Source organism: Micromonospora sp. BRA006-A (assembly GCF_033433935.1).
In the GTDB taxonomy this organism is placed as follows: domain Bacteria; phylum Actinomycetota; class Actinomycetes; order Mycobacteriales; family Micromonosporaceae; genus Micromonospora; species Micromonospora aurantiaca.
On record NZ_JANCLW010000001.1, the window covers coordinates 1579035 to 1636475 of the forward strand.

The 57441-nt window shown below is 73.3% G+C and carries 50 protein-coding genes, 4 tRNA genes and 1 pseudogene (1 of these 55 cut by a window edge); 37 read left to right on the plus strand and 18 right to left on the minus strand.

Annotation, left to right across the window (positions count from 1 at the left end; genetic code table 11):
* Positions 1-122 precede the first annotated feature (122 nt).
* Positions 123-2318: a GGDEF domain-containing protein gene (locus NMK34_RS07650; protein WP_318332825.1), complete on the plus strand. Its 2196-nt coding sequence runs from the start codon at positions 123-125 to the stop codon at positions 2316-2318.
* 11 nt (positions 2319-2329) lie between these two features.
* On the opposite strand, the gene NMK34_RS07655 is transcribed toward NMK34_RS07650, so the two are convergent.
* The gene (locus NMK34_RS07655; RefSeq protein WP_318332826.1) at positions 2330-3355 is read right to left on the minus strand and encodes a LacI family DNA-binding transcriptional regulator; all 1026 of its coding nucleotides are present in this window, start codon (positions 3353-3355) and stop codon (positions 2330-2332) included.
* 349 nt (positions 3356-3704) lie between these two features.
* Between NMK34_RS07655 and NMK34_RS07660 the strand changes: the two genes are divergently transcribed.
* From NMK34_RS07660 to NMK34_RS07685, 6 genes are all read left to right on the plus strand, one after another.
* Positions 3705-4988, plus strand: a complete 1284-nt coding sequence (locus tag NMK34_RS07660; protein WP_262014717.1) for an ABC transporter substrate-binding protein — start codon at positions 3705-3707, stop codon at positions 4986-4988.
* 70 nt (positions 4989-5058) lie between these two features.
* Positions 5059-6072, plus strand: coding sequence for a sugar ABC transporter permease (locus NMK34_RS07665; protein WP_318332827.1), 1014 nt, complete (start codon positions 5059-5061; stop codon positions 6070-6072).
* Positions 6069-6929, plus strand: coding sequence for a carbohydrate ABC transporter permease (locus tag NMK34_RS07670; protein WP_318332828.1), 861 nt, complete (start codon positions 6069-6071; stop codon positions 6927-6929). The genes NMK34_RS07665 and NMK34_RS07670 overlap by 4 nt, the downstream gene beginning before the upstream one ends.
* On the plus strand, positions 6926-9373 hold the full coding sequence (locus NMK34_RS07675) for a glycosyl hydrolase 2 galactose-binding domain-containing protein (RefSeq protein ID WP_318332829.1): 2448 nt from the start codon (positions 6926-6928) through the stop codon (positions 9371-9373). Before NMK34_RS07670 ends, NMK34_RS07675 begins: the two co-directional genes overlap by 4 nt.
* Positions 9374-9451: 78 nt before the next feature.
* Positions 9452-9790 (plus strand): metalloregulator ArsR/SmtB family transcription factor, encoded by a 339-nt coding sequence (locus NMK34_RS07680; protein WP_318332830.1) that lies wholly within the window; start codon positions 9452-9454, stop codon positions 9788-9790.
* A complete protein-coding gene (locus NMK34_RS07685) occupies positions 9787-11481 on the plus strand; it encodes a SulP family inorganic anion transporter (protein WP_318332831.1) in 1695 nt (564 codons plus the stop codon). The genes NMK34_RS07680 and NMK34_RS07685 overlap by 4 nt, the downstream gene beginning before the upstream one ends.
* Here NMK34_RS07685 and NMK34_RS07690 read toward each other — a convergent pair.
* Positions 11478-12161, minus strand: coding sequence for a DUF4386 domain-containing protein (locus NMK34_RS07690; protein ID WP_318332832.1), 684 nt, complete (start codon positions 12159-12161; stop codon positions 11478-11480). The genes NMK34_RS07685 and NMK34_RS07690 overlap by 4 nt on opposite strands.
* A gap of 94 nt (positions 12162-12255) precedes the next feature.
* On the opposite strand from NMK34_RS07690, the gene NMK34_RS07695 reads away from it, so the two are divergent.
* A complete protein-coding gene (locus NMK34_RS07695) occupies positions 12256-13035 on the plus strand; it encodes a TetR/AcrR family transcriptional regulator C-terminal domain-containing protein (RefSeq protein WP_318332833.1) in 780 nt (259 codons plus the stop codon).
* Positions 13028-13201: a hypothetical protein gene (locus NMK34_RS07700; RefSeq protein WP_318332834.1), complete on the plus strand. Its 174-nt coding sequence runs from the start codon at positions 13028-13030 to the stop codon at positions 13199-13201. Before NMK34_RS07695 ends, NMK34_RS07700 begins: the two co-directional genes overlap by 8 nt.
* Positions 13202-13278: 77 nt before the next feature.
* Here the strand turns inward: NMK34_RS07700 and NMK34_RS07705 are convergent, their stop codons facing one another.
* Together NMK34_RS07705 and ilvD are read right to left on the minus strand one after the other, a co-directional pair.
* Positions 13279-13989 (minus strand): hypothetical protein, encoded by a 711-nt coding sequence (locus NMK34_RS07705; protein ID WP_318332835.1) that lies wholly within the window; start codon positions 13987-13989, stop codon positions 13279-13281.
* 94 nt (positions 13990-14083) lie between these two features.
* Positions 14084-15931: a dihydroxy-acid dehydratase gene (gene ilvD / locus NMK34_RS07710; protein ID WP_318332836.1), complete on the minus strand. Its 1848-nt coding sequence runs from the start codon at positions 15929-15931 to the stop codon at positions 14084-14086.
* Positions 15932-16041: 110 nt separating this feature from the next.
* Here ilvD and NMK34_RS07715 point away from each other — a divergent pair, with 110 nt between their 5' ends.
* From NMK34_RS07715 to serA, 5 genes are all read left to right on the plus strand, one after another.
* Positions 16042-18489 (plus strand): bifunctional diguanylate cyclase/phosphodiesterase, encoded by a 2448-nt coding sequence (locus NMK34_RS07715; protein WP_318332837.1) that lies wholly within the window; start codon positions 16042-16044, stop codon positions 18487-18489.
* 180 nt (positions 18490-18669) lie between these two features.
* Entirely contained in the window at positions 18670-20565 is a 1896-nt protein-coding gene (locus NMK34_RS07720; protein ID WP_318332838.1) for an acetolactate synthase large subunit, read from the plus strand.
* Positions 20566-21081: an acetolactate synthase small subunit gene (ilvN, locus tag NMK34_RS07725; protein WP_013284504.1), complete on the plus strand. Its 516-nt coding sequence runs from the start codon at positions 20566-20568 to the stop codon at positions 21079-21081.
* 58 nt (positions 21082-21139) lie between these two features.
* Complete coding sequence (ilvC, locus tag NMK34_RS07730) at positions 21140-22153, plus strand: ketol-acid reductoisomerase (RefSeq protein ID WP_318332839.1); 1014 nt, start codon at positions 21140-21142, stop codon at positions 22151-22153.
* Between the two features lie 316 nt (positions 22154-22469).
* Complete coding sequence (gene serA / locus NMK34_RS07735; protein WP_318332840.1) at positions 22470-24068, plus strand: phosphoglycerate dehydrogenase; 1599 nt, start codon at positions 22470-22472, stop codon at positions 24066-24068.
* Between the two features lie 61 nt (positions 24069-24129).
* Here the strand turns inward: serA and NMK34_RS07740 are convergent, their stop codons facing one another.
* Both NMK34_RS07740 and NMK34_RS07745 read right to left on the minus strand, forming a co-directional pair.
* Positions 24130-24486 carry a hypothetical protein gene (locus NMK34_RS07740; protein ID WP_318332841.1) on the minus strand — a complete coding sequence of 119 codons (357 nt, stop codon included), beginning with the start codon at positions 24484-24486 and terminating at the stop codon, positions 24130-24132.
* A 310-nt stretch (positions 24487-24796) separates the two neighbouring features.
* Complete coding sequence (locus tag NMK34_RS07745) at positions 24797-25669, minus strand: FAD:protein FMN transferase (RefSeq protein ID WP_318332842.1); 873 nt, start codon at positions 25667-25669, stop codon at positions 24797-24799.
* Positions 25670-25888: 219 nt separating this feature from the next.
* On the opposite strand from NMK34_RS07745, the gene NMK34_RS07750 reads away from it, so the two are divergent.
* Positions 25889-26920 carry a 3-isopropylmalate dehydrogenase gene (locus NMK34_RS07750; protein ID WP_318332843.1) on the plus strand — a complete coding sequence of 344 codons (1032 nt, stop codon included), beginning with the start codon at positions 25889-25891 and terminating at the stop codon, positions 26918-26920.
* A gap of 189 nt (positions 26921-27109) precedes the next feature.
* Positions 27110-28204: a branched-chain amino acid aminotransferase gene (locus tag NMK34_RS07755; RefSeq protein WP_318332844.1), complete on the plus strand. Its 1095-nt coding sequence runs from the start codon at positions 27110-27112 to the stop codon at positions 28202-28204.
* Between the two features lie 55 nt (positions 28205-28259).
* Here the strand turns inward: NMK34_RS07755 and NMK34_RS07760 are convergent, their stop codons facing one another.
* From NMK34_RS07760 to NMK34_RS07775, 4 genes are all read right to left on the minus strand, one after another.
* Complete coding sequence (locus NMK34_RS07760; RefSeq protein WP_318332845.1) at positions 28260-29000, minus strand: tyrosine-protein phosphatase; 741 nt, start codon at positions 28998-29000, stop codon at positions 28260-28262.
* 50 nt (positions 29001-29050) lie between these two features.
* Positions 29051-29515 (minus strand): hypothetical protein, encoded by a 465-nt coding sequence (locus NMK34_RS07765; protein WP_013284512.1) that lies wholly within the window; start codon positions 29513-29515, stop codon positions 29051-29053.
* A gap of 193 nt (positions 29516-29708) precedes the next feature.
* A complete protein-coding gene (locus NMK34_RS07770) occupies positions 29709-30239 on the minus strand; it encodes a carboxymuconolactone decarboxylase family protein (protein ID WP_104113885.1) in 531 nt (176 codons plus the stop codon).
* A gap of 2 nt (positions 30240-30241) precedes the next feature.
* Positions 30242-30802, minus strand: a complete 561-nt coding sequence (locus NMK34_RS07775) for a peroxiredoxin (protein ID WP_069087635.1) — start codon at positions 30800-30802, stop codon at positions 30242-30244.
* A gap of 314 nt (positions 30803-31116) precedes the next feature.
* Between NMK34_RS07775 and cimA the strand changes: the two genes are divergently transcribed.
* The gene (gene cimA, locus NMK34_RS07780; RefSeq protein WP_318332846.1) at positions 31117-32715 is read left to right on the plus strand and encodes a citramalate synthase; all 1599 of its coding nucleotides are present in this window, start codon (positions 31117-31119) and stop codon (positions 32713-32715) included.
* A gap of 1 nt (position 32716) precedes the next feature.
* Here cimA and NMK34_RS07785 read toward each other — a convergent pair whose 3' ends face one another.
* Positions 32717-33709, minus strand: coding sequence for an endonuclease/exonuclease/phosphatase family protein (locus NMK34_RS07785; protein ID WP_318332847.1), 993 nt, complete (start codon positions 33707-33709; stop codon positions 32717-32719).
* A gap of 279 nt (positions 33710-33988) precedes the next feature.
* Between NMK34_RS07785 and NMK34_RS07790 the strand changes: the two genes are divergently transcribed.
* The 9 genes from NMK34_RS07790 to NMK34_RS07830 all read left to right on the plus strand — a co-directional run bounded on the left by NMK34_RS07790 (position 33989) and on the right by NMK34_RS07830 (position 41355).
* Positions 33989-34510: a hypothetical protein gene (locus NMK34_RS07790; RefSeq protein WP_318332848.1), complete on the plus strand. Its 522-nt coding sequence runs from the start codon at positions 33989-33991 to the stop codon at positions 34508-34510.
* A gap of 192 nt (positions 34511-34702) precedes the next feature.
* Positions 34703-35752 carry a MoxR family ATPase gene (locus tag NMK34_RS07795; RefSeq protein ID WP_318332849.1) on the plus strand — a complete coding sequence of 350 codons (1050 nt, stop codon included), beginning with the start codon at positions 34703-34705 and terminating at the stop codon, positions 35750-35752.
* Complete coding sequence (locus NMK34_RS07800; RefSeq protein ID WP_318332850.1) at positions 35749-36765, plus strand: DUF58 domain-containing protein; 1017 nt, start codon at positions 35749-35751, stop codon at positions 36763-36765. The genes NMK34_RS07795 and NMK34_RS07800 overlap by 4 nt, the downstream gene beginning before the upstream one ends.
* The gene (locus NMK34_RS07805; protein WP_013284520.1) at positions 36762-37721 is read left to right on the plus strand and encodes a VWA domain-containing protein; all 960 of its coding nucleotides are present in this window, start codon (positions 36762-36764) and stop codon (positions 37719-37721) included. The genes NMK34_RS07800 and NMK34_RS07805 overlap by 4 nt, the downstream gene beginning before the upstream one ends.
* A gap of 39 nt (positions 37722-37760) precedes the next feature.
* Entirely contained in the window at positions 37761-38621 is an 861-nt protein-coding gene (locus NMK34_RS07810) for a S1C family serine protease (RefSeq protein WP_318332851.1), read from the plus strand.
* A 153-nt stretch (positions 38622-38774) separates the two neighbouring features.
* On the plus strand, positions 38775-39071 hold the full coding sequence (locus NMK34_RS07815) for a hypothetical protein (protein ID WP_318332852.1): 297 nt from the start codon (positions 38775-38777) through the stop codon (positions 39069-39071).
* 9 nt (positions 39072-39080) lie between these two features.
* Positions 39081-39506 carry an alternative ribosome rescue aminoacyl-tRNA hydrolase ArfB gene (gene arfB / locus NMK34_RS07820; protein WP_135243707.1) on the plus strand — a complete coding sequence of 142 codons (426 nt, stop codon included), beginning with the start codon at positions 39081-39083 and terminating at the stop codon, positions 39504-39506.
* Positions 39507-39555: 49 nt separating this feature from the next.
* The gene (locus NMK34_RS07825; RefSeq protein ID WP_318332853.1) at positions 39556-40128 is read left to right on the plus strand and encodes a GNAT family protein; all 573 of its coding nucleotides are present in this window, start codon (positions 39556-39558) and stop codon (positions 40126-40128) included.
* 87 nt (positions 40129-40215) lie between these two features.
* Positions 40216-41355, plus strand: coding sequence for a cellulose binding domain-containing protein (locus NMK34_RS07830; RefSeq protein WP_318332854.1), 1140 nt, complete (start codon positions 40216-40218; stop codon positions 41353-41355).
* Between the two features lie 25 nt (positions 41356-41380).
* Here the strand turns inward: NMK34_RS07830 and NMK34_RS07835 are convergent, their stop codons facing one another.
* Complete coding sequence (locus NMK34_RS07835) at positions 41381-42265, minus strand: 3-methyladenine DNA glycosylase (protein ID WP_318332855.1); 885 nt, start codon at positions 42263-42265, stop codon at positions 41381-41383.
* Between the two features lie 34 nt (positions 42266-42299).
* Positions 42300-43811, minus strand: a complete 1512-nt coding sequence (locus NMK34_RS07840; protein WP_318332856.1) for a hypothetical protein — start codon at positions 43809-43811, stop codon at positions 42300-42302.
* A 216-nt stretch (positions 43812-44027) separates the two neighbouring features.
* On the opposite strand from NMK34_RS07840, the gene NMK34_RS07845 reads away from it, so the two are divergent.
* The 5 genes from NMK34_RS07845 (at position 44028) to NMK34_RS07865 (ending at position 45751) form a co-directional block, all read left to right on the plus strand.
* Positions 44028-44831 (plus strand): fumarylacetoacetate hydrolase family protein, encoded by an 804-nt coding sequence (locus NMK34_RS07845; RefSeq protein WP_013284528.1) that lies wholly within the window; start codon positions 44028-44030, stop codon positions 44829-44831.
* A gap of 107 nt (positions 44832-44938) precedes the next feature.
* Positions 44939-45010, plus strand: a tRNA-Gln gene (locus NMK34_RS07850).
* Positions 45011-45086: 76 nt separating this feature from the next.
* Positions 45087-45159: transfer RNA gene (locus NMK34_RS07855), tRNA-Glu, on the plus strand.
* A gap of 294 nt (positions 45160-45453) precedes the next feature.
* A tRNA-Glu gene (locus NMK34_RS07860) sits at positions 45454-45526 on the plus strand.
* Positions 45527-45678: 152 nt separating this feature from the next.
* Positions 45679-45751: transfer RNA gene (locus tag NMK34_RS07865), tRNA-Glu, on the plus strand.
* Positions 45752-45918: 167 nt separating this feature from the next.
* Here the strand turns inward: NMK34_RS07865 and NMK34_RS07870 are convergent.
* Positions 45919-46605 (minus strand): IclR family transcriptional regulator, encoded by a 687-nt coding sequence (locus NMK34_RS07870; RefSeq protein WP_013284529.1) that lies wholly within the window; start codon positions 46603-46605, stop codon positions 45919-45921.
* Between the two features lie 49 nt (positions 46606-46654).
* Here NMK34_RS07870 and leuC point away from each other — a divergent pair, with 49 nt between their 5' ends.
* From leuC to NMK34_RS07890, 4 genes are all read left to right on the plus strand, one after another.
* On the plus strand, positions 46655-48097 hold the full coding sequence (gene leuC / locus NMK34_RS07875) for a 3-isopropylmalate dehydratase large subunit (RefSeq protein ID WP_318332857.1): 1443 nt from the start codon (positions 46655-46657) through the stop codon (positions 48095-48097).
* A gap of 14 nt (positions 48098-48111) precedes the next feature.
* Positions 48112-48699: a 3-isopropylmalate dehydratase small subunit gene (gene leuD / locus NMK34_RS07880; RefSeq protein ID WP_318332858.1), complete on the plus strand. Its 588-nt coding sequence runs from the start codon at positions 48112-48114 to the stop codon at positions 48697-48699.
* Positions 48700-48858: 159 nt separating this feature from the next.
* The gene (locus NMK34_RS07885) at positions 48859-49464 is read left to right on the plus strand and encodes an HU family DNA-binding protein (protein WP_091419419.1); all 606 of its coding nucleotides are present in this window, start codon (positions 48859-48861) and stop codon (positions 49462-49464) included.
* 136 nt (positions 49465-49600) lie between these two features.
* Positions 49601-51580 (plus strand): endonuclease/exonuclease/phosphatase family protein, encoded by a 1980-nt coding sequence (locus NMK34_RS07890; RefSeq protein ID WP_318332859.1) that lies wholly within the window; start codon positions 49601-49603, stop codon positions 51578-51580.
* Positions 51581-51634: 54 nt separating this feature from the next.
* Here the strand turns inward: NMK34_RS07890 and NMK34_RS07895 are convergent, their stop codons facing one another.
* The 4 genes and pseudogenes from NMK34_RS07895 to cofC all read right to left on the minus strand — a co-directional run.
* On the minus strand, positions 51635-52552 hold the full coding sequence (locus NMK34_RS07895) for an NUDIX hydrolase (RefSeq protein ID WP_318332860.1): 918 nt from the start codon (positions 52550-52552) through the stop codon (positions 51635-51637).
* A 7-nt stretch (positions 52553-52559) separates the two neighbouring features.
* A complete protein-coding gene (locus NMK34_RS07900) occupies positions 52560-54866 on the minus strand; it encodes an RNA degradosome polyphosphate kinase (protein ID WP_412098858.1) in 2307 nt (768 codons plus the stop codon).
* A 54-nt stretch (positions 54867-54920) separates the two neighbouring features.
* Complete coding sequence (locus tag NMK34_RS07905) at positions 54921-55118, minus strand: cold-shock protein (protein ID WP_043330566.1); 198 nt, start codon at positions 55116-55118, stop codon at positions 54921-54923.
* Between the two features lie 24 nt (positions 55119-55142).
* Positions 55143-55766 (minus strand): annotated as a pseudogene (cofC, locus tag NMK34_RS07910) (2-phospho-L-lactate guanylyltransferase); the annotation flags it as partial.
* 95 nt (positions 55767-55861) lie between these two features.
* Here cofC and NMK34_RS07915 point away from each other — a divergent pair.
* The gene (locus tag NMK34_RS07915; RefSeq protein ID WP_318332861.1) at positions 55862-56587 is read left to right on the plus strand and encodes a lysophospholipid acyltransferase family protein; all 726 of its coding nucleotides are present in this window, start codon (positions 55862-55864) and stop codon (positions 56585-56587) included.
* Positions 56584-57441: the 5' portion of an NAD(P)H-dependent glycerol-3-phosphate dehydrogenase gene (locus NMK34_RS07920; RefSeq protein ID WP_013284538.1), read on the plus strand. It continues 150 nt past the right edge of the window; 858 of the gene's 1008 nt are visible here — the first part of the coding sequence; its start codon is at positions 56584-56586; its stop codon lies beyond the right edge, outside the window. Before NMK34_RS07915 ends, NMK34_RS07920 begins: the two co-directional genes overlap by 4 nt.

Consider the following 57441-nt stretch of genomic DNA (forward strand, 5'->3'; position numbering starts at 1 on the left):
CCCCGACCCCCGCACGTCGTACCGCAACCGCACCGCCCCCGTGCCCCCTCACGAAGGCGACCGCCGTGCCCGTCCCCCCTCCCGCCGTTCCCCGTCGGCGATCGGTCCTGCCCGATGTCGCCGTGTCGCTCACCGGCACGGCCTTCCTCCTCGCCGGCGTCGCCGGCGCCCTGCCCGGCCCCGCAGCCGCCGCGCTCGCCGTCGCCGGAGGCTTCGCCCTCGCCTGCGTCCGGCTCGCCTGGCTGGCCGGAGCCGCCGCACCGACCGACCGTCCCGCAGCCAACGGGCGGCGGGCGCGCCGGGCCGCGCTGTCCCGCCGGGTCGCCGCCATCCTCGACAGCGCCGTCCTGGTCGCCGGGCTCACCGTCGCGGTGCTGCCGCTGAGCGACGCCGCGCACCGGCTGCCGATCGCGCTGACCGGGTTGTGCCTCACCGGGGTGCTGCACGTGACGGCCCTGCTGCGCCTGCCCGGCCGGTCGCGGCTGTCCGGCCCGGAGCTGGTGCGCCGTACCGTCGACGTGCTCGCGCTCGGCGTCAGCCTGGTCTTCGCGGGCTGGATGCTGCTGCCGGGCGGCCCGGTCCCGGCCGTCGCCGGAATGGTGGCGGCGGGCGGCGCCGTGGTGCTCGCCGTGCTCGCGGTGGCCGCCGTCGCCGAACGCCGCCGCCGGCCCGGTGCCGCGCGCTGCCACGCCGGGGCCGCGCTGACACTCGGCGGGCTGACGCTCCTCGTGGTGCTGCTGGCCTACGGTGCGCCGGACCGGGCGCTGCCGCTCGTCGCGGTGCCGCTGGTGGCGGGGGCACTGCTCACCGCCGCCGGCGCCCGGCGTACTTCCGGGGGTGAGCGACCGGGCCGGGACGTGGCGACCGCCGCGTGGCCGCGCCTGACGGCGCCGGCCGGGATCGCCGCGCTGGCCGCCGGGGTCCACCTGATGACGGCGGGGGAGTTCAGCACCGGCGCGATGGCCCTGGGTCTCGCGGTCATCCCGCCGATCATGGTGGGTGAGCTGCTCGCCGCCGCCGACCAGCGCCGCCGGGTACAGCGGCTCGCGGCCCGCGAGGCGTGGCTGCGGCGCCGGCTCGGACCGGACGCCCGGGCGGCCGAGCCCGTGCCGCTGACGCGCGCCGAACTGGTCCGGGCGATGGCGGAACGCAGTGGCGGCGCGCTGCTCGTCGTCGACCTGCACGGTACGGGTGGCACGGTGCCGGAGGGACCGGTGCTCGCCGAGGCCGCACGCCGGTTGCGAGCGGGCGCCGAGACGCAGGATCTGGTCGCCCGGCTCGGCGACACCGAGTACGCGGTCCTCACCGACCGGGGGCCGGTGCTCGCGTACGCGCTGGGTCTGCGGCTGCTGGTGGCGCTGGCCGAGCCGTACCCCCGGCCCGGAGGTCTCGCCCGGTTGAGGGTGAGCGTCGGGCTGGCCGAGACCAGCGGCGGCGATCCGGAGGACGTGCTGCGGCAGGCGGACCTGGCCCGCCGCCGGGCGGTGCAGCTCGGCCGGGACCGGGTCGAGTGGTACGACGCCTACCTGGAGGAGCAACTGGTCCGCCGCCTGGATCTGGAGCGGGAACTGCCCGGCGCGGTGGCGCGCGGTGAGCTGGACCTGGTCTACCAGCCGGTGGTGGCGCTCGCCGACCGGATGCCCGTGGGTACCGAGGCGTTGCTGCGCTGGCGCAGTCCGGCACTGGGCACCGTGCTGCCGGCCGAACTGCTGCCGGTGGCTGCCGACCTCGACCTGACCGGCGAGATCGGGCGGTGGGTGCTGGACCGGGCCTGCCGCCAGCTCGCCGCGTGGTCGGAGGGCGGTCGCGAGCTGTGGATGGCGGTGAACGTGACGCCGCGTGAGCTGGCCGCGCCGGACTTCGTGGCACGTACCGCGACAGCGCTGGCCGCGTACGACGTGGTGCCGGAACGGCTGGTGGTGGAGGTGGCCGAGCCGGTGGTGGGCGCGGAGCTGTCCACAGTGGTGGCCCGGCTGGCCGGTCTGCGGTCGATCGGCGTGCGGATCGCGCTGGACGACTTCCGGGCCGAGCACGCCTCGCTCGCGCAGCTCCGCCGGCTGCCGATCGACCTGCTCAAGGTGGGCCCGCACCTGGTCGGCCCGGGCGGGGACGGGCAGCGTCCGCTGATCGACGTGGTGGCGAACCTGGCCGACCGGCTCGGCGTGGAGCTGGTGGTCGAGGAGCTGGAGTCGGAGGTCCAGGTGGCGGGCGCGCGCCGGGCCGGCTGCCGGTACGGCCAGGGCTTCGCGCTGGCCCGCCCGGCGACCGCAGAGCGGGTCGAGGCGTGGTTCGAGGAGTACCCGTCCACCGCCCGATGAGCTGAACCGGTTCAGCGAGCCGTCGTACGAGGTGGGGCGGTGCTGCCGCGCGGCGTCAGGTGCGCGGTCTCGTCCTGCACGACGGCGGCCGGCTCGCCCGCGATGACGGCCAGGAGCTGCCGGGCGGCGTGCGCGCCGTACGCCGGGATGTCCCGGCCCAGCGCGGTCAGCGGCGGGTGCACCAGCCGGCAGAGCGGCGAGTCGTCCCAGGCCACGATGGACAGGTCGCCGGGCACGGTGAGGCCCATCTCCTGGGCCACCGAGAGCCCGGCGATCGCCATCACGTCGTTGTCGTAGATCACCGCGGTGGGGCGGCCGGCGGAGCTGAGCAGCCGCCGGGTGGCCCGCGCGCCCTCCTCGCCGGTGTAGTCGGACCAGACGGTGGTCGCCTCGTCCAGCCCGAGCCGCCGGCACACGCCGGCGAACGCCTCGGTGCGGATCTCGGTGTGCAGCAGCGACTGCAGTCCACCGACCCGGGCGATGCGCCGGTGGCCGAGCGCGACCAGGTATTCCACCGTTTCGACGAGGGCCGCCGCGTCGTCGGCCCAGACGCTCGCGAGGCCGCCGGTGTGCCCGGGCCCGCCGATCACCACCGCCGGCAGTTGCAGTTCCTCAAGCGCCGGCACGCGCCGGTCGTCGGTACGCAGGTCGCAGACGAGCACGCCGTCCACCCGGCGTTCGGCCCACCACCGCCGGTAGACGGCGATCTCGGCCTCCTGGTCGCTGACCACCTGGAGCGTCAGCGCGTACGAGCGGGCCGACAGTTCGGCCTCGACGCCGCTGATCAGCTCCATGAAGAACGGCTCGATGCCGAGTATCCGGGCGGGGCGGCACAGCGCCAGCCCGACCGCCTTGGCGGTGGCGCCGGACAACGCGCGGGCGGCGCTGCTCGGGCGGAACCCGATCTCGGCGGCGATGGCGAGGATCCGCTGCCGGGTCGCCTCGGAGACACCGGGCTGGCCGTTGAGCGCGTACGACACCGCGCCCTTGGAGACCCCGGCGCGCCGGGCGACGTCGGCGATGGTCGGCCGCTTCACCGAAGCGTTCCTCCACTGTGTCCGGCCCTCGCGGGCGCTTCCGGTCGCCGGATCACCGGCGTCTGGTGACGCTACTGCACGCGCTGCCGGGTCCGGGTGCCGCCGGCGGCACCGGTGGACGGCATCCGGCGGCGGCCGCTTGTGCGGTTCAGCTTAGATCGCCGACCCGCCGACGATCGTCACGCGCGGCCCGGACCGTGTCGTGAGCGGCGGCGAGGTTACCGGACCGGCACATCGGTAACCGACCGTTGACAGTGATGAATGGGGACCGTACGGTGGCGTCACTTATCCGGTTCAGTCAACGTCTCTCGATATTCGGGAGCGTTCCCATTTCGGCGCGGAGGATGAGATGAGACGGTCCTGGACGCACCTGGCGCGGGTGGCCGCCGTCGGTGCCGTCAGCCTGGTCATGATCGCCGCCTGCAGCGGCAGGAGCACCACCGGCGGCTCGGACTCGGCCGGTGGTCAGGTCACGCTGAAAATCAACTTCTGGGGCGATTTCGGGCTCCAGGATCTGAAGGCCAAGTACGAGGCCGAGCACCCGAACGTCAAGATCCAGCTCAACTCGGGCGAGTACAACGCCCAGCACGAGGACCTGCAGAAGAAGCTCGTCGCCGGCAACGGGGCGCCGGACATCGCGGCGATCGACGAGGGCTTCATGGTCCAGTTCCGCAGCCAGTCCGACAAGTTCGTCAACCTGCTCGACAAGGGCGCCGGCTCGTACGAGAGCAAGTACCTGCCCTGGAAGTGGAAGCAGTCGCTGTCGGCGGACGGCAAGACGCAGATCGGCCTCGGCACCGACGTCGGCGGACTGGCCATGTGCTACCGCACCGACCTGTTCAAGGCCGCCGGCCTGCCCACCGAACGCGACCAGGTATCAGCGCTCTGGCCCACGTGGGACAGGTTCATCGAGGTCGGCCAGCAGTACACCGCCAAGACCAAGAAGAAGTTCATCGACGCCGGCACCAACCTGTTCAACCCGATCCTCGGCCAGCAGCCGGTCGGGTTCTACGACGAGCAGGACCAGCTCCGGATGGAGCAGGGCCCGAAGGTCGCGTTCGACTACACGGTCAAGGCTGTGGGCGCCGGGCTGTCGGCCAACCTGGTCAGCTTCCAGGCCGACTGGGACAAGGGCTTCACCAGCGGCGCGTTCGCGGTGCTCGCCTGCCCGGCCTGGATGCTCGGCCACATCAAGGACACCGCGCCGGGCACCGAGGGCAAGTGGGACATCGCCGCGGTACCGGGTGGCGGCGGCAACTGGGGTGGCTCCTTCCTGACGCTGCCGAAGCAGGGCAAGAACGTCGACGAGGCGTACAAGCTGCTGACCTGGCTGGTCGCGCCGGAGCAGCAGATCGAGATCTTCAAGAAGGTCGGCAACCTGCCGTCGCAGCCGGCGCTCTACAGCGACCCGGCCATCGCCGACTTCAAGAACCCGTTCTTCAACGACGCCCCGGTCGGCCAGATCTTCCCGAAGATGGCGCAGGGCCTCACCCCGCAGTACCTGGGCCGCAAGAACGGTCCGACCCGGGTGGCGGTGGAGAACGTGATCCGGCGGGTGGAGAACAAGTCGCTCAAGTCCGACGCCGCCTGGAACGAGGCGGTCAAGGAGGCCGAGAAGGCCGCCAAGTCCTGACGTGTCACAGGTGACGGGGCGGCCCGGTCCGCCCCGTCACCGTCCGATCTCCCGGCCCTGGAGTGAACAGATGTCCAGCACTCGTGCCGCGCCCGCACCGCCCGGCCGCCCACCCGCGCGCAAGCCCGGCCGCACCGGCGGCGGCGACCGGCGGATGAGCTGGCGCGACCGGCTGTACCGCTTCGACATGCGCTACATGCCGTACCTGATGATCGCGCCGTTCTTCCTGCTCTTCCTCGTGTTCGGGCTGTTCCCGCTGTTGTTCAACGCGGTCGTGTCGCTGCGCAACTACCGGCTGGACGACCCGACGCTGCCGTACTGGGCGGGCGTGGAGAACTTCAACCGCCTGTTCGCCGACGAGGACTTCTGGAACGCCCTGGCCAACACGTTCGGCATCTTCCTGCTCTCCACAGTGCCGCAACTGCTGCTCGCGCTGCTCGTCGCGTCGCTGCTCAACCGCAGACTGCGGGCGCAGACGTGGTGGCGGGTGGGCGTGCTGCTGCCGTACGTGACACCGATCGTGGCCTCGACGATGGTGTTCAGCGTCTTCTTCTCCCGCGACTTCGGCATGGCGAACTGGGCGCTCGGCCTGCTCGGCATCGGCGGCCCGGACGACCCGATCGACTGGCGGGCGGACAAGCTGCACGCCTGGATCGCCATCGCCACCATGGTCAACTGGAAGTGGATCGGCTACAACGCGCTGCTCTACCTGGCCGCCATGCAGTCCATCCCGCGCGACGTCTACGAGGCCGCCGCGATCGACGGCGCCGGGCCGTGGAAGCAGCTCTGGCGGATCACCGTGCCGATGATCCAGCCGGTGGTCCTGTTCACCGTCATCCTGTCCACCATCGGCGGGTTGCAACTGTTCACCGAGCCGATGCTGTTCGACCCGAACGCGCAGGCCGCGACCGGCGGGCCGGACGGCGAGTGGCAGACCATCGCCCAGCTCATCTACAAGGTCGGCTGGAAGGACCTCAACCTCGGGTACGCCGCCGCGATGTCCTGGGCGCTGTTCCTGATCATCCTGGTCGTTGCCGGTCTCAACTACCTGCTGACCAACCGACTCTCCGGAGGCCGCCGGTGACGACGCGACGCGTGGTGGCCCGGGCGCCACAGGACACCCCGGCCGGGCTCTGGACCTACCTGCTCCTCGCGGTGAGCATGCTGTTCGCCGCGTTCCCGCTCTACTGGATGTTCGTCATCGCCACCAGCGACGACGAGGCGCTGGCGAAGCTGCCACCGGCGGTGATCCCCGGCGACCGCTTCCTCACCAACGTCGACGAGGTCTTCTCCCTCCAGGACGTCTACTTCGCCGCGTCGCTGGTCAACAGCGTCATCGTCTCCACCGTCGTGACCGCCTCGGTGCTGTTCTTCTGCTCGCTGGCCGGTTTCGCCTTCGCCAAGCTGCGCTTCAGGGGCAGCCGCGCGCTGATGCTGTTCGTGGTGCTCACCCTGACCGTGCCCAACCAGCTCGGCATCGTCGCGCTCTACATCGTGATGGGCAAGCTCGGCTGGAACGGCACGCTGCTCGCCGTCATCGCGCCCGGTCTGGTCACCGCGTTCGGCGTGTTCTACATGCGGCAGTTCATCGTGAACACCGTCCCGGACGAGCTGATCGAGTCGGCCCGGGTCGACGGCGCCACGACCATGCGGGTGTACGCGACGATCGTGCTGCCCGCGATCCGCCCGGCGCTGGCGGTGCTCGGCCTGCTCACGTTCGTGGCCACCTGGAACGACTTCCAGTGGCCGCTGATCACGCTCAGCGGCACCGACTACCCGACGTCGATGGTGGCGGTCTCCGACCTGGCCAGCGGCAACTACGTGATCTACCGGCGGGTGCTCGCTGGTGCGTTCATCGCCACCGTCCCCCTGCTGGTCATGCTGTTCATCGGTGGACGTCAGATCGTCCGCGGAATCATGGAAGGCGCGGTGAAGTCGTGAGCCGTCGAACGCTGCTGCACGAGGGATGGACGCTGCGGGCCGAGCCCGGTCCGGCGGTGCCGCCGGAGATCGCCGGGACGGTGGTGCCGGCGACGGTCCCCGGTTGCGTGCACACCGACCTGCTCGCGGCCGGCCGCATCCCCGACCCGTACCGGGACGACAACGAGAACCGCCTCACCTGGATCGGCCGCACCGACTGGGTCTACGAGACCACGTTCACCTGGCGACCCGGTGACGAGGACCGGGTCGACCTGGTCTGCGCCGGGCTCGACACGGTCGCCACCGTGACGCTCAACGGCGTCGAGGTCGGCCGCACCGAGAACCAGCACCGCTCGTACCGCTTCGACGTCCGCGCGCTGCTGCGCCCGGACGGCAACACCCTGGCCGTACGCTTCGACTCCCCGTACCGGTACGCGGAGGCGCACCGGGACCGGCTCGGTGACCGGCCCAACGCCTACCCGGAGCCGTTCCACTTCATCCGCAAGACCGCCTGCAACTTCGGCTGGGACTGGGGGCCCACGCTCGTCACCGCCGGCGTCTGGCGCGACATCGGCCTGCACGCCTGGTCCACCGCCCGGCTCGCGTCGGTCCGGCCCCTGGTCACCGTGGCCGACGGCGTCGGCCGGGTCGAGCTGCACGCCGAGGTCGAGCGGGCCGGCGACGAGCCGCTGACCGTCCGCGCCGCCGTCGCCGGGGTCACCGCCGAGGTGGCCGTACCGGCGGGGGAGCGGACCGCCGTCGTGACGCTCACCGTCGCGGACCCCGCGCTGTGGTGGCCCATCGGGTACGGCGACCAGCCGCGTTACGACCTCGACGTGAGCCTGCACGGCGCCGACGGCCGCAAGCTGGACGCCGCCGCCCGGCGGATCGGTTTCCGCTCGGTCCGGCTGGACACCACACCCGACGCGCACGGCACCCCGTTCACGCTGCACGTCAACGACGTGCCGGTGTTCGTCAAGGGCGTCAACTGGATCCCCGACGACGCGTTCCCCAACCGGGTCACCCGGGAGCGCCTCGCCGAGCGGTTCGGTCAGGCGGCCGGCGCGAACGTCAACCTGCTACGCGTCTGGGGCGGCGGCCGGTACGAGTCGGACGACTTCTACGACCTCGCCGACGAGATCGGGTTGCTGGTGCAGCAGGACTTCCTGTTCGCCTGCGCCGCGTACCCGGAGGAGGAGCCGTTCCGCACCGAGGTCGAGGCGGAGGCGCGCGAGCAGGTGACCCGCCTCGCCGGGCACCCGTCGCTGGTGCTGTGGACCGGCAACAACGAGAACATCTGGGGCTGGCACGACTGGGACTGGCAGGAGCCCCTGGCCGGGCGCACCTGGGGACGCGGCTACTACCTGGACCTGCTGCCCACCGTCGTCGGCGAGCTGGACCCGACCGTCCCGTACTGGCCGGGGAGCCCCTGGTCCGGCAGCGAGGACGTCCACCCCAACGACCCGGCACACGGCACCACGCACATCTGGGACGTGTGGAACACCGACGACTACACCCGTTACCGGGAGTACGTGCCGCGGTTCGTGGCCGAGTTCGGCTACCAGGCGCCGCCCGCGTACGCGACGCTGCGCCGGTCCCTCTCCGACGACCCGCTCGCGCACGACTCGCCGGGCATGGCACACCACCAGAAGGCGGCCGACGGGGACGGCAAGCTCCAGCGCGGGCTCGACGCCCACCTGCCGCCGCCAGCCGACTTCGACGACTGGCACTACCTCACCCAGCTCAACCAGGCCCGCGCCATCCAGCTCGGCGTCGAGCACTTCCGGTCGCACCGGCCGGTCTGCGCCGGCACCGTCGTGTGGCAACTGAACGACTGCTGGCCGGTCACCTCCTGGTCGGCGATCGACGGCGACGGCCGCCGCAAACCCCTCTGGTACGCGCTGCGCCGCGCGTACGCCGACCGGCTGCTGACGGTGCAGCCGCGCGACGGCGGGCTGGCGCTGGTGGCGGTGAACGAGACCGCCCGGGCGTGGAGCGGGCCGGCCACCGTCACCCGGCTGGCCCTCACCGGGGAGCCGAGGGCGAAGACCTCGGTCGACCTCGACGTCCCCGCGTACTCCTCGGTCGTGCTGGCGCTGCCGGCGGAGCTGGCGCGGCCGGACGACGGCCGCGCCGAACTGCTCGTCGCGGACGCCGGGGACGCCGCGGAGCGCGCGCTGTGGTTCTTCGCCGAGGACCGCGACGTGCGGTGGCCGGCGGCGCAGTGGGACGCGACCGTCGAGCCGGTCGACGGCGGCCGGCGGGTCCGGGTGACCGCACGGACGGTGCTGCGCGACCTGACGCTGTTCCCGGATCGCCTCGATCCGGCCGCGCAGGTGGACCGGGCGCTGGTGACGCTGCTGCCGGGGGAGAGCGCGACGTTCACCGTGCGCGCGCCCGGCCTGCTCGACGCCGACGCGCTCACCCGCCGGCCGGTGCTGCGCTGCGTCAACGACCTCGCCTGAGGGGCCATACCCGCATCTCCGTCGATTTGAAGATTTCTGCAAGTGCTAAAGTCTTCAGGGTCGTCGGAGAGGTGAGTCATGTCGGTGCCGCTGTACCAGGTCAAGGCGGAGCTGTTCCGCACCCTCGGGCACCCCGTCCGCATCCGGGTGCTCGAACTGCTCCAGGACGGCCCGAAGCCGGTCCGCGACCTGCTCGCCGCCATCGACGTGGAGGCGTCGAACCTCTCCCAGCAGCTCGCCGTGCTGCGCCGCGCCGGCATGGTCACCTCGTACCGGGACGGCCCGCTGGTCATGTACGCGCTCAGCACCCCCGACGTGGCCGACCTGCTCGCCGCCGGGCGGCGCATCCTCGGCGCCGTCCTCACCGACCGGGACGCCCTGCTGGACGAGCTGCGGGCCTCCGGGACGGACCGGTGAGCGCGGCGGCCGCCGCTCGCGCCGGTGACGCCGTCCGGCAGGCGGGCCGGCTGTTCGGCGGGCTGCTGCCCGGCCGGGCCGACTGGGCGGCAGCGCGCCGCTCGCCCCGGCGCGACCTGCTCGCCGGGCTCACCGTCGCCGTGGTGGCGCTGCCCCTGGCGCTCGCCTTCGGCGTGACCTCCGGGCTCGGTGCACAGGCCGGCCTGGTCACCGCCGTCGTCGCCGGAGCCGTCGCGGCGATCTTCGGCGGCTCCAACCTCCAGGTCTCCGGTCCCACCGGGGCCATGACGGTCGTGCTGGTGCCGGTGGTGCAGCAGTTCGGCGCCGGTGGCGTGCTGATGGTCGGCGCGCTGGCCGGGCTGATCCTGATCGCGCTCGCAGTGGCCCGCCTCGGCCGGTACGTCCGCTACCTGCCGTCCCCGGTGATCGAGGGCTTCACCGCCGGCATCGCCGTGGTCATCGCGCTGCAACAGGTGCCGGCCGCGCTCGGCGTCACGGGCGAGCCCGGCGAGAAGGTGTGGGCGGTGGCAGCCGACGCGGTAGCCCGGTTCGCCGCGCAGCCCCGGCCCGCCGCGATCGCTGTGGCGCTCGGCGTGGCGGCGCTGATGCTGCTCGGCGGCCGGTGGCGGCCCGCCGTGCCGTTCTCCCTGGTCGGGGTGGCCGCCGCGACGCTGCTCGCCGAGCTGGCCCCGATCGACCTGGCCCGGATCGGCGAGCTGCCACAGGGCTTGCCCGCGCCGTCGCTGGACTTCGTGGACCTCGGCGCGCTGGGCGTACTGCTGCCGAGCGCCCTCGCCGTGGCCGCGCTCGCCGCCCTGGAGAGCCTGCTCTCCGCGACGGTGGCGGACGGCATGACGGTCGGCGAGCGGCACGACCCGGACCGGGAACTGTTCGGCCAGGGCCTGGCCAACCTCGCCTCTCCGGTCTTCGGCGGCATCCCGGCGACCGCCGCCATCGCGCGTACCGCGGTCAACGTCCGTGCCGGGGCGTCCTCGAAGCTCGCCGCGCTCACCCACGCGGTGGCCCTCGCCGCGATCGTGCTCGCCGCCGCCCCGCTTGTCGGCCGCATCCCGCTTGCGGCCCTGGCCGGGGTGCTGCTCGCCACCACGGTACGGATGGTGGAGGCGGCCTCCCTGCTCGCGCTGATGCGGGCCACCCGCGCCGACGCGTTGGTGCTGGTGCTGACGTTCGCCGTCACGGTGATCTGGGACCTGGTGACAGCAGTGGTCGTCGGGCTCGCCGTCGCTGTGGTCCTGGCGCTGCGCGCGGTGGCCCGCAGCGCCAAGCTGGAACAGGTGCCGCTGGACACCGGCGAGCACAGCGACGAGGAGCACGCGCTGCTCGCCGAGCACATCGTCGCGTACCGGCTGGACGGGCCGCTGTTCTTCGCCGCCGCGCACACCTTCCTGCTGGAGCTGGCCGAGGTGGCCGACGTGCGGGTGGTGATCCTGCGGATGTCCCGCGTCTCCACCATCGACGCGACGGGCGCGCAGGTGCTCGGCGACGCCATCGCCCGGCTGCGCGGCCGGGGGATCACGGTGCTGATCTCCGGCATCACCCCGGGCCACGACCAGGTGCTCAGCACGCTCGGCGTCGCCGACGAGCTGCGCCGCGAGGGCCTGGTGTTCGCGGACACCCCGGCCGCCATCCGGTACGCCCGGGGTGTCGCCCTCGCCGCGAGCGTGGCCTAGGCTGCGGTCGCCCTGGCACCCGTCTCCGCGCGCTTCCGCACGCCGAAGATGATCAGGTAGCCGAGGATCCAGACCTCGCCCACGGTGGCGGGCACCACCAGCAGGTCGCCGGCGATGCCGGCGCCGGGCGCGAGATACGCGACGAACGTCATGAGCACGTAGCCGACACCACCGGCGACGAGGATCCAGCCGAGCGGCCGGGGTAGCCAGCCCGACCGGAGCACGCACCAGCCCATCGGCACCAGCCAGAGGCCGAAGAAGAGCCCGCCCACCTCCCACAGGTTCCCGCTGACCAGATAGAGCAGCTGGACGGTGTCGGCGTCCCCCGGTCCGCCGGTCGCGACACGCAGAGCCGTCGCGAGGACGGCGGCGCTGCCGAGGATCGCCACGCCGTTCACCAGTCCGAACGCGGCGATGCTGCCCGCGGCGGTGCCGTCGACGGTACGGAACAGACGGTGGAACCAGACGGCGGTGAGCGCCTGGGTGAGGACGACGAGCAGTTCGAGGGCGATGCCGAGGCGGGCCAGCGACTCGTGGGCCACCAGGTTGGCGAGCGTCGTGCCCGCGTCGTCGGCGTCGAAGAGCATGGGGCGGACGGTGAGGAACCCCAGGGCACCGGTGACGGCGAGCCCGAGGTAGAACAGCCCGGTCACCCGGGCGGTACGGATCAACTGGTGCATGGCGGCTCCTTCGGGGGTGGTCGACGCCGCGGGGCTTGCCTTACGTCGTAAGGCCAACCATACGTTGTAAGGTCAAGGGGAGGTGGGGAGCCGGATGGCAGCGAGGAGACCTCGGGAGCCGCTCAGCCGTGAGCGAGCCCTGGCCAGCGCGATCGCCCTGGTCGACGCCGAGGGGATGGCGGCGCTCACGATGCGCCGGCTCGCCGCCGAACTCGGCGTCGAGGCCATGTCGCTCTACCACCACCTGCCCGGCAAGGCCGGACTGCTCGACGGCCTCGTGGACGCCGTCGCCGCCGAGATCACCGCAGCCGCCGAGCAGGCCGAGGCCGACGCGCCCGGCGGCGACTGGCGGACCCGGCTGCGGCTGCGCTTCCTCGCCGCGCGGGCGGTCATGCTGCGGCACCCGTGGGCCCCGGCGCTGCTCAGCTCCCGGCCGACCGTCCCCGCCGGGGTGTACGCCTACTACGACGGCATCCTCGCCACGCTCGTCGAGGGCGGCTTCTCGTACCGGATCGCCCACCGGGCGCTGCACGCCTTCGGCAGCCTGGCGCTCGGCTTCGCGCAGGAGGTGTTCCGGCCGGACGCGGGCGGCGAGACCGACGCGGCGGCAGCGGAGGCCGAGATGGTGGCGCTGGCCGAGCGGCTGCCGCACCTGGCCGCCATGGTGGCCGCCGAGACGCACGACGCGGCGGACCCGACGCTCGGGTGGTGCGACAGTCAGACCGAGTTCGAGTTCACTCTCGACCTGCTCTTCGACGGCCTGGAGCGACACCTGCCGGGTTCCGTTCCGCCGGTGGTGGGGAGCGGGACATCCAGCCCTGACCGACGGGCGGGTTCGGGCGGCGTGCGGCGGGTACCAGGACGGCATGACTGATCCGGTTGAGCTGTCCGAACTGCACGCGGGAGGCGCCGATCCCGACGACGTCACCCCGGAGGACCCGCACGCGGACCTGGACGGCACCGACGAGGACTCACCGGCGGAGTTCGGCCTGCCCATCGACGGCACCGCTCCGGCCGAGGAGGATCCCACCCAGCGGTGAGGGGAACGCCATGGGTGTCAAACGGGTCCGGAGACACCCATCTCGTTCCACCCGATGGCGGCGGGGGCCGCGGGGCGCTAGTTGGGCAGGGCGGCGAGACCGGCCAGCAGTTCCCACCGCTCGGCCTCGGTGAGGACCGCGTACGCCGGCTCGTCGCGGCGGTCGGTGTCCGCCTCGACCGCCGCGCGTTCCGGCCCATCCGGCAGCGCGCGGATCTCGTCGGCGGTCAGCCCGGCGGCCCGCCACGCGGCCCGGTGCGCGTCGGCGCGGTGGTGCCGCAGCGAGCCCAGCCGGGTGACGAGCAGCAGCGACGGGGAGGCGCCGTCCGGCTCGTACGGCGGGGACATCGCCCGGAACACCGGCCCGCCGGTGGCCTGCGCATGCGCCAGCACCCGGCCGACCAGGTCGGCGAGGCGGGACACGATGCTCAGGCCGGGCAGCACACCGGGCAGCATGGTCCACAGTTCCTCGGCGGCCTCGCCGGTGGCGCGCTGGGCGAACAGCGTCAGCTCGCGCCCCAGGTCGGTGAGGTGCCAGGCGCCGTCGGCGTCCCGGACGACGATGCCCTGCTCCAGTTCCTCGGCCATGCTGCCGGACGTGTAGATCAGGCCGTCGGCCAGCGCCTCGGCGGGCATCGGCCGGGCCAGCACACCGGAGAAGAAGCTGTTCTCCGCGCCGAGTGTGCAGCCCCGTTCGGCGTAGAACGCCTCCATCCGGGCGCGTGCTCCCCAGCGGGCGCCCACGTACACCCGGTCGATCGCGGGCCGGACCAGTCGCGCGTAACTCACCGTCGTCTCCACGCCGCCGGAGGTTACCGGCGCGCGGGCGTTAAGAAGGGCCCCCTCCTCTACCGGAGGCGTTAAAAGGGGGCCCTTCCTTACGTCAGTCGGGGACGCGGCGGTAGGCGCCGTCGCTGGCCGAGGTCGCCATCGACGCGTACGCGCGCAGCGCCGCCGACACCGGACGCTGCCGGTCGACCGGGGTGTACGGGCGGTCCCGCTTCTCCTCGGCCACCCGGCGTGCCTCCAGCTCGTCGGCGGGCACGTTCAGCTCGATCGACCGGCCCGGGATGTCGATGACGATCTCGTCGCCGTCGCGGACCAGCGCGATCAGCCCACCGGAGGCCGCCTCGGGGGAGACGTGCCCGATGGACAGGCCGGAGGTGCCGCCGGAGAACCGGCCGTCGGTCAGCAGCGCGCAGGAGCGGCCCAGGCCGCGGCCCTTGAGGAACGAGGTGGGGTAGAGCATCTCCTGCATCCCGGGGCCGCCCTTCGGGCCCTCGTACCGGATCACCACCACGTCCCCGGCGACGATCTCCTTGGCGAGGATCGCGGTCACCGCGTCGTCCTGCGACTCGTAGACCTTGGCCGGGCCGCGGAACGTCAGGCACTCCTCGGGCACACCGGCGGTCTTCACCACGCAGCCGGCCGGCGCGAGGTTGCCGTGCAGGATGGCCAGGCCGCCGTCCGCGCTGTACGCGTGTTCCCGGTCCCTGATGCAGCCGCCGGCCGCGTCGGTGTCCAGCGACGACCAGCGGTTGGTGGTGGAGAACGGCTCGGTGGTGCGCACGCCGCCCGGCGCGGCGTGGAACAGCTCGATCGCCTCCGGCCGGGCCGCGCCGCCGCGCACGTCCCAGTCGGCCAGCCACTCGCCGAGGCTGGGGGAGTGCACCGCGCGCACGTCGCGGTGCAGCAGCCCGGCGCGGTCCAGCTCACCGAGGATGGCCGGGATGCCGCCGGCCCGGTGCACGTCCTCCATGTGGTAGTTCGGGGAGTTCGGGGCGACCTTGGCCAGGCACGGCACGCGGCGGGAGATCGCGTCGATGTCGGCGACGCCGAAGTCCAGCTCCGCCTCGCGGGCGGCGGCGAGCAGGTGCAGCACGGTGTTCGTGGAGCCGCCCATCGCCACGTCGAGGGCGATCGCGTTCTCGAACGCCTCCCGGCCGGCGATCGAGCGCGGCAGCACCGAGGCGTCGTCGTTGTCGTACCACTGCTTGGCGATCTCGACGACGGTGCGCCCGGCCTCGACGAACAGCGACCGGCGCGCGGCGTGGGTGGCGAGCGTCGACCCGTTGCCGGGCAGCGCCAGGCCGATCGCCTCGGTGAGGCAGTTCATCGAGTTGGCGGTGAACATGCCGGAGCAGGAGCCGCAGGTCGGGCACGCGGAGCGCTCGATCTCGCCGAGCTGGTCGTCGGTGACCGCCTCGTTCGAGGAGGCGATCATGGCGTCGATCAGGTCGATCTTGGAATGCACCACGCCCTCGATCGCCACCGTCTTGCCGGCCTCCATCGGGCCGCCGGAGACGAAGACGGTGGGGATGTTGAGCCGCAGCGCGGCGAGCAGCATGCCCGGGGTGATCTTGTCGCAGTTGGAGATGCAGACCAGGGCGTCCGCGCAGTGCGCGTTGACCATGTACTCCACCGCGTCGGCGATCAGCTCCCGGCTGGGCAGCGAGTAGAGCATGCCGCCGTGGCCCATGGCGATGCCGTCGTCCACGGCGATCGTGTTGAACTCCCGGCCGACGCCGCCGGCCTCGGCCACCGCGTCGGCGACCAGGCCGCCGAGGTCCTTGAGGTGGACGTGACCGGGTACGAACTGGGTGAAACTGTTCGCGATCGCGACGATCGGCTTGCCGAAGTCGTCGTCGGTCATCCCGGTGGCCCGCCAGAGGGCCCGGGCGCCGGCCATCGTCCGACCGTGGGTGGAGGTCCTCGACCGCAGCTCAGGCATGACAACCAGTCTGACACCATCCGCTCGGCGACCCCGCCGCGCGCACCCTGTGTCCCAACAGTTGCACACCCGGTGCCCCACGGGAGGCGCTCATCCGGCAGAGTTGACGCGTGCAGTCGTCCCCGGGGATGGTCACCGTCGCGGTGTTGAGCGGGATCGCCGCGGCCGGCGCCGCCGTGCTGCTCGCCGCCTCGGTGCGGCGCCGCACCGGCCCCCGCCGGCCGGCTCACCTGCTGCTCGCGGTCGCCGCCGGGGCCGCCCTGTTCAGCCTCCTGGTCGGTCTCGGTGGTCTGCTGGCCGCCGGTGACCACTGGGCGCACCGGCAGGGCCAGCGGACCGGATGGGCGGTCCTGGTCGCCGTCGGCACGACGCTCGCCGCGCTCGGTCTCGGCGCCGCCGTGCTGCGGCTGCCCGGCGCCGCCGCGTCCCGGGCGGCCACCGCCCGGCTGCTGCTCGACGGCCTGATCATGGGCAGCGCGCTCTGGTTCGTCGGCTGGGTGGCGATCAGCGAGCCGACGCGGCTGCTCGGCGACGCCACCCCGGTCGCCTGCCTGCCGATCGTGCTGGCCACGGTCAGTGCGGCGCTCACCACCGGGCTCACCGTGATCGTCGTGCTGCGGGTCGCGCCGCCGCGCGGGTGGCTCACGCTGCTCGCGGCCGGCGCGACAGCGGTGACGGCCGGCGGGCTGGCCGTGTCCGCCGGGCTCTGCCAGGCCGGCCCGGGCATGGTGCTCACCGGCGCGGTGCTGACCGCCGCCGGGCTGATGGCCACCGCCGTGGCCGGGCGCCGCGCCGACCTGACGCAGCTCGACGTCGACTTCATCCGCCGCGACGGCGAGTACGCCTTCGTGCCGATGTTCGCGATGGCGGCCTCCGCGATGTACCACCTGGTGCAGGGCGGCGGGTTCGACGGGTACGCGATCGTCGCCGGCACGGTCGAGGGGTTCGCCCTGGTGACCCGGCAGTACCTCGCGTTGAACGACGTCCGCGGCTACGCGATCCGGCTCGCCGAGCGGGAGGCGCACTTCCGCGAGCTGGCGCACACCGACCCGCTGACCGGGCTGGCGAACCGGCGCGGGCTGCTGCGCGCCCTGCACCGCAGTGCGGAGGCGGGCATGCCGTGCGTGCTGCTCGGACTCGACCTCGACGGCTTCAAGAACGTCAACGACATGCGCGGGCACGACGTCGGCGACGCGGTGCTGATCGAGGTGGGGCGGCGGCTGCGGGGCAACCTGCGCCCGGGCGACCTGGCCGCCCGGCTCGGCGGCGACGAGTTCGCGGTGCTGATGCACGGTTCGGCCGACCCCGGCCCGGTCGCCGACCGCCTGCTCGGGGTGCTCGGCCGCCCGTACGAACAGGGGGACGGGCCGGTCTTCCTGTCGGTGAGCATCGGGGTGGCCGCCGGGCAGCGGGAGCAGGACGTCGAGCTGCTGCTGCGCAACGCCGACCTGGCGCTGCGCTACGCCAAGCAGCGGGGCAAGAACCGGATCGAGCGCTACGACGCCACGTACGACCAGTTGCTGAGCCGGCGTACCCGGATGGAGCATGAGCTGCGCGGCGCGATCGAGCGCGACGAGCTGCGGCTGGTGTTCCAGCCGGTGGCCTCGCTGCCGTCGGTGCGGCCGGTCGGCGCGGAGGCGCTGCTGCGCTGGCGGCACCCGGAGCTGGGCAACGTCCGGCCGGACGAGTTCATCCCGCTCGCCGAGGAGTGCGGGATGATCGCCAAGCTCGGCGCGTGGGTGCTGCACCAGGCCTGCTTCCAGCTCTCCCGCTGGCTGGCCGACGGGCACGACGTCTGGGTGTCGGTGAACGTGTCGCCGCGCGAGCTGCACGCCCCGGAGTACGTGGTGCAGGTCGCCGACGCGCTGCGCGCGCACCATGTGCCGCCGCAGCGGCTGGTGCTGGAGGTGACCGAGCACGCGGTCGCCACCGACCTGGACGAGCTGATCCGGCGGCTCACCGCGCTGCGGCTGACCGGGGTGCGGATCGCGCTGGACGACTTCGGCGCCGGCTACTCGTCGCTCGGCCAGCTCCGGCGCCTGCCGATCGACATCTTGAAGATCGACCACAGTCTGGTCGCCGAGCACGAGCCGGTCCGGCCGGTCGGGCGGGACGGCCCGGCGTTCGCCCCGATGGTCGACATCGTCATGCGCCTGGGCCATCAGCTCGGGCTGGAGGTGATCGCCGAGGGCGTCACCAACCCGGCCGAGCTGGCCGCGGTGGTGGCCGCCGGGTGCCGGTTCGGCCAGGGCGCGCTGTTCGGCTGGGGCGTACCGGCCGAGCACCTGGAGGCGATGCTGGAGGCGGCCACCGCGCCGGGCAACCGGCACACCGCGATGCCGCCGTCGCCGCCGCCCGCGCCGGCCCGCGCCCCGTCGCCGCTGCTGCCGAGGCTGCGCAACAATCCGCCCGCCGCGGTGCCCGCGCAACGTCCCCCGATGGAGGGATCTTCGCAGGTGGCGCCGGTCGCGGAGGGGGTGCCGGTGGTCGACACGCCCACGTCCGTGAACCAGAATGTGGGATCAGTTGACTCATCGCGTGAGATGCGTCAGGCTTAGCCGCATGTCGTCGAACCGGTCGCCGCGAGTACTTACCTGAGCGCACTCTCCCACCGAGAGTGCGCTGGCCCCGTGCATCCTGCACGTGGGCTTTTTTGTTGCCGTCGGACCATCGCCGGGACCCTGCCGTCCCATCCTGAGAAGCGCGTCACCCACTCACTTCCGAAGGCTTGAACCGCCATGACGAGACCCACGCCAGAGACCCTCGCCCACTCCGCCCGCCGTGCCCGCTCCGGCACCGGCGCGGCCGGTGACTCCGACCCCGCCGCCCGCCCCGGCCGTACCGTCCCGGCGGCCGCCACCAGCGAGACGCCCGTACGGGAGCCCGCCACCGCGCAGGTCTCGGGCGCCGGTTCGCTCGTGCGGTCGCTGGAGGCGCTCGGCGTCGACGTGGTCTTCGGCATTCCGGGCGGTGCGATCCTGCCCGCCTACGACCCGCTCTACGACTCCACGGTCCGGCACATCCTGGTCCGCCACGAGCAGGGCGCCGGGCACGCGGCCACCGGTTACGCGCAGGCCACCGGCCGGGTCGGCGTGTGCATCGCCACCTCCGGCCCGGGCGCGACGAACCTGGTGACGCCGATCGCGGACGCGTACATGGACTCGGTCCCGATGGTGGCGATCACCGGGCAGGTGGCGCGGCCGTCGATCGGCACCGACGCCTTCCAGGAGGCGGACATCCAGGGCATCACGCTGCCGATCACCAAGCACAACTTCCTGGTGCAGACCGCCGACGAGATCCCCCGCGTGCTGGCCGAGGCGTTCCACCTGGCCGCGACCGGCCGCCCCGGCCCGGTGCTCGTCGACATCCCCAAGGACGTGCTCCAGGCGTCGGCGACCTTCTCCTGGCCGCCCACGCTCGACCTGCCCGGCTACCGGCCGACGCTGCACCCGCACGGCAAGCAGATCCGCGAGGCGGCCCGGCTGATGACCGGCGCCCGTCGTCCGGTCCTCTACGTCGGCGGCGGCGTGCTCAAGGCCGGCGCCACCGAAGGGCTGCGCAAGCTGGCCGAGCAGACCGGCATCCCGGTGGTCACCACGCTGATGGCGCTGGGCGCGTTCCCCGACTCGCACCGCCAGCACCTGGGCATGCCCGGCATGCACGGCACCGTCGCCGCGGTCTACGGCCTCCAGAAGGCCGACCTGATCGTGGCGCTGGGCGCCCGCTTCGACGACCGGGTGACCGGCAGGCTCGACTCGTTCGCGCCGGACGCGACTGTCGTGCACGCCGACATCGACCCGGCCGAGATCGGCAAGAACCGGCACGCCGACGTCCCGATCGTGGGCGACGCGCGGCACGTGATCGACGAGCTGATCGCCGCCGTCACCGCCGAGCAGGCCGCCCACCCGCCGGCCGACCTGACCGACTGGTGGGCCCAGCTCGACGACCTGCGCGAGCGGTACCCGCTGGGCTTCGAGGAGCCGGCCGACGGCACGCTCTCCCCGCAGTACGTGATCAAGCGGCTGGGTGAGATCGCCGGTCCGGACGCGGTCTACGTGGCGGGCGTCGGCCAGCACCAGATGTGGGCCAGCCAGTTCATCTCGTACGAGAAGCCGCACACCTGGCTCAACTCCGGCGGCCTGGGCACGATGGGCTACGCAGTCCCGGCCGCGATGGGCGCCAAGGTCGGCAAGCCGGACACCACGGTGTGGGCGGTCGACGGCGACGGCTGCTTCCAGATGACCAACCAGGAGCTGGCGACCTGCGCGCTGGAGGGCATCCCGATCAAGGTCGCCGTGATCAACAACGGCAACCTCGGCATGGTGCGGCAGTGGCAGACCCTGTTCTACGGGGAGCGCTACTCCAACACCGAACTGGGCACCCACAAGCACCGCATCCCGGACTTCGTCAAGCTCGCCGAGGCGCTCGGCTGCGTCGGTCTGCGCTGCGAGAACGCCGCCGACGTGGACAAGACCATCGAGGCGGCCATGGCGATCAACGACGCGCCGGTGGTCATCGACTTCGTGGTCGGCAAGGACGCGATGGTCTGGCCGATGGTCGCCGCCGGCACCAGCAACGACGAGATCATGTTCGCGCGGGGCGTGCGCCCCGCCTTCGACGAGGACGAACTCTAAATGACTATGCACACGCTGTCCGTGCTGGTGGAGAACAAGCCGGGTGTCCTCGCCCGGGTCTCCGGGCTGTTCTCCCGGCGCGGGTTCAACATCGACAGCCTCGCCGTGGGCGAGACCGAGAACCCGGACGTCTCCCGCATCACCATCGTGGTCAACGCCGAGTCCTCGCCGCTGGAGCAGGTGACCAAGCAGCTCAACAAGCTGGTCAACGTCCTCAAGATCGTGGAACTGGACCCGCAGGTGTCGGTGGCACGCGAACTGCTGCTGGTCAAGGTCCGCGCGGACCGCGCGGCCCGCGCCCAGGTGCTGGAGACGGTCGGCCTGTTCCGCGCCCGGGTGGTCGACGTCGCGCCGGACACGCTGACCATCGAGGCGACCGGCACGCCGGACAAGCTCGACGCGCTGCTGCGCGACCTGGAGCCGTTCGGCATCAAGGAGATGGTCCAGTCCGGCACCGTGGCGATCGGGCGGGGTTCGCGGGCCATCACCGCCGGCCCGGCCCTGCGCGCCGCCTGATCCGTACCCACAAGTTTTTCGACGGGCCGACGGGCACCGCCGTACGAAAGGGAAGTCAATGAGCGTTGAGGTGTTCTACGACGACGACGCCGACCTGGGCCTGATCCAGGGCCGCAAGGTCGCCGTGATCGGGTACGGCAGCCAGGGCCACGCGCACGCGCTGTCGCTGCGCGACTCCGGCGTCGACGTGGTGATCGGCCTGCCCGCCGGGTCGAAGAGCCGGCCGAAGGCCGAGGAGCAGGGCCTGCGGGTGCTCACGCCCGCCGAGGCGGCGGCCGAGGCCGACGTGATCATGATCCTGGCACCGGACACCGCCCAGCGGCACATCTACGCCGACGCCATCGCGCCGAACCTGGCCCCGGGCAAGGCGCTGTTCTTCGGGCACGGCTTCAACATCCGGTACGGCCTGATCAAGCCCCCGGCCGACGTGGACGTGGCGATGGTCGCCCCGAAGGGCCCCGGTCACCTGGTCCGCCGCCAGTACGTCGACGGCAAGGGCGTGCCCTGCCTGGTCGCGGTCGAGCAGGACGCCAGCGGCAACGCGTTCGGCCTGGCCCTGGCGTACGCCAAGGCGATCGGCGGCACCCGGGCCGGCGCGATCCGGACCACGTTCACCGAGGAGACCGAGACCGACCTGTTCGGCGAGCAGGCGGTGCTGTGCGGTGGCGCGGCGGCGCTGGTGCAGACCGGTTTCGAGGTGCTCACCGAGGCCGGCTACGCGCCCGAGGTGGCCTACTTCGAGTGCCTGCACGAGCTGAAGCTGATCGTCGACCTGATGTACGAGGGCGGCATCGCCCGGATGCGCTACAGCATCTCCGACACCGCCGAGTACGGCGACCTGTCGCGTGGCCCGCGCGTCATCGACTCGCGGGTCAAGGACGAGATGCGCAAGATCCTCGGTGAGATCCAGTCCGGCGAGTTCGCCCGCGAGTGGGTGGCCGAGGACGAGGCCGGCCGGCCGAACTTCGCCAAGTGGCGGGCCGAGGGTGCGGCGCACCCGATCGAGGAGACCGGGCAGAAGCTGCGCGCCATGATGAGCTGGGTCGACCGGCCGATCACCGAGACCGCCTGAGCCCTCCCCGCGTGCGGCCCGCGACCCGACGCTCTCCCCGGCGTCGGGCCGCGGGCCGCCGTTCGTTCACGTGCTGGGACACGGTGAGTAACGCCTCGTCCCGCACCGCCCCCGGTGAACAGGGGATGACAGGCGTGCGACGGGCCTGTGTGAGGGCCCTCACCCCGTACTCCGGGACACGCCGGGCGGGCAGGCACCTACCATCCTTGGTGTGGTGCCCGAGCGCACCCGACGGCCGTGGCACGGATCGGCGCAGGGCGCAGCGCGGCGTCCCGGCGCCCCAGGCCGAACCATTACCGAGCGTCTACGAGGACCGATGAATCCTGTCGTACTGATCGCCGAAGAACTCGCCCCCGCCGCCATCGAGGTGCTCGCGCACGACTTCGACGTGCGCCACGTGGACGGCACCGACCGCCCCGCTCTGCTCTCCGCCCTCTCCGAGGCCGACGCGGTGATCGTACGCAGCGCCACCCAGATCGACGCCGAGGCGATCGCCGCCGCGCCGCGGCTGAAGGTGGTCGCCCGGGCCGGCGTCGGTCTGGACAACGTCGAGGTGCCGGCCGCCACCGCCCGGGGCGTCATGGTCGTCAACGCGCCCACCTCGAACATCGTCTCCGCCGCCGAGCAGGCCGTCGCGCTGCTGCTCGCGGTCGCCCGCAACACCGCCAGCGCCAGTGCCGCGCTCAAGGCGGGGGAGTGGAAGCGGTCCAAGTACACCGGCGTCGAGATCCAGGGCAAGACCGTGGGCGTGGTCGGTCTCGGCCGCATCGGCGTGCTCTTCGCGCAGCGCATCGCCGCGTTCGGCACCCGGCTGATCGCGTACGACCCGTACATCCAGCCGGCCCGCGCCGCGCAGCTCGGCGTCCGCCTGGTCGGGCTGGATGAGCTGCTGCGGGAGAGCGACTTCATCTCGATCCACCTGCCGAAGACGCCGGAGACGGTGGGCCTGATCGGCGAGAAGGAGCTGGCGATCGTCAAGCCGGGCGTCCGGATCGTCAACGCCGCCCGCGGTGGCCTGGTCGACGAGCAGGCGCTCGCCGACGCGATCGCGGAGGGCCGGGTCGCCGGTGCCGGTGTCGACGTGTACGCCAAGGAGCCGTGCACCTCCTCGCCGCTGTTCGCCTTCGACAACGTGGTGGCCACCCCGCACCTGGGCGCCTCCACGAACGAGGCGCAGGACAAGGCAGGTCTCGCGGTGGCCAAGAGCGTCAAGCTCGCGCTCCAGGGCGAGTTCGTCCCGGACGCGGTGAACGTACAGGCCGGCGGTGTGGTCGCCGAGGACGTCCGCCCGCTGCTGCCGCTGGCCGAGCGGCTGGGCCGGGCGTTCACCGCCCTGGCCGGCGGGGTGGCCGCCAGCGTCACCGTCGAGGTGCGCGGTGAGATCGCCGCCCACGACGTGTCGGTGCTCAAGCTCGCCGCGACCAAGGGCCTGTTCAGCTCCGTGGTGGAGGAGCAGGTCACCTACGTCAACGCGCCGCACCTGGCCGCCGAGCGGGGCGTCGAGGTCACGCTGGCCACGCCGGGCGAGACCGTCGACCACCCGAACCTGGTGACCGTACGCGGGGCGCTGCCGGACGGGCGTACCGTCCGTGTCTCCGGCACCGTGGCGCACACCGGCACCCGCGACGTGTTCAAGCTGACCGAGGTGGACGGTTTCGACGTGGAGATCGGCGCGGAGGGCATCCTGGTCTTCCTGCGCTACGCGGACCGGCCCGGCGTGGTCGGCACCGTCGGCACGCTGCTCGGCGAGGCCGGCGTCAACATCGCCGCCATGCAGGTGGCGCGCCGCGAGGCCGGTGGCGAGACGCTGATGACGCTCACCGTCGACCAGGCGCTCGGCGCCGACCTGCTCACCTCCGCCGCCGACTCGATCGGCGCGGTCGCCGCCAGCGCGGCCGACCTGCGCGACGTGTAGTCCGAACAGGACACATCGGGGCCCGGCCGGATGCGGCCGGGCCCTCTGTCGTCCCGGTGGGTCAGGAACGGACGCGGGCCGGTGGCGGGTAGACCGAGCCGTCCTGCGCGTCGAAGAGCATCAGGTCGTGCTCGCCGGCCAGCCGCTCGATGTCCAGCAGGACCTGGTCCGGGCAGGTCGGGTACAGGTTCATCTCGATGTGGTCGGCGGCCGTGTGCAGCGGCGCCACCTCCCACGGCGTACCCGGCCGGGCCGGGCGGTCCGGATAGCTCGCCGTGATCGCCCGGTAGAAGGCGACGAGTCGCGGGTCGGGGTGCTGCTCGCCGTGGCGGCCCTCGCGGCACTGCTGCACGGCCGCCCGCACCTGCTCCGGTGTCGCCCCGTCCGGCAGGGCCCACACGCTCAGATCGAAACTCACGGCGGACAGCGTGCCATCCCGCGCCCGGCCCGTCACCTCTGCCCCACCGGGCGTTCACCGCTGATTGCCGACATCGTTCACCCGGCGTCCGCTGTGGAGACTCTTGCGTCGAGTTGCGTCGATTCGCTAGCGTACCGATGCGGTTTCCGCTGAGTCGATCCCCGGCCCGTCTTCGGGTGGCGCGGCCGGGTGCCCGGCCCCTCGGCCCGCACCCCTCGATTGCGCGAGCCACGCGCACTCGTCGCTGACCGGCCCTCACGGTCGTTGCCGAGACCGTGGGGGCCGATCGCGCTCCGCGCCGAGCGGCAGATCAGCGCCGGTGGTTCGCGAACAGCGGGCGGTAGTCCGTGTCGTGGCGGAACCAGGCCAGCCCGGCCGGTCCGGCGGCGTACAGGGCGGTGGCGTAGGCGTCGGCGACGGCGAGGTTCGGGCCGAGCACGGTGGCGGCCACCAGCCGGTCGGTCGGCTCGCCGGTGTGCGGGTCGACGACGTGCCCGCGCCGGCCGGTGACGCCCGAGGTGCCGACCGCGCCCGTCGTCATCTCCATCACGACAGGCGTCCGGCGGGTGTCCGTGGGATGGTGCACGGCGACACGCCACGGTCCGCCGTGGGCGGCGTGCCCGCGTACCGTCAGGTCGGCTCCGCTGAGCACGGCGTAGTCGTGGATGCCGGCGGCGCGCAACCGCGCCGCGGCCCGCTCCACCGCCCAGCCGCCGAGCAGGCCGCCCGGGTCGAAGCCGCCGGGCACCGCCCAGGCGTCGAACCAGCCGTCGGTGGCCGCCCGCATCGCGGCGCAGAGGTCGATCAGGTCGGCCAGCGGGGGGTACGAGTCGGGGCTGATCTCGTCGCGGCGCAGCCGGGAGACGAGGCTGTCCGGCCGGTTCGGGCCGTAGGTGAGGTCGACGGCGCGCAGCTCGGCGACGGCGTCGCGCAGCGCCTCGCTGACCGCCCGGTGGCCGAACCACTCCGGCGCGTTGAGCAGCATGGTGTAGTCGGCGGTCGAGGTGGTGACGGTGTGCCGGACGCTGATCCGCCCGGACGCGGAGGCGCCGGCCCGCTCGACGCGGTGCTTCGTGGCGCCCAGGTGCAGGTCGGGCCGGAGCGGGCGGAATACGGACTGGTCGACCCAGCGGGTACGTGGTTGTTCGTCCGCCCAGTGGGCCCGCCGGTGCTCGATCCGCATGACACCTGCCCCCTCGGTGGTCGCCGCCGCGGCGCGGCGGTGCCGGATTCCAGGCCCCCGTCGACCCGGTGAATCCGACCCTAAGCAGTGGAGATGACCGCAGCATGAGTGCCGGCTGGGAGCCTCCTGTGATTCGCCGTCCCGGATGATGGAAGATTCGTACCGGGGGGCGGGACAGCGACGTACGGTTGCGCCTAACGACAAGACGAGGAGCGTCAGGTGGCACACATCGCGGTGGTGGCCGGCGACGGCATCGGGCCCGAGGTGGTCGCGCAGGCCCGCAAGGTCCTCGACGCGGTGGTGCCCGGGATCGAGACCACCGAGTACGACCTGGGCGCGGCACGCTACCACCGCACCGGCGAGGTGCTGCCCGACTCCGTCCTCGACGAGCTGGCCGGCCACGACGCCATCCTGCTCGGCGCGGTGGGCGACCCGACCGTGCCGCCGGGTGTGCTGGAGCGCGGTCTGCTGCTGAAGCTCCGGTTCGCCTTCGACCAGTACGTCAACCTGCGCCCGTCCCGGCTCTGGCCCGGCGTGGCCGGTCCGCTCGCGGCGGTCAAGCCCGGCGAGGTCGACCTCGTGGTGGTCCGCGAGGGCACCGAGGGGCTGTACGCGGGCGCCGGCGGCGCGCTGCACCGGGACACCCCGGCCGAGGTGGCCACCGAGGAGAGCCTGAACACCCGGCACGGCGTCGAGCGGGTGATCCGCGACGCGTTCGCCCGCGCCGGCCGCCGGGAGCGGCGCAAGGTCACGCTCGTGCACAAGACGAACGTGCTCACCCACGCCGGGTCGCTGTGGGCGCGCGCCTTCGCCGCGGTGGCCGCCGAGCACCCGGACGTGACCACGGAATACCAGCACATCGACGCCGCCGCGATGTTCCTGGTGACGAACCCGTCCCGGTACGACGTGGTGGTCACCGACAACCTGTTCGGCGACATCCTCACCGACATCGCCGCCGCCGTGACCGGTGGCATCGGGCTCGCGGCCAGCGGCTGCATCAACCCCGAGGGGCGCTACCCGTCGATGTTCGAGCCGGTGCACGGCTCGGCGCCGGACATCGCCGGCCAGGGCGTCGCCGACCCGGTCGCCGCGGTGCTGTCCGCCGCGCTGCTGCTCGACCAGCTCGGTCACACCGACGCCGCTGCCCGGGTCACCGCCGCGGTCGGCGCCGAGCTGGCCGCGCGTACGCCGGGGACGCCGAGAAGCACCGAGGAGGTCGGCGACCGGCTCGCCGCGTACGCTGTAGCCTGACCGGGCCGACCCTGCCGGCGGCCCGGTACCGGGCCGCCAGACCCGTCACCGGGCCACCCCGACCGTCCGGCGCGTCGTCTCCGCCGGGGCGGAGCTATCCGCTGAACGACCGTTCGGGGTAAGTTTTCTGGCACCAGTGACGTCGGCGTGCGATCCCGCATGCCGTGAACCCGCAGGGAGGTCAGCGCGATGAGCGGTGGTGACATGCTCGATTTCGAGATCCGTCCGAATCCCGCGCCGGTATCCGCCGCCGACCGGGCCGCCCTGCTGGCGAACCCGGGCTTCGGCCGGGTCTTCACCGATCACATGGTCACCATCCGCTACGCCGAGGGCAAGGGCTGGTACGACGCCCGCCTGGAGGCGCGCGCGCCGATCCCGATGGACCCGGCCGCGGCGGTGCTGCACTACGCGCAGGAGATCTTCGAAGGGCTGAAGGCGTACCGCACCGGTGACGCGGTGACGATGTTCCGTCCCGAGGCCAACGCGGCCCGGTTCGCCGCGTCGGCGCGCCGGCTGGCCATGCCGGAGCTGCCGGAGGCGACGTTCGTGGAGTCGCTGCGCCGGCTGGTCGAGGTCGACCAGGCGTGGATCCCGGAGCACGAGGACGCCAGCCTCTACCTGCGGCCGTTCATGTTCGCCAGCGAGGTCTTCCTCGGCGTCCGCCCGGCCAACGAATACCTCTACTGCGTGATCGCCTCGCCGGCCGGCGCGTACTTCGCCGGTGGCGTGAAGCCGGTGACGGTCTGGGTCTCGCCGGACTACACCCGGGCCGCGCCCGGCGGCACCGGCGCGGCCAAGTGCGGCGGCAACTACGCCGCCTCGCTCGCCGCGCAGGCCGAGGCGATCGAGGCCGGCTGCGACCAGGTGGTGTTCCTGGACGCTGTCGAACGGCGGTACGTCGACGAACTGGGCGGCATGAACGTCTTCTTCGTCTACGACGACGGCAGCATCGTCACCCCGCCGCTGGGCGGCACGATCCTGCCGGGCATCACCCGCGACGCGATCCTCACCCTCGCCGCGGAGGCCGGGCACGAGGTGCGGGAGGCGCCGGTCAGCTTCGACGACTGGCGGGCCGACGCGGCGAGCGGCCGGCTGCGCGAGGTGTTCGCCTGCGGCACCGCCGCCGTGATCACCCCGATCGGCGGCGTGCGCTTCCCCGACGGCGAATTCCTCATCGGCGGCGGCGAGCCGGGCCGGGCCACGATGGCGCTGCGGCAGAAGCTGGTGGACATCCAGCGCGGTCGCGCCGCCGACCCGCACGGCTGGGTCACCCGGGTCCTCTGACGGCCCTTCGCGGTGATCGAGGGGTTCGCTCCTCGATCACCGTGGGACGGGACAGTCAGTCCAGGAGGTGGGTGCGGAGGGACTCCACCTGCGCCTCGGTGACGCCGGCGTGGGTCAGGTAGCCCTCGACCGAGCCGTAGCCGCCGCGCAACTCGGCGAGGAACAGCTCCATCGTCTCGGCCGGTGACTCCAGGAACGGCGGCGGTGGTTCCTCCGCGTCCGGCAGCGTGGCCCGGACCCACTCGGTGAAGCGCCGCGACGCGGCGGTGCTGAGCGCGTAGTCGGCTACCACGTCCTTGTCGGGCACCCCGAGCACGGAGAGCGTGAGCGCGCAGACGATGCCGGTGCGGTCCTTGCCGGCGACGCAGTGCACCACCACCGGGGCGTTGGCGCTGTCCGCGATCAACCCGACCGCCTCGGCGAGCCCGGCGGTGCCGGTACGCGCCAGGTCGGCGTACCGGTCGGCCAGGTAGCGGGCCAGGCTGACGCCGGAGGCGTCGAACCGGTTCGCACCCCAGTCGGCGTGCTCGGGGTGGATGTGCCGGTAGGTCAGGCCGTCGTAGTCGGGCACCCGCCCGTCGCGTTCCACCTCGGACGGCCGGCGCAGGTCGATCACGGTGCGGATGCCGAGCGCGGTGAACGCGCTCCGGTCGGTCTCGTCGATGCGGTGCAGCGAGTCGGAGCGGTAGAGCCGGCCACGGCGGACGGTGCGCCCGTCCCGAGTGGCGTATCCGCCGACGTCGCGGAAGTTGAACAGGGCGGGGAAGGGGCTCTGCGGGGCGTCCACATCCGACACGGTAACGGCCGGCGGGGCGTTCGTCCGTCCCGCCGGCCGTCGCCGGGATGTCAGGCGCGCGGCGGCACGTCCGGCGGCAGCGCCGAGTGGTTCTCGCCGTAGTAGCCGCCCAGCCGGTCCCGGTAGCCCGGTTCGGCGTGGCTGGACTCGTCGTACTCCGGGGCGGCCTTGATCTGGTCCTTCTCCCGGTCGACGTGCACGGTGCGGGCGTCGTGGTCGACGTGGTTCACGGTTCCGGCCGGGAGCATCACCTTCTTGCCGAAGATCCACGGCCCGGTGTCCACGACCAGGTAGCTGTCGTCCACCTCGTGGCTCGCCCGGTCGATCTTGCCGATGGCGCCGTCGGTGGCCTCGACCTTGTAGCCGGTCAGGTCGGCGCTCGCCACACCCGCCTCGTCGCGGTAGCGCCACGGATCGAAGGCGCCCGCCGGGGCGCCGCCGGCGACCGTGCCCCGGCCGTCGTCGAGGATCGGCTCGGTGCCGCCGTGCGTGGCGCGCGGGTCCAGTCCGTCCATGTGCCGCCTCCCGTCCCCAGGGCCGCGGCCGTCGCGGCACCGTCGTCAGTCGGGAGGGTTACCCATCCTGTCCGGGCACCAACCCGCCGGCGTCCGGCCCGCCGACGCCGAGGGGCCGGCGCCACGGTGGTGACACCGGCCCCTCGGGTCGTCGGCCAGCGCGGTGCCGGTCGGGCACGTGCGGGCCGATGGATCAGGCCAGTGCGGCCTCCGCGTCCAGGGTCACCGCGGCGGCGTGGACGACGGCGGCGATCCGCAGCCCCTCGTGCACCTGCTCACGGCTGAACCCGGCCGCGCGCAGCGTCTTCTCGTGCGACTCCAGGCAGACGCCGCAGCCGGTGATCGCCGAGACGGCGAGGCACCACAGCTCGAAGTCGGTCTTCTCCACGCCGGGGCGGGCGATGATCTGCATCCGCAGCCGGGCCGGCAGCGACGCGTACTGCTCGTCGCCGATCAGGTGCTTGGCCCGGTAGTAGACGTTGTTCATCGCCATGACCGCCGCCGCGCCCTTGGCCGCCGCGACCGCCTCGGGCGTGAGGTGACCGGCCGCCTCGGCGGCGATCTCCCGCAGCACCACCGGGTTGCGGGCCGCCACCGCGCAGGCCAGGGCGGTGCCCCACGCCTGCTCCGGCTTCAGCGTCGAGGTGGTGATGGTGGAGCCGAGGTTCAGCCGGATGTCCTTGGCGTACTCGGGCAGGCCCGCCTTGATCGCGTCCAGGCCCATGGTCAGGCCCCGGCGCCGGCGAGGAGCGCGTTGGCGTCGAGCGTCGCCGCGCCCTTGTTCCAGTTGCACGGGCACAGCTCGTCGGTCTGGAGCGCGTCGAGCACCCGCAGCACCTCGGAGACGTTGCGGCCGACCGAACCGGCGGTCACCATGACGAACTGGATCTCGTTGTTCGGGTCCACGATGAAGGTGGCCCGCTGCGCGACACCGTCGGCGCCGAGCACGCCGCAGGCGGAGGTCAGCTCACGCTTGATGTCGCTGAGCATCGGGAACGGCAGCTCGCGCAGGTCCGGGTGGTCCTTGCGCCAGGCGTAGTGGACGAACTCGTTGTCGACGGAGACGCCGAGCACTTGGGCGTCGCGGTCGGCGAACTCGCCGTTGAGGCGGCCGAACTCGGCGATCTCGGTGGGGCAGACGAAGGTGAAGTCCTTCGGCCAGAAGAACACGACGCGCCACTGGCCCTCGTGGGACTTGTGGTTGATCGTCTCGAACGCCTTGTCGGCGTCGAGCGACACGCAGGCGGTGAGTTCGTACTCGGGGAAGTGGTCACCGACAGTGAGCACGGGTCCTCCTTGAGCGTGGCCCGGCAGCACCGCCAGGCCAGTAACTGGATCAGTTCAAGATTCTTCCGTAGCCCCGTTTGTGCTCGTGGCGGGCGGTGGCCCGGTGTGAAGGCGATCACCAGGGCCGTCGTCGTCCCGGAATATGGGTTTCGCCTCCCAAAACCGAGGGAGGGGTGGCAGAGTACGGGTCGTGACCAGCTTCGTCCTGATCATTAGCAGCTAGCGCGCCGGCCTTCCCTCGCCGAGCGCGCAGACCTCCCGCATCCGCGGGGGGTCTTTTTGTTTGCTCCCCAGGGCACGAGAAGAGGACTCCGATGACGTTCCAGGTGTACGACACGACGCTGCGCGACGGCGCGCAGCGCGAAGGGCTCACGTACTCGGTGGTCGACAAGCTGGCGGTGGCCCGCCTGCTGGACGACCTCGGAGTCGGCTTCATCGAGGGTGGCTGGCCGGGCGCGGTGCCCAAGGACACCGAGTTCTTCCGCCGCGCCCGCACCGAGCTGGAGCTGCGGCACGCGATCCTGGTCGCCTTCGGAGCCACCCGCAAGGCCGGGCTCGCGGTCGAGGACGACCCGCAGGTGCGCGGCCTGCTCGACGCACAGACCCCGGCCGTGGCCCTGGTCGCCAAGGCGGACCTGCGGCACGTGGAGCGGGCGCTGCGCACCACCGCCGAGGAGAACCTCGCGATGATCCGCGACACCGTGTCGTACCTGGTGGCGCAGGGGCGGCGCGTCTTCGTCGACGGGGAGCACTGCTACGACGGGTTCCGGTTCGACCCGGGCTACACCGCCGCGGTGGCGGAGACCGCGCTGGCCGCCGGCGCCGAGCGGTTCGTGCTCTGCGACACCAACGGCGGCATGCTGCCCTCCCAGGTGACCGCCGTGATCGAGGGACTGGTCGCGCGGACCGGGATCGCGCCGGAGCGGCTCGGCATGCACGCGCAGAACGACACCGCCTGCGCGGTCGCCAACACGATCGCCGCGGTCGAGGCGGGCGTCCGGCACGTGCAGGGCACCGCCAACGGGTACGGCGAGCGCCCCGGCAACGCCGACATCTTCGCGATCGTCGCCAACCTCCAGCTCAAGCTGGGCATGCCCGTCCTACCGGAGGGCTGCCTGGAACAGATGGTGCGGGTCTCGCACGCCATCGCCGAGATCGCCAACATCGCCCCCGACACCCACCAGGCCTACGTCGGGGCCGCCGCCTTCGCTCACAAGGCGGGGCTGCACGCGAGCGCGATCAAGGTCGACCCGTTGCTCTACAACCACGTGGAACCCGCTGTGGTGGGCAACGACATGCGGATCCTGGTGACCGAGATGGCCGGCCGGGCCAGCATCGAGCTCAAGAGCCGCGAGCTCGGTCTGGACCTGGCCGGCCATCCGGACGCCCTGTCCCGGGTCACCGGGCGGGTCAAGGAACTGGAGGCCGACGGCTGGTCGTTCGAGGCCGCCGACGCCTCGTTCGAGCTGCTGGTCCGCTCCGAGCTGCCGGACGCCGCGCCGGCCCGGCCGTTCGCGCTGGAGTCGTACCGGGTGATCGTCGAGCACCGCGAGGACGGCGCCGTGGTCTCCGAGGCGACGGTGAAGATCCGGGTACGCGGCGAGCGGGTGATCGCCACCGCCGAGGGCAACGGCCCGGTCAACGCGCTGGACGAGGCGCTGCGGGTGGGCCTGGCCCGGCACTACCCGGAGCTGCGCGACTTCGAGCTGGCCGACTACAAGGTGCGCATCCTGGAGGGCAGCCACGGCACCGGCGCTGTCACGCGCGTCCTCGTGGAGACCGCCGGCGCCGGCCGCGACTGGACCACTGTGGGCGTGCACCCGAACGTGGTCGAGGCGAGCTGGCACGCGCTCGTCGACGCGCTCACCTACGGCCTGGACCGGGCCCGCGTGCCGGGCGGAAGCCCGGCCTGACTCAGCCGGCCGGCAGGCGCAGCTCGGCCAGCAGCGCGCGGTGGTCGCTGCCCGGCACCGGATGGGTGCCGGCGGCGCGCACCGCGATGCGCCTGTCGACGAGGACGTGGTCGATGGTGACCGGCGGGATCGGGTCGCCGTCGTAGGGCCCCCAGGTGCCGCCGAACCCGGCTCCGGCCGCGTCCGCCGCGTCGGTGTAGCCGGTGGCGATCAGGTTCCGCAGCGCCGCGTGGTCGAGCGTGGCGTTGAAGTCCCCGGCCAGCACGCTCAGCCCGCCGTCCGGGGTGGCAGGCGGCTGGGCGCGCTGGTCGGTCCACCAGTCCGGCACCACGTCCGGGGCGTACGGCGCGGCCGGGTGCGCCGACTCCACCCGCACCGGTGGCGCCCCGGGCACGGTCACCGTCGCGTACGCCTGGGTGAAGAAGAAGCCCTTGTTGCGCCGGTGACCGGTGTCGCGCAGCGGGTGCCGGGCGTACACGCCGGAGCCGGTCGAGCCGACCTCGGGCGTCAGCGACCGGTGCGGCAGCAGCGTGGCCAGTCCGAGCCGGTCCAGCTCGGCCGCCAGCGGCGGGGTGAGTTCCTGCACCGTGAGCACGTCGACCCGCCGCGCCCGGACCAGGTCCACCAGGGCCGCCGGGTCGGCCGAGCCGAGGCGCAGGTTGGCGGTGAGCAGCCGCAGCGTCGGCCCGTCGGCGGCGGGCCGGTCGCCGGGGATCGCGCGGGGCGCCACCGCGCCGATCAGCGTCAGCGCGGCCAGGACCGCTACCACCGCCGGGGCGCGGCGCCGCAGGGCGAGCGCGGCCACCGCCACGGCCGGGGCCACGGCGGCGGCGTACGGCGTGAAGGCGATCGCCTGTACCAGCGGGCCGCGTTCGAGGCCGGTCAGGCGCACGAGTGCCCAGGCGGCGACCGGCGCGACGGCGAGCCAGCACGCGACGGTGGCGAGGCGGCCGCTCCGGGTGCCCGCGCGGGGCGGTCGCGGCAGGGTGATCATGGCGCTCAGGCTACCGGGATCAGGGACGACGCGATGCCCTCCGAAACAATTTCGTGAATTGTTGCTCGCAATTTCCGGGCGGCTTTTGCAGTTCGGTCGGACACGCAATAGCGCTATTGACCGCCCGCATTTTCCGGTGCTAGGTTCCACCTGGTTGAGACGTCGCGACTCTCTGTAGTAAGGCCAGCTCACGAGCGGTGCGCTCCCGGCGGATACCCGATGATCCGCAATTTGACGCGCGCAGTCGCCGTATCACCACGGTCTACCAAGGGAGAACTCATGGCCACATTCTTGAAGCGAAAGGCGACGGTGGTGGCGCTCGCCGCGCTGTCGCTCAGCCTGGCCGGCGGCGGGATCGCCGCGGCCGCCCAGTCGGAGGCGAAGCCGCAGCCCGGTGCCCGGCACTCCACGGCGCAGCCGCCGGTGACCGCCGCCGAGCGGCAGGCGGCCCGCACCGCCATGCGGGCCACCCTGGCCCCACCAGCGGCCGGCCAGGTCGCCTGGGCCGTCGTGGCGGCAAACGGCACGCTCCTGCAGCACTCCGGCAACGTGGTGTCCTCGTTCCGGTTCACCCCGGGTGTCGGGGTGTCCCCAGGGCAATACCAGGTGCTGCTGGACTACAACGTGTCCGCCAAGGCGTACGTGGCAACCATCGGCACGAACGACCCTGCGAACGTGCCGCCGGCCGGTGAGGTGTCGGTGGCCCCCCGCACGCTGACCCCGAACGCCGTCTTCGTGCAGACGCGCAGCTCCTCGGGCAGCGCCTCGGACCGGCCGTTCCACCTGGTCATCGCCAACTGACCCGTCCGGCATCGCACCGGCCCCCGCTCCGGCGGGGGCCGGTGTCGTGTTCCGTACCGGTCCGGCCGGTGCCGCGCCGCTTCGTGCCGTTCCCGCCCGGCTGGGGAGATGCTGCCGGTCCGGCCCTCCGGCCACCGCCCAGGGGCCGATAATCCGACGTTTGTCGCCGGTCCGGCACGGGAAGCAAGCACCGTGACGGACATCTCGGACACCCCGGCCAGCGTGCTCAGCCCGGTCGACGCCGACGCGAGCGGCGTCGAGCTGGAACAGACCCTCGTCGAGGTCAAACGCGTGATCGTCGGGCAGGATCGGCTCGTCGACCGCCTGCTCACCGCCCTCGTCGCGGACGGGCACTGCCTGCTGGAGGGCGTACCGGGGGTGGCCAAGACACTGGCCGCCCAGACCCTCGCCACAGTGGTCGGTGGCACGTTCTCCCGGATCCAGTTCACCCCCGACCTGGTCCCCTCCGACATCGTCGGCACCCGCATCTACCGCGCCTCCACCGAACAGTTCGACGTGGAGCTGGGGCCGATCATGGCGAACCTGGTGCTCGCCGACGAGATCAACCGGGCCCCGGCCAAGGTGCAGTCGGCGCTGCTCGAGGCGATGGCCGAGCGGCAGGTCTCCATCGCCGGCCGGAGCTGGCCGGTGCCGGACCCGTTCCTGGTCCTGGCCACCCAGAACCCGATCGAGTCCGAGGGCGTCTACCAGCTCCCCGAGGCGCAACGCGACCGCTTCCTCATGAAGATCGTGGTCGACTACCCGAGCGACGCCGACGAACTGGCCATCCTCTACCGGATGAGCACCGAGCGGCCCACCGCGCGTACCGTGCTCGACCCGGGCCGGCTGCGCGAACTCCAGCGCCGCGCGACGGACGTCTTCGTCCACCACGCGCTCGCCGAGTACGTGGTCCGCCTCATCCTCGCCACCCGCGACCCGGAGCGCTTCGGCCTGCCCGACGTCGCGCCCCTGCTGGCGTACGGGGCCAGCCCCCGGGCCACGCTCGGCCTGGTGGCCGCCGCCCGCGCGCAGGCGCTCATCCACGGCCGGGACTACGTGCTCCCCGAGGACATCCGGGAACTCGCGGTGGACGTGCTGGCGCACCGCCTCGTACTCTCCTTCGACGCGATCGCCGACGGCATCTCCGGCGAGGACGTGGTACGCCGCGTCATCGAGGCGGTGCCGCCGCCCCGGCTGGTGAACGGGCCCACCGAGACGGTGAACGACCTGGCGGCGGCATGACCGGCGAGGCCGGACCCGGGCTCGCCGATCTCGCCCCGGACCAGCGGCTGCGCCGGCTGGAGCTGACGGTGAGCCGGCGGCTCGACGGCCTGCTGCACGGCCGGTACCGAGGCCTGCTCCCAGGTCCCGGCAGCGAGGCGGCCGGCAGCCGCGAGTACCGGCCCGGCGAGGACGAGGTACGCCGGATGGACTGGGCGGTCACCGCCCGGACCACGGTCCCGCACGTCCGCGAGGTCGACGCGGACCGGGAACTCACCACCTGGCTGCTCGTCGACGCCAGCCCCAGCATGGAGTACGGCACGTCCACGCTGGACAAACGGGAACTGGCGGTGGCCGCCGTGGCGGCGGTCGGCTTCCTCACCGCCGGGGTCGGCAACCGGCTCGGCGCCCAGGTGCTCACCCCGGACGGGCTGCGCCGGTTCCCGGCCCGCAGCGGGCGTACCCATCTGCTGGGGCTGCTGCGCGCGCTGCTCGGCGCCCCGCGTACCGGCGACCTGCCGGACTCCGACGGCGCGGGTGCGGCCGGCGCGGCCCGGACCGACGCGGCGTCCGGCCTGGTCGACGGGCTGGACGGCCTCCAGCGCGTCGCCACCCGGCGCGGGCTCGTGGTGATCGTCTCCGACTTCCTCGACGAGCTGCCCGACGACCCGGACGCCGCGCCGCCGCCGTGGGCCGCCGCGCTGCGCCGCCTCGCGGTACGGCACCAGGTGCTCGCGGTCGAGGTGACCGACCCGCGCGAGCTGGAACTGCCGGACGTCGGCCTGATCACGCTGGTCGACCCGGAGAGCGGCCGGCACCGCGAGGTGTGGACCGGCGACCCGGGCCTGCGCGAGCGGTACGCGCGTGCCGCCGCCGAGCAGCGCGACCAGGTACGCCGCACGCTGCGCCGGGCCGGCGCCACCCACCTGGCGCTACGCACCGACCGGGACTGGTGCGCGGACGTCGTCCGGTACGTGCACGAGCAGCGCCGGCTGGCCACCGTGCCGGCCGCGGCCCGCGGAGGTGTCTCATGACCTGGCAGTCACCCGCCCGCCTCTGGCTGCTGCTCGCCGTCGTCGCGCTGGTCGCCGGTTACCTGGTGCTGCAACGGCGGCAGAGCCGGTACGCGGTGCGCTTCACCAACCTGCGCCTGCTCGACCGGGTCGCCCCGCGCCGCCCGGCCTGGCGGCGGCACGTCCCGGCGGGCCTGTTCCTGGCCATGCTGGCGCTGCTCGTGGTCGGGTTCGCCCGGCCCGAGGCGGAGGTGCGGGTGCCCCGGGAGCGGGCCACGGTGATGGTCGCGGTGGACGTGTCCACCTCGATGCTCGCCGGTGACGTGGACCCGGACCGGCTGACCGCGGCCAAGGAGGCGGGCCGGCGGTTCGTCGACGGCCTGCCCGACGAGTTCAACGTCGGTCTCGTCGCGTTCGCCGGCAGCGCGGCCGTGCTGGTGCCGCCGAGCACCGACCGGGAGGCGCTGCACGACGGGATCGGGCGGCTGGCCGAGGGCATCACCGGCGTGCAGGGCACCGCCATCGGCGAGGCGATCAGCACCTCGCTCGGCGCGGTCAAGAGCCTGGACGCCACCGCCGCCAAGGATCCGCCGCCGGCCCGGATCATCATCCTCTCCGACGGCGCGAACACCTCCGGCATGGACCCGATGGAGGCCGCCGACCAGGCGGTCGCCGCGAAGGTGCCGGTGCACACCATCTCCTTCGGCACGCCCGGCGGCTCGGTCGATCGGGGTGGCCGGGCGATCCAGGTGCCGGTGGACGGCCAGACGCTGCGGGCGGTCGCCGAGCAGACCGGCGGCGGCTTCCACGAGGCGTCCACCACCGCCGAACTGAAGGACGTCTACGAGGACATCGGCACCTCGGTCGGCTACCGCACCGAGCGGCAGGACATCTCGGCCCGCTTCATCGGCCTCGGACTGGTCCTGGCGATGGGTGCCGCGGCCGGCTCGCTGCGGTGGTTCTCCCGGCTGCCCTGATCCGCACACCACTACCGCACGACACGTGAGGAGCCAGGCATGGCAGTGCAGACCGGACTCGGCGAGCCACGCGGACCGTGGTTCGTCTCGCCGGAGCTGGACCCGGACGGTCGCGGCCACCGGGACGTACCCGGGGGCGGGCCGGAGGACGGGCGGCGGAGCCTACGGCACCGGCTGCTGAGCGTGGCGGCGGTGGTGGCGCTCTCCACCGTCTCCGGCGCGGCGGCCGGCACCTGGGCGGCGGACCGGGGCGCGCCGGGACCGGCGGCGGCGTCCGCCGCGCCGGTGCCGGCCGAGCTGGTCACCGCCGCCGGCAAGACGGTGCCCGGGGTGGTGTCGGTGATGGTCGGGGGCCGCTCCGGCGCGTCCGCGTCCGGCTCCGGGTTCGCCATCGACAACGAACAGCACATCGTCACCAACGACCACATCCTGGCCCGGGGCGGTGCCGGCGCGGTGACTGTGGAGACCTCGGACGGGCGGCGGTTCCCGGCCGAGGTGGTGGGCCGGGAACCGGCGAGCGACCTGGCCGTGCTGAAGGTGCCCGCGTCGGCCGGGTTGCCGCCGTTGCCGCTGGCGAAGGCGAACTCGACGCGGGTGGGGGAGCCGGTGCTCGCGGTCGGCTCGCCGCTCGGGCTCGCCGGGACGGTCACCGCCGGCATCGTCAGCGCGCTCAACCGCCAGGTACGCATCGGCAACGGCCGGCACACAGCGGTGCAGACCGACGCCTCGATCAACCCGGGAAACTCCGGCGGGCCGCTGGTGAACGCGCGCGGTGAGGTGGTCGGCGTGAACACCGCGATCGCCACCATCGACGGCAACGGCTCCATCGGTATCGGCTTCGCCATCCCGATCGACCAGGTCCAGCAGACCGCGGACACCATCATCGGCCGGGGTGGCTGAGCCGCCGGCACGGTCACCCGCGCGGGGTTGCCTCCGGCGCCCCGCGCGGCGTTGACCTGCACAAGCGTCGCAAGTTCGGTGCGAACTGTCGGATATCCGGCGTGGGATCATTGGGGCATAGAAATATTACGCTGAGTATGGATACTGGCGGAGGTGGAGCAAGCTGTCATTGCGGCCCTCCTCGTGGTGGGCCTGATCATCGGCGCCGGTGTCGGCGCGTCCTACGCGCGTGCGAAACGCGGCTGGACGGATTACCAGACCATCCGGACCAGCGTCCCCGGGGCCCGGCGCAACGCCTGGCTCGCGATCCGGGGCGTCGTCGTCAAGCTCGCGGTGATCGCTCTGCTGCTCGTCGGCGCGGCCGCGTACGCGGCGTCCGGCGGCAGCGAGGAACGGGCCGGTCCGACGCCGAGCGCCACCCCCACCCCGAGTCACCGCGCCGGGCGCTAGCCTCGGGGAGTGGACGACGGACTGCGGGTCACCGATCGGCTCACGGTGCCCGCCGTCGAGCTGCGGGAACGGTTCTCCCGCTCGTCCGGCCCGGGTGGGCAGGGAGTCAACACCACCGACTCCCGGGTGGAGCTGAGCTTCGACCTGGCCGGCTCGCCCAGCGTGCCGGAGACGCTGCGGGAACGGGCGCTGGCCCGGCTCGCCGGCCGCCTGGTCGGCGGCGTGCTCACTGTGACCGCCAGCGAGCACCGGGCGCAGCTGGCCAACCGCGAGGCGGCCCGCGAGCGGATGGCCGCGCTGCTGCGCGAGGCCGTCGCCCCGCCGCCGAAGCCGCGCCGGCCGACGCGCCCCTCGCGTGGCGCGAAGGAACGCCGCCTGGCCGAGAAGAAGCGCCAGTCCCAGCGCAAACGCGACCGCCGGGTGGACGGCGACTGACCGAAAAACGGTTGAGCTGCCCGCTACGCCGACCGGAGAATTCCGCCACGTGATCGACTTCTCCGTCAAGCCCACGCTCACCGGCGAGCGGGTGGTGCTGCGCCCGTTCCGCGACGACGACCTGCCGGCGCTCGCCGAGATCCTGGCCGACCCGGAGGTGGTGCGGCTGACCGGCAGCCCGGCCGGCGAGACGTTCGAGCCGTCCCGTCTGCGGGCCTGGTACGGCACCCGCAACAGCCAGGACGACCGGCTCGACCTCGCGGTGGTGGACCGGGCGAGCGGCACCTGCGTCGGCGAGGTGGTCCTCAACGAGTGGGACCGGGCCAACGCGAGCTGCAACTTTCGCACCCTGATCGGCCCCGGCGGCCGCGACCGCGGCCTCGGCACCGAGGCGGTCCGGCTCATCGTCGGGTACGGCTTCGAGCAGCTCGGCCTGCACCGCATCGGCCTGGAGGTGTTCGCGTTCAACCCGCGTGCCCGGCGCGCCTACGAGAAGGTGGGCTTCGTCGCCGAGGGGACGCTGCGGCAGGTGCTGCGCGACGGTGACGACTGGGTGGACGCCACAGTCATGTCGATCCTCGCTCCGGAGTGGAACCGGCACCTGGGGCACCCTGAGGGTTGAGTCGGAGGCGTCGAAGCGCTTCAATGCGTACGGGAGCTTCAGGGCCGTCACCGACCACCACGTCACAGTGACAGGAGTCCCTTCCGCATGTCCCGAAACCCCCTGCGCGCCGCGCTGACCGCGCTCGCCGCGCTGCTACCGGTCCTCGCCCTCGGCCTCGCCCTCACCGCCACCACGCCCCCGGCCGCCGCGGCGGCCACCCCGGTCCGCGTCATGCCGCTCGGCGACTCCATCACCGGGTCGCCCGGCTGCTGGCGGGCGCTGCTCTGGAACCGCCTCCAGTCCACCGGCCACACCGACGTCGACTTCGTCGGCACGCTCGGGCCACAGGGCTGCGGCGTGCCGTACGACGGCGACAACGAGGGCCACGGCGGCTACCTCGCGACGAACGTGGCGAACCAGAACCTGCTGCCCGGCTGGCTCGCGGCCACCCGCCCGGACGTCGTGCTCATGCACTTCGGCACCAACGACGTGTGGAGCAACATCGCGCCCGCCACGATCCTGGCCGCGTACTCGAAGCTGGTGGACCAGATGCGGGCCGCCAACCCGGCCACCACAGTGCTGGTCGCGAAGATCATCCCGATGAACCCGGCGAGCTGCCCCGAGTGCGGCCAGCGGACCGTGGCGCTCAACGCGCTCATCGACGGCTGGGCGGCCGGGAAGACCACCACCGCCTCCCCGATCGTGGTGGTCGACCAGTGGACCGGGTTCAGCACCGCCACCGACACGTACGACGGCGTGCACCCGAACGCCGCAGGCGACCAGAAGATGTCCGACAGGTGGTACCCGGCGCTGGTCGCCGCGCTGGGCCGCACCACGCCCGGCCCGACCACGTCCCCGACCGGCGGGCCCACCTCGTCGCCCACCGTCAGCCCTTCGCCGACCACCAGCCCGTCGCCCACGGCCGGCCCGACGTCGGCGCCCGGCCGCTGCACCGCCACCTGGCGGATCGCCGGTCAGTGGCCGGGCGGCTTCCAGGGGGAGGTGACAGTCCGCAACGACGGCGCCGCGCCGATCGCCGGCTGGACCGTGCGCTTCCCGCTCCCCGCGGGCCAGCGGATCAGCCAGGCGTGGAGCGCCGACGTGACGCAGAGCGGAACCACAGTGACCGGCCGGAACGCGAGCTGGAACGGTGCCCTCGCCCCTGCCGCCCAGACCACGTTCGGGTTCCTCGCCGACGGTGCCGTCCCGAGCCCGGCACCGGCAGTGACCTGCGCCTCGAACTGATCCCCGCGCCGGCCGGCCCCCGCGCTCAGCGGTGGTCGGCCGGCACGGCCCGGTCCAGCGCGGCAAGCAGCCGGGTCCGCAACCCGGCGGCCCGCTCGGCGAACCCGCGCTGGGCGGTGGCGTACTCGGCCCGGCCCTCCGGCGTCTCCACCCGCACCGGCGGGTAACCCAGGTCGGCCAGGTCGTACGGGCTGGCCCGCATGTCCAGCGCCCGGATCTCCCGGGCCAGCGCGAAGCAGTCCGCCACCAGCTCCGACGGCACCAGCGGCGACAGCTTGTACGCCCACTTGTAGAGATCCATGTTGGCGTGCAGGCAACCCGGCTGCTCCAGCGCGTGCTGGCCCTCCCGGGTCGGCTGGAGCACGTTCAGCGGCCGGGCCGGCGCGGTGAAGAACCGGAACGCGTCGAAGTGGCTGCACCGCACGCCGCGCTCGGAGACCACAGCCGCCGTATCCGCCGGGCTCAGCCGCAGCGGCCAGGCGTTGTGGCGTACCTGCTCCTGGGTCTGCCGGTAGACCATCGCCCACTCGTGCATGCCGAAACAGCCGAACTGCGCCGGGCGTCCGGCGGTCGCTGCGAGCAGCGTACGGATCCAGGCGATCGACTCGGCGCGCCGCGCGCGTACCCGATCGGTGTCGAGGGTGAGCCCGGCGGCGCCCGCCGTGTAGTCCGGGCCGAAACCGGCCGGGTCGGCGTCCCGCAGCACCACGCCCGCGCCCGGGTGCCAGCGGCGCAACTGCGCCGGGCGGTGCGAGTAGTAGGTGAAGAGGAAGTCCTCCACCGGGTGCTTAACCCCGGTGCGGCGGCGCTCCAGGTGCGGCGTCAGCCAGGCGTCCACCCGCGCCTCGTGGGCGTGCCGGCGCGCCTGCCAGTCGGCCGGGTCGAGCGCGGGGGCGAGGGCGGCGGTCACACACCCCAGGGTACGACCGCCGCCCGTGCCCGGATCACGCCACGTCCACCCGCACGCCCGCGGAGAAGACGCCGCTGCGCAGCTCCAGCCGTTTCGGGGGCTCGTCGCCGCGCATGGTGAACACCAGCGGCAGCAGCACCCGCCGCCCGGCGGCCACCGGCTGGGAGAAGACGTCCCGGCCCAGGTTCGCCACCCGGGTGGCGTCCTCGTCGGCGGCGACCCAGTTGCCGCTGGGCAGATACGCCCGCTGCAACTGCCCGTGCCAGGTCTGGTCCTCGTTGGTGAGATTGCGCACCCCGACCGTGGCCAGGCACGGCCGGCCACCACCCGGCGCCGGCGGCAGGACGTCGGCGCCGCAGCTCAGCCGGTAGACGGTGAACTCGAACGCGGTCTCGCGCAGCGGCTGGCCCAGCGCGCCGGTGACGCTGCTGCCCACCCACGCGCCGCTCGTCGGCTGCTTGGTGGTGTCCATCGCGGCCACCCGCTGCGTGGCCGACCAGGCCGCCGCGCCGACCACACCGGCCAGCACGGCCGCCGCCACGCCGACCACCAGCCACACCGGCGGCCGGCGACGACGGCTCGCGGGCGACGGCACCGCCGTACGCGGATAGACGGTGCCGCGCTCGGGCGTTCCTCGGTCCGGCACGCCGTGGCCCGGCCCGCTGTGGCCCGGCGCCCCTCGGCCCGGTGCGCTGTGACCAGGGCCGCCCTGGCCGGGCGCGGCTCCGCCCGGCACGCCCGGGCCGGACACGCCGCTTCCCGGGGCGCCGGTGTGCATGGCGCCGCCTCCGGGCGTACCGGTGGGAGTCGCGGCGCGTCCCGCCGCCGTGCGTCGGCGGCGGCGCCACACCGCCCACCACACCAAGCCGGCGGTGACCACCAGCAGCGCGGTGAACGCGGCGAGCAGCACCGGCGGCCGCCGCCAGGCCGGGGCGGCGGTGACCTGCGCCGCCGGGGCCGTCGCGGCACCCACCCAGGTCGCCGTGGCGCAGTCGAACGGGCGCGTGCCGTCCGAGCCGTAGACGCAGGTGGGGGCCGTCACCGAGCGGCCCGGCCCGGAGACCGACAGCGCGGTGTGCAGCGTGGTGGTGCTCTTCGCCGGCAGCCGCAGCCGCCAGGTCACCTCACCGGCGCTCATCCCGGCGGGACGGCTGGTCCGCCCGCCGCCGGTCACCGTGGTGGCCCGCGACCCGTTCGGCAGCTCCTGCCGGACCATCGTGTCGACGGGCGACGTGCCGGCGTTGCGGACCTCGATCCGGTAGCCCGGCGCCGGGGTGCCCGACGCGCCCACCGCCACGCTGACCGGGGGCATCGACGGCCGGATTGGTGCCGGGCCGGTGGTCGGCACCGCCGGGGGCACCGCCGGCACGCCGGTCGGGATCGGGGTGGCCGCGGCACCGGGGATGACCGCCGGTGGCGGGGCCGGATGGGCGGGGGCGGCGGCCGCGCGGGGCGTCGCCGGGGACAGCGCCGGTACGGCGGCGATGACGCCGAGGCAGTTCACGAACACTGCCAGGGCCCTGTGGTGTCGTCTCGATGCAGGCATACCAACGAACCTCCGGACCCGAAGCTATGGGCCGTGGACCGCCGGGCGGGTACGAAGCCGCCATTCCCGCCCCGTCCGGCGCGATCGCGCGTACCCTGTCCGGCCCTTGCCGATCCGGTGCCCCAGGCAGCCGGTGAGGGGGTGGCGCGCGGCGGCCGGGGCGTGCCGCCTGCCGGTGTCCGCCGGGCCGCCCGCGGGCGGGGATAGATTGGCCGGGTGCGTATCGCTCGTTTCGCTCATGCCAAGGGAATGTCGTTCGGGGTCGTCGAGGGCGAGCCGGAGGCCGGGCCGCAGGGCCTGACCATCGCCGAGATCGAAGGCCACCCGTTCGGGCAGATCCAGTTCTCCGGCGCCCGCTGGGCGCTCTCCGACGTCCGGCTGCTGTCGCCGATCCTGCCCAGCAAGGTGGTGTGTGTCGGCCGCAACTACGCCGAACACGCCGCCGAGCACGGCAGCGAGGTGCCGAAGGAGCCGCTGCTGTTCCTCAAGCCGTCCACCTCGGTGATCGGCCCGCGCGACGCCATCCGGCTGCCGATCTTCTCCAAGCAGGTCGAGCACGAGGCGGAACTCGCCGTGGTGATCGGCGCCCCAGGTGCCCGCCGCGCCGACCGGGCCGCCGCCGAACGGGCCATCTTCGGCTACACCTGCGCCAACGACGTCACCGCGCGGGATCTCCAGCGCTCCGACGGGCAGTGGACCCGCGCCAAGGGCTTCGACTCGTTCTGCCCGATCGGGCCGTGGATCACCACCGGGCTCGACGTCAGCGACCTGGAGATCCGGTGTGAGGTGGGGCGCAACCCGGAGGAGATGGAGGTACGCCAGCTCGGCCGGACCAAGGACATGGTGTTCGACGTACCGGGCCTGGTGTCGTACATCTCGCACGTGATGACGCTGCTGCCCGGCGACGTGGTCCTGACCGGCACGCCGGCGGGGGTTAGCCCGCTCACCGAGGGGGATACGGTCACCGTGCGGATCCAGGGGATCGGGGAGCTGAGCAACCCGGTGGTCCCTGTCGCCTGATCCGCTCCGATGCCTCGTTTCCGCTGGTCAGGTGGGTTTCGAGGGGTTGGATTTGGCCTGTCGGCACCGGGAGGGTAAAGTTCATTCCCGGCGCCGCAAGGGGCCAATGGGGTATGGGGTAATTGGCAGCCCGACTGATTCTGGTTCAGTTAGTCTAGGTTCGAGTCCTGGTACCCCAGCGCAACCGAGGGTTCGTGAGAGCCCTCGGACGCTGGATTCCGGCAGCTCACGCTGGCGGAGTGCAATGAAGGTTCTGGCCCCGTCGTCTAGCGGCCCAGGACGCCGCCCTCTCAAGGCGGTAGCGCCGGTTCGAATCCGGTCGGGGCTACACCCACGAACGGCCCGTCTCGCCAAGCGAGGCGGGCCGTTCCCCATTTCCGCCCCGCCCCTCTCTGCCCCGTTGATCATGAAGTTAGCGGCAGTCGGGGAGATCAGAAATGCCGCCAACTTCATGATCAACGGGGCAGAGAGTGAGGGCGTGGGTGGGCGGGTGGGTCAGAGGCCGGAGAGGCGCTGGCCGGCTCGGACCACGGCAAGGTACCCCAGCGCAACCGAGGGTTCGTGAGAGCCCTCGGACGCTGGATTCCGGCAGCTCACGCTGGCGGAGTGCAATGAAGGTTCTGGCCCCGTCGTCTAGCGGCCCAGGACGCCGCCCTCTCAAGGCGGTAGCGCCGGTTCGAATCCGGTCGGGGCTACAGCACCGACAGCCCGTCCCGTTTCTCCGGGGCGGGCTTTCTGCTGTCCGGCCCACGTCGGCAGAGGGTGACCCCCCTCCGTGGTGCCGCGCGGGATGCCGCTAGACTACTGCCACACCGCCCGGCAGGGTGGTGAAGCACGAAAAGTGCCTGGCCCCGTCGTCTAGCGGCCCAGGACGCCGCCCTCTCAAGGCGGTAGCGCCGGTTCGAATCCGGTCGGGGCTACACCCACGAACGGCCCGTCTCGCCAAGCGAGGCGGGCCGTTCCCCATTTCCGCCCCGCCCCTCTCTGCCCCGTTGATCATGAAGTTAGCGGCAGTCGGGGAGATCAGAAATGCCGCCAACTTCATGATCAACGGGGCAGAGAGTGAGGGCGTGGGTGGGCGGGTGGGTCAGAGGCCGGAGAGGCGCTGGCCGGCTCGGACCACGGCCATGGCGTGGCGTTCGCCGGGGCGGCGGCCGAGGCGCTCGATCGGGCCGGAGATGCTGATCGCGGCGATCACCCGGCCGGTGCGGTCGCGGATCGGCGCCGAGACGCTCGCCACACCCGCCTCCCGCTCGGCGACGCTCTGCGCCCACCCGCGCCGCCGCACCTCGGCCAGCGTGCGGCCGGTGAACTTGGAGCGGGGGAGCAGCGGCATGACCGCCTCCGGGGGCTCCCAGGCGAGCAGGATCTGCGCCGCCGAGCCGGCGGTCATCGGCAGCACCGAGCCGACCGGGACGGTGTCCCGCAGCCCGCTGGCGCGCTCGGCGGCGGCCACGCAGATCCGCTCGTCGGCGCGGCGCAGGTAGAGCTGGGCGCTTTCGCCGGTGGCGTCCCGTAGCGCGGCGAGCAGCGGCTCGGCGGCGGTCAGGAGCACGTCCGGGGCCGCGTTCGCCAGCTCGCCCAGGCGTGGACCCGGGCGCCAGCGCCCCTGGGTGTCCCGGACGAGCATCCGGTGGATCTCCAGCGCCTGTGCCAGCCGGTGCGCGGTGGCCCGGGGCAGCTTGGTGCGTTCAACGAGTTCGGCCAGGCTGGCGCCGTCGACACAGGCGGCCAGGATGACCACCGCCTTGTCGAGAACGCCGACACCGCTCATACTGTGTCCCACAAGCCGAAATTTACCTCCCAGAATTTAGGATGTCCAGATGGTGGGAGTCACTCAACCGAGGACCCTGGCCGAGAAGGTCTGGGACGCACACGTGGTCCGCTCCGCCGACGGCGAGCCGGACCTGCTCTTCATCGACCTGCACCTGCTGCACGAGGTGACCAGCCCGCAGGCGTTCGACGGGCTGCGTCTGGCCGGGCGCGGGGTCCGCCGTACCGATCTGACGATCGCGACCGAGGACCACAACACCCCGACCGGGTACGACGACCCGGCGTTCCGCCTCCGGCGCGGCGACCTGCTCACGATCGCGGACCCCACCTCCCGCACCCAGATCGAGACGCTGCGCCGCAACTGCGCCGAGTTCGGCGTCCGCCTGCACCCGCTGGGCGACGAGAACCAGGGCATCGTGCACGTCATCGGCCCGCAGCTCGGCCTCACCCAGCCCGGCATGACGATCGTGTGCGGCGACTCGCACACCGCCACCCATGGCGCGTTCGGCGCGCTGGCGTTCGGCATCGGCACCAGTGAGGTCGAGCACGTGCTGGCCACGCAGACGCTGCCGCAGGCCCGCCCGAAGACCATGGCCGTGAACGTGGTCGGCGAGCTGGCACCCGGCGTCACCGCCAAGGACCTGGTGCTCGCGCTGATCGCGCAGGTCGGCACCGGCGGCGGGCGTGGGCACATCGTCGAGTACCGGGGCGAGGCGATCCGCGACCTCTCGATGGAGGGACGGATGACGATCGCGAACATGTCCATCGAGTGGGGCGCCAAGGCCGGCATGATCGCGCCGGACGAGACCACGTTCGCGTACCTGAAGGGCCGGCCCAACGCGCCCCAGGGCGACGACTGGGACGCGGCGCTGGAGTACTGGCGGACGCTGCCCACCGACGACGGCGCGACCTTCGACACCGAGGTCACGCTCGACGCGAGCCGGATCACGCCGTTCGTCACCTGGGGCACCAACCCGGGGCAGGGCGTGCCGCTGGGCGCCACCGTGCCGGACCCGGAGGACTTCGTCACCGAGCCGGAGCGGGTCGCCGCCCGCCGCGCGCTGGAGTACATGGACCTCACCCCGGGCACCCCGCTGCGCGACCTGGCCGTGGACGTGGTGTTCGTCGGCTCCTGCACCAACGGCCGCCTGGAGGACCTGCGGGCTGCCGCCGAGGTGCTGCGCGGGCGCCGGGTCGCCGACGGCGTACGCATGCTCGTGGTCCCCGGCTCCGCCGCGGTCCGCGAGGCGGCCGAGATCGAGGGGCTGGACAAGGTCTTCACCGACGCCGGCGCCGAGTGGCGCTTCGCCGGCTGCTCCATGTGCCTGGGCATGAACCCGGACACGCTGAAGCCGGGCGAACGCTCCGCCTCGACCTCCAACCGCAACTTCGAGGGCCGCCAGGGCCGGGGCGGGCGTACCCACCTGGTGTCCCCGCCGGTCGCCGCCGCCACCGCCGTGGTCGGCCGGCTGGCCGCCCCCGCCGACCTGTGAGAAGGGCAGCCGAGATGGACAAGTTCACCACCCACACCGGCACGGCCGTGCCGCTGCGCCGATCCAACGTGGACACCGACCAGATCATCCCCGCCGTGTACCTCAAGCGGGTGACCCGGACCGGATTCGCCGACGGTCTGTTCAACGCGTGGCGGGAGGACCCGTCATTCGTCCTCAACGATCCCGTCCATTCAGGTGCGTCGATTCTGATCGCCGGCCCCGAGTTCGGCACCGGATCCTCCCGGGAGCACGCCGTCTGGGCGCTGCGGGACTGGGGCTTCCGGGCCGTCATCTCGCCTCGCTTCGGCGACATCTTCCGCGGCAACGCGCTCAAGGAAGGCCTCCTTCCGGTCGAGCTGGAATTGAAAGCCGTGGAAGAACTGTGGGATCTCGTGGAATCCGAGCCCACCACGCCGATCACCGTCGACCTCGCCGCCCGCCAGGTCCACGCCGGTGACGTCACCTGGGCGTTCCCGCTGGACGACCACAGCCGTTGGCGGCTGATGGAGGGCTTGGACGACATTGGACTCACCCTCCGGCACGAGTCCGAGATCAGCGCGTACGAGGCGGCCCGGCCGGCGTTCCTGCCCTCGATCGCCTGACCTCAAGCGCTATTCGCCCCCACCGGTGCATCCGGTGGGGGCGAATCCGTTGCGACACAAGGGCTTTTTTCCACCGAATGTTTGTGTCCAGGCAGCACAGGGCATACCGTGCGCGCAGAATGGCTCGCGTCGAGTCAGTTGCACAATCGGGAGGAAGTCGTGAACAAGGCCGAGCTCATCGAGGCGCTCGCCGTTCGCCTGGGGGACCGGAAGACGGCGACGGCCGCGCTCGACGCGGTTCTCGCTGAGGTCCAGGCGGCGGTCACCAAGGGCGAGAAGGTGGCGATCACCGGTTTCGGAGCGTTCGAGAAGCGCGTCCGGGGAGCCCGAACAGCGCGCAATCCGCGGACCGGCGAGGCGGTGAAGGTCAAGAAGACCTCCGTCCCGACGTTCCGGGCGGGCGCGGGCTTCAAGGAGATGGTGGCCAGCGGCAAGGTGCCCAAGGACACCGCAGCCGCGAAGAAGACCACCGGCGCCGCGAAGAAGACCACGGCGGCGAAGACCACCGGGGCCGCGAAGAAGACCACGGCGGCGAAGGCCACCAAGACCACCGCTACCAAGAAGGCCGCGCCGGCGAAGAAGGCCGCCGCGACCAAGACCACGGCGGCGAAGAAGACGACCGCGGCGAAGTCCACCGCGGCGAAGAAGACCACCACCGCCAAGAAGACGACCGCGGCGAAGTCCGCCACGGCCAAGAAGACCACGGCGGCCAAGAAGGCGCCGGCGAAGAAGGCACCGGCCAAGAAGGCCGCCACCCGGCGCTGACCGGACGGCCCACGAGAGGGCGCCCACCGTTCGCGGTGGGCGCCCTCTCGCACGGGTACGCCGTTGACCGCCCGCCGCCGCGCCCCGCAGAATCGCCGTGCCGAAAACCCCCGTCGGTCACGAGAAGAGGCGCCCCGTGCGGCACCGTCACCTCTCCACCCTCACGCTCGCGCTCGGAATCGCGGTCCTGCTGGACGTGCTCCGGGTCTGGCTCCCGTCGGTCATCACCCTGTTCGGCCGGGCCGCCGAGACGCCCGCCGAGCTGCTCGGCGCGTTCGCGCTCGGCTGGTTCCTGCTCGCGCTCGCCGCGCCCACACTCGTACGCCGCGTCGGTCCCGGCCCGGTCGGACTCGCCGCGGCGGGCGTGCTGGCGGTGGCCCGGCTGGCGCTGACCGCGCAACCCGGCGGCCCGGCCCAGCTCTGGTCGGCCTGCGCCGGACTGCTCGCCGGCCTGGTCTGGCTCGCCGCGATCGCCGCGTCGGTGCCGAGGCCGGTCGCCGGGCTGACGCTCGGGCTGGCCGGGAACGCGGTCGGGCACGCCCTGCTCGGCACCGAGGACCTGGTGTGGCGCGGCGGTGTGCTCGCCTGGAGCCTGAGCGCTCTGCTGGTGCTGGCGTTCCTGGCCGCCTCGGTGGCGGTACGGCGGGAGCGGGCCGCCGTTCCGGTACCCGGCGACGCGGCGCGGACGGCCGCCCCGGCGACGGATGTGGCGGACGGCGACGCCGGTCGGCGTGTGCCGACCCCGGGCCGTAGAGCCTGGTCGCTGTGCGGGCCGGCGCTGCTGCTGGCCGGTCAGGTGGCGCTCGCTCCGGCGCTCTGGAGCGCCGCCGCCGGCACCGGATCGCCTGATTTCCCCGGTCTCGTCCGCCCCGGAAACGGTGCCCTGCCGGGTGCGCTCGCGGTGCTGCTGTTCCTCGCGGCGGCGTTGTTCCGGGCACCGGTGCGCGTGGCGCGGGTGCTGTGGCCGCTGGCGCTGCTCGCCGGGTCGGTGCTGTTCGTGACCGGGCTGCTCGTCCCGGCGTACCTGCTCACCGCCGCCGGTCTCGGCGGCTGCCTGGCCCGCACCGACACGGCAGACGACGACGGCCGGGCCGCCGCCACGGACGAACGAGGCGCGGACGACGGGCGGGCGGGGGCGCGGCGCGGGCGGGCGGCGGCGCTCGGGATGCTGGTGTTCGCGGTGGCCACGGTGGCCTATTACGCCGCCTACGACCTGGGGTACCCCAACGGCTGGGCGCCGGTCGCCACGGCCGTCCTGGTGGCTCTGGTGGCGGCTACCGCGCCCATCCAGCCCGGCGCGGCCACACCCGGCCCGATGCTGCCCACCACGGTCCGGGTCGCGGCCCTGGCCGGGCTCACCGCGCTGGCCGGGCTCGCCGCCGTGCTGCACGTACCGCCCGCGCCGGCCCGGGCCACGGCCGCGCCGGCGGCGGTACGGGTGGCCGCGTGCAACATCCGGATGGGGTTCGGCCTGGACGGGCGGCTGGACCTGGACGCGGTGGCGCGGGAGTTGCGCGGCGCGGACGTGGTGCTGCTCAGCGAGGTCGACCGGGGCTGGTGGCTCAACGGCGGCCACGACACGCTGGCGTTGCTGGCCGGGCGGCTGGGGATGCCGTACGTCTTCGGGCCCGCCGCCGACCCGGTCTGGGGCGACGCGGTGCTCAGCCGTTTCCGGATGCGGTCCGGGCAGACGCGGCGGCTGACCGCGCACGGCGCGCCGACCGGGGCGCAGGCCCTCGGTGTCACGCTCGACCTCGGCGGGCGGGAACTGGCAGTGGTCGCCACGCACCTGCAACCGCCGCCCGGGCGGGATCCGGTCGAGCAGGCGGGCGAGGTGGCCGAATTCGCCGGCCGGTACGCGAACGGCCGCCCACTGGTGCTCGGCGGTGACCTGAACACCGAGCCGGACGACCCGGCGTTCGCCGCGTTCACCCGCGCGGGGCTGGTGGACGCGCTGGCCGCGGACCGGCCGCTGCGGACCAGCCCGGCCGACGATCCGCGCACCCAGATCGACCACGTCTTCACCTCGCCGGGCCTGACCGCCACCGAGGTACGCGCGCCGCGCACCGAGGCCAGCGACCACCTGCCGGTGACGCTCACCGTCACGCTGCCCTGACCGCGCCGCCACAACCGGAGCCCGCCGCGACGACGGGCACCGGCCGCGGCGGTCTCACAACCGGTCGGGGAGGACCAGCCGGTCACCGGCGAACGGCAGCAGCCAGCCGCCGCCCTTGTCGGTGGTGAAGTCCTCGTCCACCCGGCCGGTGAGCCGTTCCAGCGCACCCGGGATCACCTTGCCCTGGCTGCACACCGCCACCGTCCCGGCGGCCTGCGCCAGCGCGACGAGCCGGGCCGCGGCGGCGAGCGCGCACTCCTCGACCTGCTGGCCCGGCGCCGGCTCGTCGAAGTCGCCGCAGACCTCGATCGGCAGGTCCAGCCGGGCCGCCGCCGGGTCGAGCGTCTGCACGCAGCGCCGGGCCGAGGCGGAGTACAGGCGGGCCGGGCGGACCAGCGCGACGAGCGGGACCAGTGCCCGCGCCTGCGTCCATCCCTTGTCGTCGAGCGGGCGGCCGTGGTCCGGGCCGGTCCAGGTGCCGCGCTTGCCGGCGTGCGCGTGCCGGACCAGCAGCACCGTCGCGGTGACCGGCGGCAGCGCCGCGAACGCGGCGATCACCTCGGCGTCGTGCGGATAGCTGACCCGGCGTACCGCGTCGTCGACCGGGAACCAGGCCACGTCGTCGACCTCGGTGCCGGGCTGGAAACCGCCGGTGCCGGCCGCCCGCATCGACCAGTAGTCGACCGCCTTGGCGAGACCCTCGCTGCGGTAGCGGACGGTGGGCAGGCGGACCTGCGGCACGGCACGGACGTCTGATTCCTCGGCCACCTCGCGGACGGCTGCCACGAGGGGATGCTCGCCGCGGTCCAGCTTGCCCTTCGGCAGCGACCAGTCGCCGTACCGGGGGCGGTGCACGAGGCAGACCTCGACGCCGGCCGGACCCGGGCGCCACACCACACCGCCGGCGGCCCGGATCCGTACCGGTTCGTCGTCGCTCACCCGCTCACCGTATGCCCGCCCGGCACGCGCCACGGCCCGGTCAGTCCGCCCGGCCGCCGACCCGGCGCAGCAACAGATCCTGGAGATGGGTCAGCCGCACCTCGCCGTCGCCGGTACGCCGGTGCCAGGTGCCGTCGGCGGCCAGCTCGAACGCGTCCACGTCGGGATCGAACGCGGCGGTGAGGACGTGGTCCAGCTCGGCCCGGGCCACCGGATCGCTCACCTGCACCAGCGCCTCCACCCGGCGGTCCAGGTTGCGGTGCATCAGGTCGGCCGAGCCCATCCAGAACTCGGCGTCGCCGTTGTTGCCGAACCGGAAGATCCGGGAGTGTTCCAGGAACCGGCCGAGGATCGAGCGGACCCGGATGTTCTCCGACAGCCCCGGCACACCCGGCCGCAGCGTGCACATGCCGCGGATCAGCAGGTCCACGTGCACGCCGGCCCGCGACGCCCGGTAGAGCGCGTCGGTGATCTCCTCGTCCACCAGGGAGTTCACCTTGAACTGCACGAGCCCCGGCATGCCCAGCCGGACGTGTTCGATCTCCCTGTCGATGCGTTCGATCAGGCCGCTGCGGATGCCCTGCGGCGCCACCAGCAGCCGCCGGAACGCGGTCTGCCGGCTGTAGCCGGTGAGCACGTTGAACAGGTCGGTCAGGTCGGCGCCGATCTCCGGGTCGGCGGTGAGCATGCCGAAGTCCTCGTAGAGCCGGGCCGTCTTCGGGTGGTAGTTGCCGGTGCCGATGTGGCAGTAGCGGCGGATCTGGTTGCCCTCCTGGCGTACCACCAGCGCGGTCTTGCAGTGCGTCTTGAGCCCGACCAGGCCGTACACCACGTGGCAGCCGGCCCGTTCCAGTGTGCGGGCCCAGCCGATGTTCGCCACCTCGTCGAAGCGCGCCTTCAGCTCCACCAGCACCACCACCTGCTTGCCGGCGGCTGCGGCGTCGACGAGCGCGTCCACGATCGGGGAGTCGCCGCTGGTGCGGTAGAGCGTCTGCTTGATGGCGAGCACGTTCGGGTCGGCCGCCGCCTGCTCCACGAAGCGCTGCACGCTCGTCGCGAACGAGTGGTACGGGTGGTGCACCAGCACGTCACCGTCCCGCAGCGTGGCGAAGACGCTGCGCGGCACCTCACCCTCGGCCAGGCGTGGATGGGTGGCCGGCACGAACGACGGATCCTTCAGGTCGGGCCGGTCCGCCTCGCCGTACACCTGCCACAGCGCGGACAGGTCGAGCAGGCCACGGACCCGCAGCACGTCGTGGCCGTCCATGTCCAGCTCACGGACCAGCAGCTCCAGCATGTGGTCGGAGATGGACGCGGCGACCTCCAGGCGTACCGGCGGGCCGAACCGGCGCCGGGCCAGCTCCCGTTCCAGCGCCTGGAGCAGGTCCTCGTCGCGGTCCTCGTCCACCTCCACCTCGGCGTTGCGGGTCACCCGGAACAGGTGGCACTCGACCACCTGCATGCCGGAGAACAGCTGGCCGAGGTGCACCGAGATGAGGTCCTCGACCGGCAGGAACCGCACGCCCGGCTGGTCGCGGTGCACCCGGACGAACCGGGGCACGTTGTTCGGCACCTTGACCCGGGCGAACAGCTCCGAGCCGCCGTCCGGGTCGCGCACCGACACGGCCAGGTTCAGCGAACGGCCGGAGATGTACGGGAACGGGTGCGCCGGGTCGACCGCCAGCGGGGTGAGCACCGGGAAGATGTGCTCCCGGAACCAGGTGCGCAGCCGCTCCCGCTCCGCGTCGTCCAGGTCGCTCCAGCGCAGTATGCGGATGTCCTCGGCGGCGAGCTTCGGCAGCACGTCGTCGACCAGGCAGGCGGCGTGCCGGGCGACCAGGCCCGCGGCCTTCTCGGTGATCAGGTCGAGCTGGGTGCGCAGCGGCAGCCGGTCGCCGCCGCGTACCGGCAGGCCGGCGGAGAGCCGCCGCTTCAGCCCGGCCACCCGGACCATGTAGAACTCGTCCAGGTTGCTGGCGAAGATGGCCAGGAACTTCGCCCGTTCCAGCAGCGGGGTGCGCGGATCCTCGGCGAGCGCCAGCACCCGGGCGTTGAAGTCGAGCCAGGACAGCTCCCGGTTGAGGAAACGGTCCTCCGGCAGCGGCGGCGAGGCCGGCGGGGCGGCGTCCGCAGCGGTCTCGCCGGCCGGGCCGGGACCCTCCACCGGGTCGAGCGGCTCGTCCAGGCCGGTCGCGCCGGCCGCGTCCGGGTCGGCGCCGAGGCGCTCCTCCGGGGGCCGGGTCTGGCGGAACCGCCCGTCCGGGCCGCGGGTGGGGCGGCCGTTACGGGGCGTGCCGGGGTCGAGGATCGGCGGCGGACCGTCGGGGTGCTCGCGAGGGGTGCTCACCACCTCATGATTCCCCGATAAGGGTGAACGGAAAATGAACTCGGGCCAGGTTGTTCACGCCATCGTCGGCAAGGTCACCCGGACCACCTCGCCGTCGGCGTCCCGCTCGATCCGGACACGCTGCCCCAATCGGAGCAGCCGCAGCCCGGAGGCGTCGAACGCGCGGGCCGGGAACGCCAGCTCGGTGCCGTCGTCGAGCAGCAGCACGCCGCTGCGGGTCGACGCGTCGTAGGTGGCCACCGTCCCCTGCATGCCAGCACCGTACCGGACCACCCCGGCGACCCGGGCCAGCAGCGCGGCGGTGCGCGGCCCCACGCCCAGCCCGGCGGCGTCGGCCAGGTCCGCCGGGGTGTCCACGTCCCGGCGCAGGCTGGGCCACTCCCCGGCGAGCGGCAGCGCCCCGCTCGCCGCGTGCGCCGCGGCCGAGCCGGGCCCGAACCGCGGCGACAGTGCCGCGCCGGCCGGCGCGGCGAGCAGCACCGTGCCTCCGCCCGGGGCATCAGCCACGAACCCGCGTACCCCCTGGGTGGCCCGCAGCGCGGCGGCCAGATCGGCCGGTCGCAGCGCGGGCAGGTCGGCGGTCAGGCCGGCCACCGCGGCGCGCGGCCCGGCGACCGCCGCGCCGTGCCGGAACGCCGCGTTGAGGCCGCCGCCGGGGTCGGCGGCGACGCGGGCGCCCACCGCGCCGGCCGCCGCGGCCACCACCGGGTCGTCGGTGACCACGAGCACCAGGGCGACCGCCGGGCACGCCCGCGCCGCGCGCAGCGTGTCGGCCGCCAGGGCCAGTGCCAGCTCCTCATGGGGTACGCCGGGCAGCGCGCCCCGCAGACGGCTCTTCGCCGCCGGAAGGCGCTTCACCGGCATCACCACGGTCCAGCGGGCCTCAGACACGCCGACCATCCTGCCAGCGAGGCCGCCGGTACCCGCACTGGCCGCAGCGGGGGCGAACAGGCATGATTCTGTGCCGGGGCGCGTGGGCGGATCGAGGAGGCACTGTGGCACGGCGGAGGCTGGGGTTCTGGCGACGACTCGCCGTGGTGCTGGTGAAGCCGCTGATGACGGTCTGGACCCGGCGCACCTGGCGGGGCATGGAGCACCTGCGCCGCGACGGCGGCGTGATCCTCGTGCCGAACCACATCTCGCACGCCGACCCGCTCGTGGTCGCGCACTACGTCTACGACGCCGGGCGCTGGCCGCGCTTCCTCGGCAAGGCCAGCGTGTTCCGGGTGCCGGTGGTCGGCTGGATCCTGCACCGCTGCCAGCAGATCCCGGTCGAGCGGGGCACCGTCGAGGCGGTCAAGTCGCTGGACAAGCTGGTCGCCGCGCTGGCCGAGGGGGGCGCCGTGGTGATCTACCCGGAGGGCACCACCACCCGGGAGCCGGACCTGTGGCCGATGAAGGGCAAGACCGGCGCGGCCCGGCTGGCGCTGGCCACCGGCGCCCCGGTGGTCCCGATCGCGATGGTCGGCCCGGAACGGATGTTCGACCCGCGGACGGCCCGGTTCGGGCTGCGCCCGCGCACCCCGGTGACGGTGATCGCCGGGCCGCCGGTGGACCTGAGCCGCTGGGCCGGCGCCACGCCGACCCGGCCGATCCTGGACGAGATGACGGACACCATCATGCTGCGCATCCGGGATCTGGTCGCGGAGATCCGCGGCGGCACACCACCGCCGCTCTGGCAGCGGCCCGCCCGCACCGGCACCCGGGAGGTCACCGAATGAGCGGGCACGTCGCCGTGCTGGGCGCCGGTTCCTGGGGGACCGCGTTCGCCAAGATCCTCGCCGACGCCGGGCGGGACGTGACGGTGCTGGCCCGCCGGGCCGCCGTGGCCGAGGCGATCCGGACCGGGCGGCACAACCCGGAGTACCTGCCGGGGATCCGCCTGCCCGAGCGGGTGACAGCCACCGGCGACGCCGCCGAGGCGATCGAGGGGGCCGAGGTGGTGGTGCTCTCGGTGCCCTCCCAGACGCTGCGCGGCAACCTCGCCGACTGGACGCCGTACCTGGCGCCGGACGCCACGCTCGTGTCGCTGATGAAGGGCATCGAGCTGGGCACCACCAAGCGGATGAGCCAGGTGATCACCGAGACCGCCGGGGTGCCCGCCGATCGGGTGGTGGTCGTCTCCGGGCCCAACCTGGCCCCGGAGATCGCCGCCGAGCAGCCGGCCGCCACTGTGGTAGCGGGCACCGACAGCCGCCGCACCGCGCTGGTGCAGGCGTCCATCCGCACGCCGTACTTCCGCCCGTACACGAACGACGACGTGATCGGCTGCGAGCTGGGCGGCGCGGTGAAGAACGTGATCGCGCTGGCGTACGGCATCGCCACCGCGATGGGCTTCGGCGACAACACCCGGGCCATGCTGATGACGCGCGGCCTGGCCGAGACCGCCCGGCTGGGCGTGGCCCTCGGCGCCGACCCGATCACGTTCGCCGGGCTGGCAGGCATGGGTGACCTGGTCGCCTCCTGCTCGTCGCCGATGGCCCGCAACCGCACGTTCGGCGAGCACCTGGGCCGGGGCGAGACGCTGGAGCAGGCCCAGGCGGCCACCCGGCAGACCGCCGAGGGCGTCAAGAGC

Coding starts and splice junctions, on each gene's coding strand:
- leuC (WP_318332857.1), top strand. CDS start 46,655: ATGGTGGGAGTCACTCAACCGAGGACCCTGGCCGAGAAGGTCTGGGAC.
- NMK34_RS07905 (WP_043330566.1), bottom strand. CDS start 55,118: ATGCAGGGGACGGTGGCCACCTACGACGCGTCGACCCGCAGCGGCGTG.
- NMK34_RS07680 (WP_318332830.1), top strand. CDS start 9,452: ATGTCGGTGCCGCTGTACCAGGTCAAGGCGGAGCTGTTCCGCACCCTC.
- NMK34_RS07695 (WP_318332833.1), top strand. CDS start 12,256: ATGGCAGCGAGGAGACCTCGGGAGCCGCTCAGCCGTGAGCGAGCCCTG.
- NMK34_RS07870 (WP_013284529.1), bottom strand. CDS start 46,605: ATGAGCGGTGTCGGCGTTCTCGACAAGGCGGTGGTCATCCTGGCCGCC.
- leuD (WP_318332858.1), top strand. CDS start 48,112: ATGGACAAGTTCACCACCCACACCGGCACGGCCGTGCCGCTGCGCCGA.
- cimA (WP_318332846.1), top strand. CDS start 31,117: ATGACGTTCCAGGTGTACGACACGACGCTGCGCGACGGCGCGCAGCGC.
- ilvD (WP_318332836.1), bottom strand. CDS start 15,931: ATGCCTGAGCTGCGGTCGAGGACCTCCACCCACGGTCGGACGATGGCC.
- NMK34_RS07830 (WP_318332854.1), top strand. CDS start 40,216: ATGTCCCGAAACCCCCTGCGCGCCGCGCTGACCGCGCTCGCCGCGCTG.
- NMK34_RS07810 (WP_318332851.1), top strand. CDS start 37,761: ATGGCAGTGCAGACCGGACTCGGCGAGCCACGCGGACCGTGGTTCGTC.
- NMK34_RS07665 (WP_318332827.1), top strand. CDS start 5,059: ATGTCCAGCACTCGTGCCGCGCCCGCACCGCCCGGCCGCCCACCCGCG.
- NMK34_RS07790 (WP_318332848.1), top strand. CDS start 33,989: ATGGCCACATTCTTGAAGCGAAAGGCGACGGTGGTGGCGCTCGCCGCG.
- NMK34_RS07690 (WP_318332832.1), bottom strand. CDS start 12,161: ATGCACCAGTTGATCCGTACCGCCCGGGTGACCGGGCTGTTCTACCTC.
- NMK34_RS07755 (WP_318332844.1), top strand. CDS start 27,110: ATGAGCGGTGGTGACATGCTCGATTTCGAGATCCGTCCGAATCCCGCG.
- ilvN (WP_013284504.1), top strand. CDS start 20,566: ATGACTATGCACACGCTGTCCGTGCTGGTGGAGAACAAGCCGGGTGTC.
- NMK34_RS07660 (WP_262014717.1), top strand. CDS start 3,705: ATGAGACGGTCCTGGACGCACCTGGCGCGGGTGGCCGCCGTCGGTGCC.
- NMK34_RS07745 (WP_318332842.1), bottom strand. CDS start 25,669: ATGCGGATCGAGCACCGGCGGGCCCACTGGGCGGACGAACAACCACGT.
- NMK34_RS07785 (WP_318332847.1), bottom strand. CDS start 33,709: ATGATCACCCTGCCGCGACCGCCCCGCGCGGGCACCCGGAGCGGCCGC.
- NMK34_RS07765 (WP_013284512.1), bottom strand. CDS start 29,515: ATGGACGGACTGGACCCGCGCGCCACGCACGGCGGCACCGAGCCGATC.
- serA (WP_318332840.1), top strand. CDS start 22,470: ATGAATCCTGTCGTACTGATCGCCGAAGAACTCGCCCCCGCCGCCATC.
- NMK34_RS07700 (WP_318332834.1), top strand. CDS start 13,028: ATGACTGATCCGGTTGAGCTGTCCGAACTGCACGCGGGAGGCGCCGAT.
- NMK34_RS07805 (WP_013284520.1), top strand. CDS start 36,762: ATGACCTGGCAGTCACCCGCCCGCCTCTGGCTGCTGCTCGCCGTCGTC.
- NMK34_RS07840 (WP_318332856.1), bottom strand. CDS start 43,811: ATGCCTGCATCGAGACGACACCACAGGGCCCTGGCAGTGTTCGTGAAC.
- NMK34_RS07720 (WP_318332838.1), top strand. CDS start 18,670: ATGACGAGACCCACGCCAGAGACCCTCGCCCACTCCGCCCGCCGTGCC.
- NMK34_RS07800 (WP_318332850.1), top strand. CDS start 35,749: ATGACCGGCGAGGCCGGACCCGGGCTCGCCGATCTCGCCCCGGACCAG.
- NMK34_RS07770 (WP_104113885.1), bottom strand. CDS start 30,239: ATGGGCCTGGACGCGATCAAGGCGGGCCTGCCCGAGTACGCCAAGGAC.
- ilvC (WP_318332839.1), top strand. CDS start 21,140: ATGAGCGTTGAGGTGTTCTACGACGACGACGCCGACCTGGGCCTGATC.